Consider the following 57,671-nt stretch of genomic DNA (forward strand, 5'->3'; position numbering starts at 1 on the left):
TTTGGCTTAAAAATTAAGAATTTACAAAGTAAAAAGGCTCGATTTAAAGTTAAATCGAGCCTTTTTACTTTGTAAAAGGTATAATCCAAGTTCCTTCTTTGTATTGGTTTATTTTTGCAACAAGACTTTAGTTATTGCTTTTTCGGCAAGTGGCGCCATTACTTGATACCCTGTTTTATTGGGATGTACTTCATCATTAGAATACAAAGCAGGCAAACCTTTTCGTTCATCTGTCATAGCCGAAAAGTAATCAAGATATAAAATGCCATTGGTGTCAGCGTAATTTTTTATCATTTCATTTAGAGCCACCACTTTTTCTGCGGGATTTTGATTGGGTTTCCAAGAGAAATCAAAAGCTGGCAATACAGAACAAAGAATCACTTTAATCTGGTTTGCTTTTGCCAATTCGGCCATCGAGAAAATATTATTTGCTATCATCTCCAATGTTGAAGGACCAGTATTGCCGGCAATGTCGTTTATTCCGGCCAAAATAATCACAACGGCGGGTTTTAAAGCAATAACATCGGCTCTAAAGCGGATTAGCATCTGAGGTGTGGTTTGACCGCTAATACCGCGATTAACGTAGGGTTTTCCGGTAAAATACTGAGAATCTGTTATACTCCAAAATTCGGTTATGGAATCTCCCATAAATACAATCCTTTTTTGCCCAGGTGCTGCCGGTTTGAGATTTACATTTTCATTTTGGTATTTATTTAAATTTGGCCAATCCTGAGCCTGTGCTTTTCCTCCCATAACGATTGATAAAAATAGAATGCAGTAAATTAATGGTTTGTTTTTCATTTCTGACCTGATTAGAAAGTTATAAATCGGTACATGAGTTGTATTGGATTAAAATAAAAAAGAAAGGCTCTTTTATAATGTTATCGTTAATTAATCAAACAAATCCGAAGACAAATAGCGATCGCCACGGTCACAGATGATAGCAACAATCACTCCTGATTCTAATTGATTCGCCACTTTTATAGCGGCTACTACTGAGCCGCCACTGCTCATTCCTGCAAAAACGCCTTCTTCCAGCGCCAAACGTTTCGTCATGGCTCGTGCTTCTTCTTCAGAAACTTCAATGATTGTATCTACTTTTTTGGCGTCGAAAATTTTAGGTAAATACTCTTCAGGCCATTTTCTGATTCCTGGAATTTGAGACCCATCGCTGGGTTGAGCACCTACAATTTGAATCGCTGGATTTTTCTCTTTCAAATACGTGGAAGTGCCTATAATTGTTCCCGTAGTTCCCATAGCAGAAACAAAATGAGTTATAGTTCCTTCGGTATCATTCCATATTTCCGGACCAGTTGTTTTGTAATGCGCCTTCCAGTTATCATCGTTTGCAAACTGATTTAGCATAATGTAGCCACCTTCGGCTACTTTTTTGTCAGCATAGTCTCTGGAACCGATTATTCCGGTAGCTGCGGGTGTCAAGATGACGGTGGCGCCATAAGCACGCATGGTTTGGGTGCGTTCTTTGGTGGAATCTTCCGGAAGAACCAGTTCGATTTCGATATTAAATAATTGGGCAATCATTGCCAGAGCAATTCCGGTGTTACCACTTGTTGCCTCAATAAGTTTATCTCCTTTTTTAATTTCTCCTCTTTCTAATGCAGAAGCAATCATGTTGTAGGCTGCGCGATCTTTTACACTGCCTCCAGGATTGTTTCCTTCGAGTTTCAGTAAAAGTTTTACGTTTTTATTTGGTATCAAATTAGTAGTTTCTACTAATGGCGTGTTCCCAATAAGGTCTAATATTTTTTGTGATTTCATGCTGTTTTGTCTTAAAATTGTAATAATCAGATTCTAATTGATTACAAAGGGTATTCGTTTTTGAACAATGTTTTTTAAAGAGAGTATTTTAAAAACAGCAACAACAATAGCAGAAAGGAATATTTTTGTAGTTCAGTAACATTTTCATAGGCTTTAAAACGAACTGCAAAGATATTGAACTATTTTGAATTATTTATTTCTTAAACATAAAGCTATCTTGTTTATTTAGACACTTTTGTTAAATAAATTGATATTAAAAGCAATGGTTATTGCTGTTTTTAATTTTTTAAGATAAAAAAGCTGTTGCGTATCTATTTTATTTTCAATGTATAGAAACCAATTATTAGTTTTGGTCAAAGTGTTTTTTTAAATTAGCCAATAAATAATTAAATATGAAATCCAAGACTACTTTTATAAGTGATATTTCCCAAAAAGAATTTCCAATAGCGGATAAAATTATTGCTAAATCAATCAGAAACCCAATTCTGGCACTAATACAAAAGGATTTTCCTGATTTTGATGAGGATAAATTCTTAGCAATTGGGGAGTTGAATATGTATCGGGAGAAATATATATCTAATTATTTAGTAGTCGAAATAGGGGAGTTGTCGAATCTGGAAACGAAGGTAATTGGATCTTTAAACCAAGATAAGTCTTTAGTGAGTGTTGTTGAAGATGAAATTGGAGTTCGAACCTATGGACAAAAAGTGGCTGATAATGTAGCTGCCTTTGGAGGGAGTTGGAAATTTATAATCCTTTTTGGAGTATTTATTCTTTTTTGGATTTTGATTAATATTTACATTCTCTTGAATAAAGGATTTGATCCGTATCCATTTATTTTGCTGAATCTAATTTTGTCTTGTCTTGCCGCACTTCAAGCTCCGGTGATTATGATGAGTCAAAATCGTCAGGAAGAAAAAGACAGGGATAGAGCCAAAAAAGATTATATGATTAATCTGAAATCAGAACTTGAAATCAGAATGCTTCATGAGAAACTGGATCATTTGATTATGCATCAACAAGAAGAATTAATAGAAATTCAAAAAGTGCAGATCGAAATGATGAATGATATTTTGACAAGAATCAAATAATATTTATGTGTCAAAAGTCAAAAACAACAACTAATTAGTAGTGCTTAAAATAATAACCCACAATCATAAAAACACCATTTAAAATTGCGGAACCAATGATTAATTTTTTGTAGTTTCTGTTTTTGTCGATAAAATTAAAACCCAGAATTCCCAGAAATAACAGGGTGGTAAAAATGGCTGGATACATCTTAAAAGCACCTCCAAAATCACCCTGCAAAAGCAACAAAAAACCTCTCTGAAAACCACAGCCCAAACACTCCGTTCCAAAGAGTGTTTTGTTTAAACACGGGAGCATATATTTTTCTAAATCCAATGGTTTTTCTTTTTACAATTTTACGAAAAAATAAGAAACGGTTGCGATAATAATTGATGCAATTTTAAATTCATTACTTTTGAAAACTGATATTTAAAAAGATGAGAAAGTTTATAATTCCAATAATGGTTATCGCCATCATTGTTGCTTTATACGAGCAGGTGAGTGCCGAAAAAAATGTGTATATAATGGTACTTGCAATTGTAGTCTTCATGATGGGAATGATGCAATTGAGTGCCAAAACGCCAAGTAAAAATCAAGATAAAGAAGACGAAAATGTTTAACAAAGGAGATAAGGTTTCAGTGCTTGACGAAGCGATGAACGGAGTAGTGCTATCAGTCAAAGATAAGCAAATTACAATAGAAACAGAGGATGGATTTACGATGACATTTTTTGTCAACGAATTAATTAAAATAAACGATTCCAGTAACTTACTCGATTCTATCAGAAGAATTAATGTAAGTGAAGTTTCGAAGGAGAAAGAGATCCCAAAACCGCGAAGTTTTGTTAAAGAAAAGAAATCAAAGCACGAAATTCCGGCTCCGGAGTTTGATTTACACATCGAAAAGCTGGTGCCAAATAAACGCGGGATGTCGAATTATGACATTCTGACTCTGCAGACCGAAACGGCAAAACGTCATATAGAATTTGCCATTCGCAATCGCATTCCAAAGATTGTTTTTATTCACGGCGTGGGTGAAGGAATCCTAAAAGCAGAGCTGGATTTTTTATTGGGTCGTTATGATAACATTGCTTTTCAAGAAGGGAATTATCAAAAATATGGTCAAGGAGCAACAGAAGTTTTTATCAAGCAAAGTGCCATGTAAGCTTTATTTTGGTTTTTTAAAGCTCAAAAAAAAGGTCCGATTTTTAAGCAGTTTTCATTAGAAAATGTACTTAAAAATCGGACCTTTTTTTGGTGCTAAAAACAGCTGTTTTTGTTTCTAATTTTGCTGCCTATTTGAGATTAATTTGTGGTCAATAATTCACCATAAATGTAATTATCACCCAAAATAAAATCACTGCTTCCTTTCTTCATTTTTGTTTTTTTAAGAACAACGGTGTGTTTAAAACCAGCTCCCAAAGTGGTAGTTGTTACTTCCACAATTCCGCTTTCGTTTGCCACTCCAGCCACTGCAATCCATTCTTCGCTAACTTCAGGAGTTGCCGGAAAAGTAGTGTTGCAAAAATATGCGCCAGTTAGTAAACCGGAGAATAATCGATACGTAAGTTTGTTTTTTGTGTCGCTTATCAATCCAGTTCTTGGGGTATTTAGCGGTGTCGCTTGATTAACAATTAAAGCTGCATCAATGTCTAGAATAAGTGCTTCATTACTGTTATAATCATATAATTGTTTAGTAGTCGGGCATTGTTCAAGAGTCTTATTGAATGCAAAAGGCAAAGGAGAAGCGCTAATTATATAGTCGCCAAAAGGGAATGTTTCGTAAACTTGTGTCCCGTTACTTTTTACAAATGTGATATTTTTGAAGGTGATATTATGATTGTAACCTGTGATTTTAGTACTGTTATCCGTTGTATTTGCGGTTTTAATGGCGGTAGTGTTTATAACTATTTTTCCACCGGAAGTGGTCCATTGATCCACAACAATTGGCGTAGCCGGCGGAATGGTTTCACAAATGGTAGAAGAAGTTACTGCTCCGTTGTAAAAGCGATACAGTACACGATTTGAGGCGTTAATGTCTAATTCTTGGGATTTAGTTTCGGTTGGAAAAGTAAATCCGGCAACTTCAAGAATAAGGGCTTCACTATCTTTCAGTTTGTAGATGATGTTATTTGTCGTGCAATTTTGTGCGGCAACATCTTCAAAACTAATGTCTTCTTGAATTAAATCACCATCATCACAACCGTTTAATAGTAACGCAAAAACCAGTAGGCTTACAACTCTTTTCATTTTTATAGTATTTGTAACAAAAATAGAATTTTTAATTTGTTCCAATTGCATTCCCCTTTAAAAATAGATTATTTAACAGGATATTGGGTTTTTAAATTTTAAATAGTGAGGTGAATATAATAGCGTGTGCTTTATTGTTTTGCTGCTATTACATGAATTCAAAGCGGATAGAAATCATTATCTTTGCGCAAATTTTACATTATAATGAGACCGAATAACTATTATTTAGCTGCTTTTTCTGCCTTTTTTATCTGGGGTTTTTTTAGTTTAGCATTAAAACCATTACACAATTATCCTTCGTTAGATATTTTATTTTACCGTGTGTTTTTTAGTGTAGCGCTGATGGTACTTATTAATGTTGTTTTTCGACGCAATATAATGCTGCAAAATTGGGATCATTTCAAAACGATGACTGCAAAACAAAAGCAAAGTGTTATTATGTTGACACTTGGCGGTGGCGTATTTCTATCCTCAAACTGGTTTGTCTTTATTTATGTGATGAATCATGTTAGTGTAAAAGCAGCTTCATTAGCTTATATGATCTGCCCAATTTTAACCACCATATTAGCTTTTTTTATATTAAAAGAGAAACTGAGTAAATGGCAGTGGTTTGCAGTAATGATAAGCACCTTTAGCTGTGTTTTATTATCATTAAATCATTTTGAAGATATCTTTTACAGCCTTATTACGGCAGCTACCTATGCGATGTATTTAGTAAGTCAACGAAAAAATAGTGAATTGGACAAATTCCTTGTTTTGACTATTCAATTAGTTTTTACAGCAATAATTCTGCTTCCTTTTTATCCTAATTATAGTGGAGATTTACCCACAGAATCCTTATTCTATAGCTGTTTGCTAGTAATCGTAGTCTTTTTTACGATTATTCCGTTGTTTTTAAACTTGTACGCATTAAAAGGAATCAATTCATCTGCGGTAGGAATTATGATATATATTAATCCAATTATTGGGTTTCTATTGGCAATATTTTATTATCATGAACAAGTGAGCGCACTCCAGTTATTTTCCTATTTCCTGATTATGATTTCGATAGTTGTTTTTAATGAAAGAATACTCTTTTCTAGAAAATCGAAAAACGTTCCAACAGAAATAGAAGGTTTAAAATAATTTTATAATTTTCAAAAAATGAAAAAAGTATATCTCGATAACGCTTCTACAACTGCTATTCGTGCCGAAGTGATCCAAGAAATGACCAAAGTAATGACGGAAGATTATGGGAATCCATCTTCAACGCATAGTTTGGGTCGTGCCGCCAAAAGTATATTGGAACTTTCCAGAAAATCTATAGCTAAAAATCTAAATGCGACTGCGCAGGAAATTATTTTCACATCTTGTGGCACCGAAGCCAACAATTGGATTCTTCGTTCTGCGGTTAAAGATTTACAGGTAAAACGAATTATTACCAGTAAAATAGAGCATCATGCGGTTTTATACACGGCTTTAGTATTAGAAAAAGAATTCGATATTCAAATTGATTATGTGGATGTTAAACCAAATGGGGAAATTGATATCACACATTTAGTAGAGTTGCTTTCGCAGGAAAAGAAAACATTGGTGAGCCTGATGCATGTGAATAACGAAACCGGAACCGTTTTAGATTTGGAACGAATAGGCCGCATTTGTCAAGAGCATAATGTCTTGTTTCATTCAGATACGGTACAATCCATTGGAAAAGCAGCGATTGATTTGCAAACTATACCGGTTGATTTTATTGTGGCAAGTGCGCATAAATTTCATGGACCAAAAGGTGTTGGTTTTGCTTTTATTCGAAAAAATTCTGGGTTACAACCATTGTTTTTTGGAGGAGAACAAGAAAAAGGATTGCGTGCCGGAACCGAAGCATTGCACCAAATCGCCGGTATGGCAAAAGCATTGGAAGTTTCCTATACCAATTTAGAAACAGAGCAGAATCATATTGCTGAGCTGAAAAACTATTTGATTGCCCAACTCAAAATTGAATTTCCGGAATTTAAAATTAACGGAAATCCTGATGGCTTTTATACTGTTTTGAATGTTCTATTGCCTTTTGCAGAAGCAAAAACGGCGATGATATTATTTCATTTAGACATGAAAGGAATTGCGGTTTCTCGCGGAAGCGCCTGCCAATCCGGAAGTATAAAACCTTCACATGTTTTAGCCGAAATGCTTTCTATAGAAGATTTGAAGAAACCAAGTTTGCGTATATCGTTTAGTCATTTTAATACAAAAGAGGATATTGATTTACTCATTGAAGCTTTGAAAAGTATTTAAAAAAGAACTTAAACAGGTGAATGATAATTTAAAAATACTGTTTATTAGTGAAATTAAGGCACTGTTTGAATTAAAAAAAACAGAGCGACTTTGGCATATTCCTGTTTTAGCATCATTATGCGTTGGAATACCGTTGCTCATTGGTTATTATTTTGACCGGCTTGATTATGGAATATTATCTTGTATTGCAGGACTTGTTATTTTGTATATGCCTTTAACTACTGTAGCTCGCCGAATGATTACACTATTGGCTTGTTCGTTTGGTTTTATGATTTCCTTCTTTATAGGGGTTTGTTTTAGTTTTAACCCCATAGTCTCCTCTGTGGTTTTGGGTTTCTTTGCCATCAGTGTGCATTGGGTCGTTAATTACTTTAGAATGAAACCTCCTGGAAGTTTCTTTTTTATCATGATTGCTTCCCTAGCCAGTTGTATGCCATTTAATTTGGCGACTATTCCCATTCGTGTTGGATTAATTGGAATGGGAGCTATGCTAGCTTGTACACTTGCCTTATTTTATAGTTTATATAGCACTAAAAAATATCCGCCAAAAAAGGAGTTAATTGTTATTGAAAAAAATAATGACACGACTCTTTTTGAATCCGTTATTGTGGGATTTTTTATATTTTTATCACTGATTACAGGTCATTTACTTGAATTAGAAAATCCGTATTGGCTCCCTATATCGTGTGCAGCTGTAATGCAGGGCGCCAGTTTTAAACATGTATGGCAACGGAGTTTTCAACGTGTTTTGGGAACTTTTGTTGGTCTGGGACTTGCGTGGTTGTTGTTATTGTTCAAAATGACACCTTTAACTATTTGTATTTGTATAATAGTACTGCAATTTATAATCGAAATGCTCATAGTGAGACATTATGGCTTGGCAGTTATTTTTATTACGCCATTGACTTTGTTTTTAGCTGAAGCTGGCAGCGCGATGGTCGTTGATGCTACTACTTTAATTTCTGTCCGCTTTATGGATATTTTTCTGGGAAGTTGTATTGGCGCTATTGCAGGATGGTTTTTGCATGACGAAGAATTGCGTCATAAAGCCGAAAATCAAATTCGAAAAGCAAAAACTCGTATTTCACGAAAGTAAAATAATGGATTTTTTTTGATGATTAAATCGATTTCTCACTAAAATTCAAATATCAGTTATCAGAATATTTTTCCATTATTAATCTTGCTTTAAAATAGCATAAGGTAGATTCAGCTCCTTGATTGATATTGATATGTTTGTCCTCTAATCCATCATAAGATGATCCGTTTTCTGGATTGTACATAATTTGTTTCAAATGATTATTTCCTAAAAACCAAATGAAAGCCAGTTTAAGCTGATCTTTGTATTTTTTGTTTCGGGTGACTTCATAAAATAAATCCAATGCAAGGATTGTAGTAGCCACTTCTATAGGTTGTTCCCCATAGAAAACCCTTTCATTTTCTTTCTTAAACCAACCTCTGTTTGAGATTACTTTTAGTTGTCCTTTCATAAAATAATGAGAAAGAAGAAAATCAAATGTGATTGCCGCAATTTTTTTGTACTTAGGATTTTTTGTAACTAAATAACTGTACATCATGGCTTCGGGCAAAACGTTATTTGCATAAGTCATGTAATCCTCGTACCAGCACCAATTTTCTGCTGAATTGATATTATAGTGGCGCAAAAGTTCATCGGCAAGCTTCTCAATATGGGACTTTATCTCTTCGTCTTTATAAATAGAATGATAGAAATACAGCCCTTTCAAAGCATAGGCTATTGCTCTTGGGGATTTAATATCGTCAATTCTTTTTATGGCTTTGTCCCAACATTTTACCGCCTGGCAAATCATTTCTAAAGGTAAGGAGTCCCTGTGGGAAATTACCGTTCCTAAACTCCATAGCGCTCTACCGTTGGCATCTTCAAGATTTACTTCTTCATTTTGTTTGGTTAATTGATGGTCAAAATCTTTGTAGTTATCAAACCAGCCGTTGTTTCGTTGAATGCCTTCTATAAAATTCAGATATGTATTTGCTAATTTTAAGGTATTGTTGTCTGGAAAAACTTTGTTATATAGGACCATATTAATCAGTGCTCTGGCATTATCATCTAATGTGTAACCCGACTCAGGATCGGGCTGGCTGAATTTTGAAAACTGAAGTATTCCAAAATCAGTAGTGAGTTTTTTGATATGGTCTAGTTTTATGGGAGGGAAATTGAATCTTAAATCTTCTTCTCGATTGGTTAATTGGTCAAAAAGTAATCGGTATTGAATGGCTATATTTTCCCAGTTAGTGGCGTGTGACAAAGAAAATGCATTCTTACCCATCGCTATTCGTTCCTCTTTATTTTCAATCAAGTATACTATTGCGTTTTTAAATTCTTCGGAGTTTTCGAAACTATTCAAAAGTATTCCGTTGCCATTTACTAATGCTTCAACAGCATGCGGTATTGGAGTAGAAATAACAGTACAACCACAACTCATGGCATAAGCAAAAGTACCGCTTACGGCTTGATTAGGATCTTTGGAAGAGAATAAATAGATGTCTGATAGAGTTAGATATTCCAGTAATTGAGACAACTGTAGGTATTCATTAATGAAGATAACATTATTTTCCAGATGAAGTTCTTGTACTAAATTGATAAGACTGTCGCGATATATTTCTCCCTCTTGACGAATTATTTCAGGATGTGTTTTCCCAATTACCAGAAAAATTACTTCGGGATTTTTTTTAACAATTTCAGGTAAAGCTTGTAATACGGTTTCGATACCTTTATTTTGACTGATTAAACCAAATGTGGACATCACTATTTTATCCGAGAAATCATAAGTGTTCTTTAGAGTATTTTTTTGTTCCCATAATACATTGTGATTGCCATGGGGAATTACAATTGTTTTGGTTTCCTCAACACCGTAATTAGTAGTCAAAATAGTCTGTGAGTTTTTGGTGAGTACAATGATTCGATCGGATAAATCAGCTATAGCATGAACTATTTTCTTTCTTTTTTCATCCGGATTCGGTAGCACGGTATGAAAAATAGTAACAATTGGTTTGTTTAGAGCTAGTATGAAAGAGAGAACATAATCGCCGTATTCGCCTCTAAAAAGACCAAATTCATGTTGAATACAAACCAATGCGATGTCGTTTCGTTCATTTATTTTTTCGGCAACCATCCGGTAATGTTTCAATGAATTAACAGGTAAAATATAGCTTACTTCATTATTATATTCAAAGTGTTGTTCACTATTCTGCAAAGCGCATACCTCAACCGGTAATGTATCTCCAAAAACAATTTTCACTGCATTTACAATATCATTTGAAAAAGTTGCTATACCGCATTCTCTTGGCGGATACGAACTTACAATTAACATTTTTATTCCTTTTTGGAGTTTCATGGCGCTTTTGCTAACATTGTTTTCTCAATTCAAGAAGCAATTCGTTGATGTCTAATTTTGCTACGGCAACATGCTTATCAGCTACACCATAATAGATGTAAAGATCATTCCCAAATAAAGCATGACCAGTTGGAAACACTATGTTTCTTAATTCGCCTTCTATTTCCCATTGCTTGGTAGGGGAAAATAGCGGATAAAGTAATCTGGCAAGTTCAATTTCGGGTTTGTCTAACTGCAGTAATGCTGCTTTGGCACGATATACTTTTCCTGTTGTAGTTTCCTGAACACCATGATAGATTATCAACCAGCCAAATTCAGTTTCTATAGGTGGTCCACCAGCACCAATGTAGTTTACTTCATAGATGTCTTTTGGGTCAAGTACGATATGGTTGACAAGATTTTTAAGATAATCTTCCCAAAAGGATTCGGTTAAATCTTTCCAGTCATTAAATTGTACGATCTGAATTCCAGGCCAAATGCGGTGCAATAAAACAAATTTCCCGTTTATTTTTCTTGGAAATAAAACCACATCTTTATCTCTGAGCAATCTAAGTTCATCTCCCACTAATCCTATTTTTGCAAAAAGTTTATAATATTGATGGTATTTTGGATTTAGTTTATTTTTATTGTTGTCACAAAAAGTCACAAAATTTTCATATTCTTGGTAATTTATACGTGGAGTTATGATTCCATGTTTTTCAAAATGAATCAAATCCTTTGAGGTAGCTAGTGCTCCCATTGCATTGACACCGTCATAAGCGGTATAGGTGATATAATAGGTATCCTCAATTTTTACAATTCTCGCATCTTCTACACCATGTTTTTCGTAATCGAAATCACGTGTTATCAATGGCTTTTCATGCCGTTCCATTATTTTAAGAGGACCATCCATTTTTGCATAACCTATGGTTGAGAAATTTCCATGTTTTACTGCCCGGTATAAAACATGAATGGTATTTCCATCCTGATAAATACCGGGATTGAACACACCATTATTTTCAAATTCGTTGTCAGTAGGACTTAGAATTATTCCTAATTTCTCTATAGTAACCATGATCTCATATTTTTTGCTGTTCAATACTTTTTATCCGGTTCTTCTTTTTTTTGTTCTTTATTTCTTGCTTTTTCCTGTTTTTTAAAATAACCCCGAAATAAAAAATTGTGTTTCAATGCTTCCATATTTTCATTCAAACGTGAACTCGCTTCGTTAATATTTGTCATCGTAGAGTCTATTTTTCGAACTAATTTCGGATTATTTGATAAGTAGTTTATAGCTCCTTTTCCATCTTTAATATTTGCAATTGTCGAATTGAGATTGGTTACTACTTTATTTATTTCAGTACTGGATTTATCTAAATTGCGAACTACCGCTTTCATATCATTGGCTACAGCCGTATCTTTCAAAAAACCTATCACATTATCTTTATTTTCTAATGAAGAAATGAGTCGGTTTAATTTTTTCACGGACTCCGAAGTTCCTTGTCCGGTAATTTTTAAATATCGCATGGTTTCTTTTAGGTTATTGGCTAAAGTGGAATCTTTAATCAATAAACCCACCGTTCCTTTGCCTTCATTTATTTCCTGTGTAATTTTAAGTAAATCAGCAGTAAGAAGTGCCGCGTTTTTATTGGTCACACCAAGGGTATTCAGCAAATCATCCGTACGAATACGGTTTAAGGATTGAATCTCATCCCCAGGACTCACAGCAGCTTCCATCCCCTTTCCGGGAATAATATTTATAATCATATTACCTACCAAACCATCTGAACCTATAGTGGCAATAGCGTTTTTTTTAATGTGAGGAAAAATGGTTTTTTCAATCAGCATATCGACTTTTATAGTAGAATCATTGATCATTTCTATTCCGCGTACAGTGCCTACATTTATCCCTGAATACCGTACGTTATTACCTAGTTGTAATCCACTTACGTTATTGAAGACCGCTTTCAGATGATTGGTTTTTCCAAACATTTTTTGCTTATCGCCAATGAAATATACTGCCAGTACAAATAGCATTAATCCGATGATTACAAAAAGTCCAAGGCGCAGTTTTTGTGATGTCGTTTTCTCCATATCTATTCTTATTTAAAAAAAGCTTGTACTTTAGGATCTGTTGAAATTGATAGTTCCTCAAAAGTTCCTTCGATATAATTGATACCGTCTACCAATAAAATCATTCGGTTCGAAATCATTCTGGCGCAATCCACATCATGTGTAATGATAATTGCCGAAGTGTTGTATTTTTTCTGGATAGACATCATTAACAGTAAAATTTCCTTTGCAGTAATGGGGTCTAAACCAGTAGTTGGTTCATCATAAAGAATGATTTTTGGTTGTAGAATTAAAGTTCTGGCCAAAGCAATCCTTCGTTTCATTCCTCCCGAAAGCTCTTCGGGCATTAAATTTATAGTATGTGCCAGACCTACATTTTCCAATGCTTCCATAACCAGTGGAGTGGTGTCTTTTATTTTGCCGAATTTTTTTTTGTGGCGACGTAAAGGGAATTCCAAATTTTCTCTGACGGTCATCGAGTCATAGAGTGCGCTTCCCTGAAAAAGAAAGCCTACTTCCGTACGAAGATCATCTAATGCTGAATGGTCGAGTTCACTAATATCTTCTCCCATTATTACAACAGTTCCACTGTCATGTTCTTCTAAACCAATAAGACACTTTATCATAACTGATTTTCCAGAACCTGATTTTCCCATGATAACCAGATTTTCTCCTTCATTCAAAACCATATTAAAACCATCCAAAACATGATTGTCACCATAGCTTTTTCTCAAGTCTTTAATCTCTATAATTGGGTTTGGATTTGGTATAGATGTCTTCATAATCAGTTATAAATCATAAAAAATATCAGTAATAAAAACAGCAATAAAGTCAATAATAAATAATAGCATCGAGGTAAAAACCACTGCTGAGTTAGCCGCTAAACCAACACCTGCAGTTCCCTTTTTACAATAATATCCTTTAAAACAACCCACTAAACCGATGGCAAAACCAAAAAAGAAAGTTTTAATGGTTGCCGGGATTAAATCTCCAAATTCCAAGGCGTCAAAAACTTGATTGTAATACAATAAAAAAGAAACATTCCCTTTTATATTTTCTACTAAAAAAGAACCAAAAATGGCAATAGCATCTCCAAAAAATACCAGAATAGGGAGCATGAAAGTAGTTGCTAATATGCGGGTTACCACTAAATACTTGAAAGGATTTGTACCGGAAACTTCCATAGCATCTATTTGTTCTGTAACTCTCATAGAACCCAGTTCAGCGCCAATTCCAGAACCAATCCGTCCTGCGCAAATTAGAGCCGTGATAATAGGCCCAATTTCTCTAATAAGTGAAATACTGACCATTGACGGCATCCAGGAAACGGCGCCAAATTCCTGTAGCGTGGGGCGAGATTGTAAGGTGAAGACTAAACCAATGATAAATCCTGTTACAGCAACAAGCAGCAAAGAACGATTTCCCATATAAAAACATTGTCTAAGGAATTCTTTGAACTCCGTAGGATGCCTAAAAACTTCTTTAAAAAAACGACCTGCAAAATAAGAGAGTTCGCCAATTTCAAGTAAAAAAGTTTTAAACAATTCGATTATTTTAAAAATACTATTCATTAGTAAATGAATTAATTTTTAATAGAAAAAAAGCTACTCAAATATACGATTATTTGTCTGATTATCAGCATTTAAATATGTTGTTCGGCTATTTTTTTGAGGGTTTTGTCGAAAAAAATATAAAAAATAATAAGGATGTTTTTTAAATTGTAATTTCTATTTTGATTTTTAAGCGTGGAATTAAAAAAGGGAATTTTGATAAAAATGAAAAGAAAATTCAAAAAGGGAACACAAATTATTTTCAAAAAAAATCACACAAATCCTTATGAAATAGAGAGTGTTTAAAAAGTAATTGAAGTCTATTTGTTCCTGTTTTTAATCCATTTTTCGGCTTCACCAGACCAAAATACAATACTTGATACCGCCAATGTTAGCCCCAATTCATATAAAGATAAGGGTTGAGTTTTAAAAATTTCGTTAAAGAAAGGCATATAAATAACCATAAATTGAAGGACAATAGTTATCAATAAGGCGACAAGCATAGGTTTGTTAGAAAAAAAGCCTATTTTAAAAATGGATTCCCGACTGGACCGAATGACCATTACGTGTCCCAACTGACTAAAACAAAGTACCGTAAAAGCCATCGTTTGCCAATGTGTATTGGCATTATGTATTGCATAAGCCTGCATCCCAATAGTAACGATACCCATTAAAAATCCGACCCATAAAATGTGTAAAGCCATTCCATTTGAAAAAATATTTTTCTTCGGATTTCTGGGTGGTCGTTTCATAATATTTGTTTCAGATGGCTCTGAGGCTAGTGCTAATCCTGGTAAACCATCCGTTACCAGATTAATCCAGAGAATGTGTATGGCTAATAGCGGAATAGGTAAACCAAAGAACGGAGCTAAAAAAATTGCCCATATTTCTCCAGAGTTTCCTGTCATTATGTATTTAATAAATTTTAGGATGTTATCAAATATTTTTCTACCATGTTTAACAGCAATAATAATGGTGGCAAAGTTATCATCTAATAAAATCATGTGCGAGGCTTCTTTGGATACTTCGGTTCCGTTGATTCCCATGGCAATACCTATGTCAGCATTTTTTAGAGCCGGAGCATCATTCACACCATCGCCAGTCATTGCCACAAAATGATTTTTGGATTGTAATGCAGTAATGATTCTTAGTTTCTGTTCCGGATTTACACGTGCATACACTTTTACTTTTTCGACAATTTTTATAAACTCACTTTGTGTTAATACAGTCAGTTCTGACCCTGTTAAAACAAGGTCGTCATCCGTGACAATAATACCCAGTTTTTCGGCAATTGCCTTGGCAGTTAGTTTGTGGTCACCAGTAATCATAACAGGAGTAATACCGGCTTCTATGCATTCAGAAACCGCCTGTTTTGCCTCCTCACGAGGTGGATCAATCATCCCTACAAACCCAATAAGGGTTAATTCGGTTTCTATTTCATCGGTGTCCAGATTTTCGGGTAAGGAAGGAAGCGTTTTCATGGCGTAACCTAAAACCCGATATCCTTTTTCAGCCATTTCGTTGACTTTACGTTCAAATTCAGGAATAAGCGATTTTTGATTCTCATTCAGTTTGTGAAACAATACATCAACAGCCCCTTTTGTAATTACCATAATTTCACCATTAGAATTTTGGGTTTGGTGAATTGTAGTCATGCACTTTCTTTTAGAATCGAAAGGCAATTCTGCAATTCGGGGAAATGTTACTTCTAAATCAGTCCGGTTTAAGTTTTTATCGGATGCATATTGTACCAAGGCGACTTCAGTTGAATCTCCCAGCCATTTTTCATTTTCCTCTTTTGTAACATCATTATTTAAAGCGATAGCGTGCAGCAATATGTTTTTTTCTCTAAAAATAGTCTCATACTTTGTATCCGAAGTTTCAAAAAATTCCTGCACCGTCATTTTATTCAGCGTAAGAGTTCCAGTTTTATCAGAACAGATGAAAGTCACGGAACCCAAAGTCTCCACAGCCGGTAATTTTCGGATGAGGGCATTATTTTTAGCTAATTTTTTGGCGCCAAAAGCAAGTGCAATGGTTACTAATGCAGGTAAAGCCTCAGGAATGGCGGCAACAGCAAGTGAAATAGACGTAATCAGCATTGTCAAAACTGTTTCTCCTCGCAACCATCCAATAAAAAAAATGATAGCACAGATAATAAGTATAACTACCGATAACCGTTTGCCAAAAGCAGCTAATCTTTTTTGTAAGGGCGTTGTGGTTTCATCGGTTTGGATCATTTTTGCGATGTGTCCAAGTTCAGTATGCATTCCTGTTGCTACCACATAAGCCAGCGCTCGTCCATTGGTAACATAAGTTCCTTTGTATCCCATATTGGTTTGGTCGCCAAGCGCATAATTTCCTTCAGGAAGTTCCTCTGGATTTTTCTCTACATTATTCGATTCACCCGTAAGCGCTGATTCATCTACTTTTATTTGATGGGTTTCAAAAAAGCGGATATCGGCAGGAATAACATTTCCCGCTTCGAGTACCACTACATCTCCAGGGACGAGATTGGAAGCAGGAATATCCATTGCTGTTCCTTCACGTAAAATACGGGCATAGTTTGCCACCATATTTTTTAATGCTTCCATCGCTTTTTCAGCCCGATACTCTTGGATAAAACCAACAACGGCATTAATAATAATGATAGCAAGAATAATAATCGTATCGGTAACATCACCTAATATACCGGAGATAATTGCTGCTGCAATAAGGATGAGAATCATGAAATCAGAGAGCTGACATAGAAGCATCTGTAGTATTGTCTTCTTTTTTTTATCTTCAATTTGATTTTTCCCATGTTCGCGCAAGCGTTCTGACGCCGTTACATCATCAATTCCGGATGGAGTAGTATTTAGCAATTGAGCTATTTCCGAAAGAGGGATTAAGTGCCAGTTCATATTTTTTACTTTTTATAGGTAGTAAAAGAATATTGGGATTATCAAATCTCAACTTTCGTATAAGCGCAATCTATTCTTAGTGGAAATCAGCTCATTTTGCAAATCTTCTATTTTTTGGAGCAAATTAAACACCACATCAATTCCTTCCGTATTTACCTGTAATTCTTGATGGATGCGTATCATTTTCTCTATTTCAAAGATTGCATCCGGATGGATATATTGCATTGCTTCGATAGTTTTTATTTCGAGTAAACCCATTTCACTGAGGTTGTTAAAAAAAGAGAATTCCACTTTGTAATGGGTACATAATGCAGGTATAGCGATGAGGTTTTCGATGTTCATGACGTTCTTAACTTAGCGAGTTCCGTAAATAATTCTTTTTCTTTTTCGGAAAGATTTGTGGGTATTTGTATGTGATAGGTAATGTAGAAATCACCAAATTCCCCTTCCTTTTTATACACTGGAAATCCTTTTCCTTTCAGTTTTACTTTTGTTCCATTTTGGGTTCCGGGCTTTACGGTTAGTTTTACTTTTCCGTCAAAAGTATCTGCGGTGATATCGCCACCCAATAGCGCGGTAAATAAATCTAAGATAACAGTGGAATAGAGGTTGTGTTTGTCTAACTTGAAGTTAGTATGGTTTTCAATAGTGAAAGTGATGTACAAATCTCCTTTCGGGCCACCGCCAGCGCCTTCACCACCAAGTCCGCTGATTTTTATTTGCTGACCATTTTCTACTCCGGCAGGAATGGTAATACGAATGTTTTTACCGTTAATAGTCAAGGTGCGTTTGTGTGTTGTGTATACGTCTTTTAGGTCCAGATGCAGCTCGGCATTAAAATCCTGCCCTTTAAACGGTGCCCTACGACGACCTCCGCCTGCTGATGAGCTACCACCGAACATAGATTCAAAAAAATCTGAAAAATCTCCACCGCCGCCACTGAACCCACCAAAACCATCTTGTTGACCACCTCTATGATACTGCTGTTGTTGTTTAGATTTCTCAAATTCCTCTGCATGTTGCCAGTTCTCACCGTAGTCATCATATTTTTTACGATTCTCGGCATGGCTCAATACTTCATTGGCCTCATTGATTTCTTTGAATTTTCTTTCGGCTTCCTTATTGTTGGGGTTTAAGTCAGGATGGTATTTTCTGGCCAGTTTGCGATACGCCTTTTTAATCTCGGTTTCAGTTGCCTTTTTATCCACTTCAAGAATCTTGTAATAGTCTATAAATGCCATCTGGATTGTTTTTTATATAAATTTTGGTCTGTATTAATACTTTAACCCAAGCTATTTATTGTTTAATGAACTCACAATCTGCTTTAATTTTGACTTCATCACTAATCATTGGTGCAGGAAATTTTGTTCCTATATTAAAATCAGAACGCTTTAAAATTCCGCTAAATTGAAAACCGGCTGAGATTGTTTTAGATTGTGGGTTTTCTGCAGATCCTCGATACCACATATTAAGGGTTATCGGCTTTGTTATTCCGTGCAGTGTGAGCGTCCCCATAAGTTTGTATTTGCCTTTTTCTTTCCCTATTTTTTTTATGGAGATACTTTTAAAAGTCATTTTAGGGTATTTTTCCACGTCAAAGAAATCGGCACTTCTTAAATGATTATCCCGCATTTCCACTTCGGTATCGATAGAGGCCAGATCAGTTGAGAGTTCAAATGTGGCATTACTAAAATCAGCTTTGCTAGTTGTAGCGGTTGCCTCAAATGTTTTGAACAATCCAGAAATATCGGAGATACCCATATGCCCAGTGCTAAAAGCTAATTTTGAATGCATTGGATCTACTTTCCAAGTTGTTTGTGCCAATAGAAAAGTAGAGAAAAATAGTGTTGCGATTATTGTTGTTATTTTTTTCATGAGGTATTACTTTTTTTAATTATTTGGTATATTATAAATACGTTCAAAGGTCGTAGTCTCGCTTTTATCAATATCAATATGTATAAAAGAGATCGCACAAATGATTGTGATTTTTAGACATTTTTATCTATCAAATTTAATTAATTTTCAGGTATTAAAATAGTAATAAATAGCTTTATTTCAGTTAGTTATAAAAGTAATAAAAACTCTGAAAAGAGTTTTTATAGAGGTTTTTTTTTCAGGAATGTTTTTCGATTATTATATTGGTAATAATTCGTCCTCCATAGCTTTTAAATCCTGTTTCTTTTTTAGGTCTTTCAATATAGATTTGTACTCTAAAAATTCGATGTCTTTTGGATTTATTTGCAACACAAAATTGATTTTCCCCAACAAATGTTCGAGATAATTTTTCTGGTTGATTTCTTTGTATTCGCGGTGTTCCTCGAAACCAAATTTCTTGATATAATACATGACCTGTCTCAAATCATTGCGTTTGTGGAATACCACCTGCGGTTTTTCATTGACCACAATCCCTGTGACGGTTTGACGGGTATTGGACGTCATGAGTTTAGTCTTGTTTTTATTGATGCGAAGATTTAATTTTTCAACAATTTCAATTACTTTATGAAGTAGCTTGTTTTCGTCAAAATCACCGGAAAAGCTCATGTCGTCAGCATAACGGGTGTATCTTATTTTATGCAGTTTGCAGTAGGCGGCAATCTGGGCATCGGCATCTTTTAAAATCAAATTCGAAAGATATGGACTCGTGGGTGCGCCTTGTGGCAAAGTTTTGTCTCGGGTGCACAATTTTGAAAGCAGTCTCGATACCATTTTTGAATAGCCCAATTGATGAAACTCTTTTTCAACTAATTTAATAGTAATAGATTGGAAAAAATTTTCTAAGTCCAACGTAAATACTTTAGGTTGATTTTTATGGAATTTCAGGTTTTCAATAAGGCTTACATTGGTTTTGTATGCTTTCGCAAAAGGGCTGATGGGAACTTTATTGAGAATATTTCTCAAAATCCAGATCTGAATTTCTTTCAAACTGGGGAGAGGCTCAGAAATAAGTCGTTTTGTGCCATTTTTTTTTGCAATCTCAAAATCACGATAAAAATAGCGGGGATAAACAGCCGCTTTTTTTAAGTATTCTTTTTTGTATCCCACCAAAAGCGATAAATGGGTTGGATTGTAAATAATCGGTACGTCATGTGAAAATAAAACTTCGGCATAATCCAGACAACGTTGAATATTAGGAAGGGAATAGCCTATTTTATGGGATTTGTCTGTAAATGTTTCTTTGTATTGTGCAAAATCCATAGCGTTTAAATCGTTAATGGAGTAGGGACTATTTTGTCCCTAACCCCGATTAAGAATACCGGTTTAAAAGTTTGGAGCTCTGCGGAGAATCTTTTAAACCTGGTGCTTGAAAGAACATTCAATTACAGAGCAGTGACTCACGGCTCCGATGTTAACCTGGGCTAACAAATTTCTTTGAGAAATGAACTAGAAAAATAATTCATCCTGACTGGGAATAAACACTATTTTACTGCTTAATTTGGGAGTTTTACTCTCCAAATCTTTTTGAATCCAATCCTCTTTTTTTTTAGTTTTTATTCGGTGTGGTTCCATTGCTTGTAAATTTATAAAGTACTTGCTTATAGTGTTTTAAATGATTAAAAAATACATATAAAGTTAATTAAAAATATTTTATTAACAGTACTAATAGTGATAATTTTTTCAATAATAATTTGTTTTTTGGAACAGAATACTTTTCATTTTTTGGAACAAAAGCTGTAATTACTATTTTATAAAATCAATTATTGAATCGTTTATAGGGAGTGTAGGTGACAATTATTTCTATTATTCGGGTCATACAATACGAAAGAAAGTTGATGGTTTTCGTCAATAGATTGTCCTTTGTTTTTAGCGAGTTAAGCGTTATGTTTTGGCATTGAGCAATAATTCCGAGGAGGTGCGTTTGAAACATTTTAGAAAACAAAGCAGAATTTATTTCAACATTCATTTCAAGGCTTCCGTACGAACTTAAATTATTCAGATTAAAAGAACCTATTGTAGCCCAATTGCCATCTATTACGGCTACTTTTCCATGTAAAATGGATTGGTCCCATTCGTACAATTCAATATTATATTTAAGTAGCTTGCCATAGAGGAAACAAGTGGCGCGCCTTGTCAACGGTAGATCTGATTTTCCGGAAAGAACTAATTTAATTTTCACCTTATTTTTGGATGCTTTTTTCAAGGCTCGAATGATTCGAATCCCAGGAAGAAAATAACTTCCCACAATAATTATTTCTGTTTTCGCATTTCGAATGGATTTTATATAGGCATCACAAATTTCATTTTTCCCCTTTAACCAGTCATTCTGAAGTATGCGAACCATGGCATCTTCCTGGACAGGAAATGAAGATTTAATTTTTTTGTTTCGCAGATGTCTTTTTTTAAAATAAATATCGGCACACAATTTTCGAAGAGGTTCGGCTATTTCACCGTTTAATTGAACAGCATAGTCAAGCCAAGGCGCTTCGGTAGAGCAACCACAGTATTTATCGGCAATATTTATACCGCCAATTAGCACAAATTTTGCGTCAGCAACAACAACTTTTCGATGTAATCTTCTGCCAATATAAAAGGTATAGGTTGAAAATAAAGGTGCAAAAAAACGAATGTTTATGCCACTTTGCCTCATTTTTTTTATTGTTTCAGAAGGGAATGATAAAGATCCCAACCCATCCAAAAGGATATAAATCTGAACTTTTCGCGAAGCAGCTTCTATTAATGCCTCTATAATTCTATTTCCAGTTGCATCGTTTTCAAAAAGATACATTTGCATGTGGATTTCAAATTGTGAATTACGAATAATAGCTTCTAATCGAGAAAAATAATCTTCGCCACTATAAACAAGCTCTAGATTTTTTGGAGGCATAAGACTATTTTTACTTTCTATCATGGGCTTTATTTATTTTTACTTCGTTAATTAAAAGGAGTTCCATAAGATTTTCAACATCCAAAACACCAACTACTTTATTATTCTCCATAACGAGCATTAATCTTGATTTATTGAGTTGGATCAGCTCAAAAACGTTTTCCAAAAGGGAATCACTATCGAGGTAAACCAAATTTCGATCCATGACATTATAAATAAATTCATCGTCTCCTTTTTTAGAAAGTGCCATAATAATTTGGTCTCGATTCAACGTTCCAACCGGAATACCATTTTCAGTGATCAAAAAATTCTTGTTTTGACTGTCTAATACCAATTCAACGGCGGTTTTTACGATATCATTTGCATCAATCGTTAGATACTGTTTCATTATAACAGTATGGACTTTGAAGCCTTTCAAGAGGAATTTAGACTCGGTATAATCCGCTTCTACCTGAGCTCCAATAATAACAAAAATACCTATAAAAATTAGAATAGGGGAAGTGAAAAATCCAAAAATGATAAATCCCATTGCCAATAGTTGTCCTATCCGTGCCGAAATTCTTGTGGCAACATGTCTTTGTAATTTAAACGATAATAAAGCACGTAAAATTCTGCCGCCATCCATAGGAAAAGCAGGAATTAAATTGAAAATTGCCAACCAGAAATTGACTAAAAAAAAATTGAGAAAGAAATTATTCGCGTTTACTCCATTAGATAACTCCGCCATTAAGTGCTGCGAAGTATCAGGAATGGTAATGAAAATTCCCGTGATAAAGGCCAATGTGATATTTACTAAAGGTCCCGCAAAAGCAACTATTAATTCTTCCAAAGGTTTTTCAGGTATTCGTTCCAGTCGAGCCAATCCGCCAATGGGCAAAAGGGTGATGTCTTTGGTTTTTATGTTATAATTTTTTGCTGCTAATGCATGACCCAGTTCGTGTAATAAAACAGTAATGAATATGCACAAGATAAACACAACAGACCATATTATTTGAGTGGCATTCTGACCTGATTTGTAGTTCATAAAAATGATAAACAGAATAAGCAAAGTGAATGTCCAGTGAATAAATATTCCGATACCAGCGACTTTTCCGAGTTTAAAGGATCCTTTCATCTTTTGAGTTTTTAATACTACTAACCGCAGTATGATTAAAAAAAAATAGACAAATAATAAAAAATCTATTCATTTATAAATGAATCCAAAACCCTATCAGTTCACTTCATTTCCGGAAATACCATTATAGGCCCAGGCATTCAAATTAGCAATCGTAGTATGTGCAATTCCCTCTAAAGCCTCGTTTGTCAAAAAACCTTGATGTCCGGTAATCATTACATTAGGATGGGAACGAAGTTTTAAAAACAAGTTGTCATTTATTGGAGAATCAGTATGATCTTGAAAAAATATAGGTTTCTCTTTTTCGTAAACATCTAAGCCGGTAGCGCCAATAGTTTTATTTTCTATAGCTTCTAATAAATCTTTGGTGTTTACTATTCCTCCACGCGCAGTATTAATAAAAATCACCCCCTTTTTCATTAGTGCAAAAGTACTTTTGTTAAACAGATGGTTTGTTGTCCCATTGAGCGGATAATGAACAGATATCACATCAGCAGTGGCGCATAAATCCTCAAGTGAAACATAAGTAATAGGAATTTTATCCATAAGTTCCTTGTTCTCCTCAATATCAAAGGCTAAAATTTTACAACCAAAACCATGCATAATTTTTGCAAAAGCAGCGCCTATTTTTCCAGTTCCTACGATGCCTATTGTTTTTCCATGCAAATCAAAACCCACTAAATGATCTAGGCGATAATCGCCAATTTGCATTAGTGTCTGACCTAAAACCAGTTTTCGGTTTAATGCCAATAACAAAGCTACGGCTAGTTCAGCAATGGCATAAGGCGAATAAGCAGGAACATTTGCCACTTTCATGGCTAATGATTTTGCTCTGGCCAAATCAACATGATCGTAACCTACGGAGCGCAGGGCAATATATTTGACGCCACAAGTATATAGTTTTTGCAATACAGTTTCTGAAGCATCGTCTGAAGTAAAAAGCGAAATCGCATCAAATCCTTTAGCAAGGTTTGCGGTACTTTCGTTCAAAGGCTGCTCCGTAAAAACTAATTCGTGATTACCGTGTGCTGCTTTTTCCAGGAAAGCTTTATCAAAACCAAATATACTATAGACTAATACTTTCATTTTTTGTTGTTTTTCATTTCTAAAAAAATACCTGTTAAGGTAGTGATTTTTTTGTAAACCTGTTTCAGGAATTTGAATTCTTATCTTTAATTTAATGGAACTAAACTCTTTTTAATCAGTGCGATTAAGAGAAAAATGAATATTTTAGTTTCGTCTTAAATCGGCAATTCTACTTAAAAAATTAGTTCCGATAGATCATTTTTTTTACTGCATTTATAATATCATTTTTTTGAGGGATGGCAGCTTCTTCCAAATGTGCAGGGTAGGGAATAGGGACTTCAATACCGCACAATCGTTGTACTGGAGCAGCCAAATCATAAAATCCGTTTTCCATAATCCGTGCGCTCACTTCCGAGGAAATACTTACGGAACGCCAAGCATCTTCTACTATCAATACCCGATGCGTTTTGGCTATTGAAGCCAAGAAAGTGAACTCATCCAATGGCCGTAAAACCCGTAAATCAATGACTTCAGCATCAATTCCAACGGTAGCTAATTCGGCAGCAGCCTCCAAGCTTTTATACACTCCTGTTCCGTAAGTGATTATCGAAATGTCCTTTCCCTCTTTTAATACTTTGGCTTTAGAGAGAGAAGCAATTGGTAAATCAGTCGCTATCTCTTTTTCGATATTAAGCATCATCGTATATTCAAACAGTAGCACAGGATCAGGACTTTGCAAGGCAGCATGTAGCATACTTCTCGCATCCTCATGTGTTCCCACTGACAAAACAATTAGTCCTGGAATGTGTGCATAAAAGGGTTCCCAACTATGCGAATGTTGTGCTCCCAACTGACGTCCAATACCGCTTCCCATTCGTATAATTATAGGAACATTCAATTGTCCACCTGACATGTGCTGTAAGGTAGCCGCATTGTTTACGATTTGATCGATAGCCAATAGACTGAAATTGACTGTCATTATTTCAATAATAGGTTTCATACCGGCCATTGCTGCTCCAATTCCGGCTCCCACAAAACCCGTTTCTAAAAGGGGGACATCCATAATGCGTTCTTCTCCAAATTCCTGTAATAATCCTTTGCTTACCGCAAAAGCTCCTCCATAACGACCCACATCTTCGCCCATCAAAAAGACGCGTTTGTCATTTTGCAATGCTTCGTGAAGACCTTGTTTCAAGGCCTCACGATAGGTTATAGATAGTGTAGCCATGCTGTTTTTCATGGGATGAATCAATTATTGTTGCTTGCTTTTCCAACGTTTTAATGCGGGTAAAATATTTACGGCTTTTTGAATCATATAACTGGGAAGTTTTCTTTTTTCCATATATGTTTTTACAACATTTTTCATGTCATCCAGGTTCATTTCCGGATTTTTAAAATCGCTGTTAACATAACAATACTTGCAATAGTCATTGCTTTTAATACCGTTATTTTCTGTACCTTTTAGTTTGTCCGCATTAAGTGGCATACCGCAACTTTGGCAAAAATGTATGTCTTCCATACTGTTTTCTTTTAAAGAGTTTAGTGTAAAGTTTTTCATAGTGTTTTTGATTTTAATATTTATAATTTAAATTTTGGTGTAAACAAATTTGGTCAATTGTTCTAATGGTTCCCGAGCTCCTTCTTCTGCAAAATCTAATGCCTTCTGGATTTTTGTTTTTATTTTACTTTCAAAAGCTGTAATTTCATTTTCTGTAATCCATTGCTGTTGCAAAAGAAACTGCTCGAATTGCGGAATCGGATCTCGTCTTTTCCATTCCTCGACTTCTTTTTTAGCACGGTATAATTCGGTATCAAACATGGAGTATGCCCTAAAACGATAGGTATTGCAAATCAATAGATAGGGTTTTCCACTGCTTCTTACTTTTTCGACAGCCGTATTGGCATCATGCATTACTTTTATTAAATTCATACCATCTACGGTAGAAGACACAATCCCTTTTTTTTCTAAATTTGTTACAGTATGCGAATACCGGACTGAGTTACCCATAGCATACAGATTGTTTTCACAAATAAATAAAATTGGAACTTTCCAAAGTGCTGCCAGATTCAGAGCTTCATGAAATTCACATTTGGAAACGTCATCTTCACTAAAGAAACAACAGGTAATATTATTTTTCTTTTGTTTTTTAGATGCCAATGCCATTCCAACGGCTATTGGAAGATTGCCACTCACTACAGCATTGCCTCCGTAAAATTTTTTTGAGGCATCAAAAAGGTGCATTGAGCTACCTCTACCTCGGCTACAGCCTTCCAGTTTACCATACATTTCTGCCATGATTATATCAGGATCAATACCGCGTGCCAAAGCATGGCCATGTTCCCGATAGGTACTAAATACATTGTCATCATCGGTTAATGCATGCATTACACCTACGGCTGTTGCTTCTTCACCAATATATAAATGCAGGAATCCCCTGATTTTGGCTTTAGTGTATAGCTCGGCTGCTTTCTCTTCAAACCGTCGAATGAGCAGCATTTGATACAAAAGTAAAAGGCCTTTTTTGGCATCCATAATTATCTTTTTTTGAATCAATTTTTGATTCGTTATTTTTAGTTTTGTTCTAATGTTGAGCGATATCCTTCCAGCAATTCGAGTTTTAAGGCTTTTAGTAATCGTTGCAAAATTTTACTGCTTCGGGTTTTGGGAATACATTTCGAATATTATTCTAGAAGGAATTGCCAAGCGGAACAAGATTATACTCAATAATTATTTCAGGCTCTAAACGAATGGATATTTTTATGGCATTTGTAATCAAACAGGCTTTTTCACTCATCTCCAAAATATGTTTAGCCCGCTCCGGTTTTTGGGAATAATGGATAACGAGTTTTGGTTGAAGAATGATTTCGGTTATGGTATGTTTTCCATTGATTTTATCAATATTACAAGTCGATTTACTCTCAAAGCTTATAAACTGTAGTCTTGAATTCTCGGCAATCGATAGAAAAGTAGTTAACAGACAACTGTTTACCGCTGCCACAAATAAATGCTCTGGCGACCAAATTTTTTCCATCCCTTTCGGAAACTCAGGAGGTGTCGCTACTTCAATATTTTGAGGTAAAACGGGGGAACTTAGCATCCCTTTCCTTTTGTCTGACCATTTTAGATTTACTTCGTAAGTATACATCATATACATTTTTAAGAGACATTTAAACTCAAAAATTATTGTGTGACAAATTCCCCATCAACTGCCATTACATGTCCGGCTACAGAAGCACAGTTTGCAATAGCTCCCTTTTTAGTGAAAGCCAAGACGGTTGATTTGCCAATTCCGGATGAACCACCCGTCACGATGGCTACTTTATTTTTGAATGGTACTTCCATAATTAAATCGCTTTACATGAGAATTTTTCTTTTTGTTTTCTTTTCCGCTTCCAAAATATTTTCAATTCCTTTTATCAATGCATCTGGATTAAACGAGATGCTATCAATGCCTTCGTTCACTAAAAATTTGGCAAATTGTGGAAGATCGCTAGGTGCTTGTCCGCATAATCCCACTTTTATTTCAAAACGTTTGGCGACCCGAATCGTTTCTTTAATTAAAGATTTAACGGCAGGATTTTCTTCGCTAAACAAATAACTGACCAGTGCGGAATCGCGATCCAAGCCTAATGTGAGTTGTGTTAAATCATTGGAACCAATAGAAAATCCGTCAAAGAGTTTTGCAAATTCATCGGCCATTAATACATTGCTTGGAATCTCAATCATGACATATACCTGTAATCCGTTGATGCCTTGAACTAATCCATTTTTGGACATTTCGGTAAGCACATTTTCACCTTCATCGACTGTTCTGCAAAAAGGAATCATCAGTTTTACATTCTCCAGTCCCATTTCATTCCGTACTTTTTTCATGGCTTCGCATTCTAAAGCGAAACCTTTTCGATAGAAATCACTGTAATAACGCGAAGCACCACGGAAACCAATCATTGGGTTTTCCTCATCGGGCTCGTAATATTTTCCTCCGATGAGGTTGGCATATTCGTTACTTTTAAAATCACTCATTCGAACAATAACCTCTTTTGGATAAAAAGCGGCGGCAACAATTGCTACAGCTTCGGCCAGTTTATCAATGAAATAATTTTTAAGATCTTCATAACCTTTCGTTAATGCGGCTATTTCGGCAACAATCTTCTCATCTGTTATTTTTTCAGGTTCGCACAACGCCAGCGGATGAATTTTAATAGTATTCGAAATGGCAAATTCCATTCGCATCAAACCAACGCCTTGATTGGGATAATGGCTTAATTCAAACGCTCTTTCGGGATCGGCGAGAATAAGCATGGGAGCTGTTTTTGGCATTTCAAGTTTGCTGAAATCCTGTTCTTTTATATCCCATTTTAATTGCCCGTCATATACATTTCCAGAAGTACCTTCGGCACAGGAAACGGTGATTTCCTGACCATTTTTTATTACGGAAGTGGCATTTCCGCAACCCACTATGGCAACAATTCCCAGTTCACGGGCTACAATTGCAGCATGGCTGGTGCGTCCGCCTTTATTGGTAATAATTGCCGAGGCTCTTTTCATGATAGGATCCCAATCGGGATTGGTCAAGTCAGTAACCAAAATTTCTCCTTCCAATAATTGATTTCCTTCTTGAGAATTGTTTAGAATTCGGGCTTTTCCGGAAGCAATTTTATCGCCGAGTGCAATTCCTTGGGTTAGCAGTTTTCCTTTTTCGGTGAGTTTATAAATTTCCCTGACTTGCTTATTTCTTTTCCCATGTACAGTTTCCGGACGTGCCTGAACAATGTAAAGTTGGTTATTCAAACCGTCTTTTGCCCATTCGATATCCATTGGTTTTTTATAATGTTTTTCAATTTTAGAACACCATTGGGACAGTTGGATGACTTCTTTAGTACTTAGCGAAAACTGGTTTTGTTTTTCGAAAGAAGTATCGGTGTTCATAATGGTATTTTCCGCGGATGAACTTTCTGATTTTTCAGCATAAATCATCGTGAATTCTTTTCTTCCGCACTGTTTTTTTAGAATGGGATTCAAATCTCGATTTTCTAAAGTTGGTTTAAAAACCATCCATTCATCAGGCGTCACCGTTCCCTGAACAATATTTTCTCCCAAACCCCAACAACCATTAATGATGATGGTGTTTTCGAAACCGCTGTCTGGATCAATGGTAAATGCCACGCCAGACGAAGCTTTATCGCTTCGTACCATTTGTTGTACACCAACGGAAATCGCAATATCTAATGCAGCAAAACCCATATCATGGCGGTATTTGATGGCTCGATCGGTAAACAAGGATACAAAACAGCGATGAACGGCATCCAATAATTGCACGGCACCGTTAATATTCAGAAACGATTGCATTTGACCTGCAAAACTCGCAGTTGGTAAATCCTCAGATGTAGCACTGCTTCGCACGGCCACATCAAGATTATTGCTGTTGCATTGTTCACTAAGCGATTGATAGGCAGCGTAAATTTCATTCCGAATTTCGTCCGGAATTGCAGCAGACAAAATAAGGTTTCTGGCTTTTTCTCCAATAGAAGAAAGATTAGAATAGTGTTTTGTATCTAATGAAAATAATAAATCCTTCAAGGGGTTCTCCAGATTATTCATTTTCCTGAAAAGGCGATATCCTTCAGCAGTAACTGCAAATCCATTAGGGATACTGATCCCTATTGGATTAAGCTGATTGTACATTTCACCTAGAGAGGCGTTTTTGCCACCAACTTTACCAATGGCATCAATACCAATTTGGTCAAAAAACAAAATATATTTGTACTTCCCCATTTCGTATGTTTTTGTAATAGAAACAGACCATTATTGGTATGCTGGATAAGAAACAATAGAAAATTACTGGGGCGGATTTTTTAGTTTATAGGATAGTAAATTTTGTAATTCAGAAGTAGGTTTGAAATTTACATATCAAGTTTAAAAGAAGAGGTAGTAGGTGTTCCAGCCTGTTTAAACCAATACTGTAAATTTAAACAAATAATTATTTTATTGGTACAAAAAGAATACTTTTTTTTAATATTTTTTATTTTAAGTATTTAATAAACAGTTGTTTGTGATTTTATTTCGTTTGGGGTAATGCAAGTTGGGACTCAGTGGAGATTAGTCTTTTTTTGGATCGAAATTTATTTTTTTTGAAATATCTAAACATAGGGATTTTATTTAGTGGTTACTAAACATAGTGATAATTCCTTGCAGATGAAGTTTTGAAGATTATTTTGGATTATACAAGTGGATGGATTGTCCCACTAATTTCCATTGTCCTTTTATTTTTTCTAATAATCGAATTTCATAGGAAAACGTTTTTTTGCCATCCTTAGCCGTAGATTCTTCGTCATGGCTTACCCAGGCACTGTTCCCATTAATACTCATTTTATAATTTGTATTTACGGAAAAACCGCCATTTCCCATGGCACTAGGATTTGTGTTAATCATTGCAGTTGGCGGAATATCAAGCGTCATTCCATCTGCAGTCGAAATTAATATTCGGCTGTACGGTTGAATGTGCCAACACTCTGTATGACCTTTACTATCGGCAGCTCTCCATGTTGCGGACTCTTTTTCAAGTAGGTTTTTTATAACTGCAGATTCATCAATCTTCTGGCTGTAACCTACCATATTGATAATTAGGATAAGAAAAAAAGAGGCTGTCCACTTCATATTGTTCGTATTTTTTGGTTTTGAATAATCGTCTTGATCTTTTTAATGCTAATTGGAGTAAATATATTATTTTATATCATAAAAAAAACTACTGCTCAGTTGTTTGCGGTTTAGTGCAGTTGTTTTAGTATGGTTTTAAATTTTTCAATTTGTCTTCTGTGGCGTAAAATATGAACTATTGCATGTTCCATTAATTGTTCGATGTCGTAAAGTTGTCCCCAAGTAGTCCTAATTTTCTTTGAAGCATCACGTTCTTCAAGTGCATCATCCTCAATAATTGCAAATGTTTGCTGTGTGAATTTGAGAACGTTATCTAAATCATTTATATAGTCAACAATAGAACTCCGATTTACTTTTTCGGGACGGATGCTATTTATATCTTTAAAATTCTGAATGTAAATACAATAGGAATATCCTGACTCACCATATGTGAAAGTAACGTTTGAATGGATTTGCAATCCGGATTTTTAGTTGCATTATCAACTGTAAATGTTAAGTCCTCCTGTGAAATATCATAAATTATGTGCTGCAATTCTATAATTGCTTTTTTATATTCGGCTAATAATGCGCTAACCGGGTTTTGATTATTATTCATTTGTTGAATTAGTTTGAATGCGATGTCGGAATTAGTCAGAAAATCTCAAATACAAATCGAAAATGGAACTTACTGCTTTTTGTATACGAGTCAAACAATTAAAGTCCTGTTTCTCTTAATTATTCATTTCCTTTTTTAATCCATTTTCCAACTTTGAGAGCGACATAATTTTCCATTTTATCAAGTAAATCTGCCGCATTATCACTTACCAGTATCATTTGCTGATTGGTTGGTTTTAGAAAACCTTTATCGACCATGTTTGCAACAAATTCCAGCAGCAAATCATAAAAGCCATCGACATTCAAAATTCCGATTTGCTTTTTATGGAGTCCAAGTTGCGCCCAAGTCAGCATTTCAAAAAAATCTTCCAGAGTTCCAAATCCGCCAGGCAAAGCAATTATGCCATCGCTAAGTTCATTCATTTTGGTTTTTTTCTCATGCATGCTTTCCACAATGAATAATTCAGTCAATCTATCGTTTGCGATTTAGAAAGCTAGGTAAAACACCAAATACTTTTCCGTTATGATTTAAGACGCCATCTGCAACACTTCCCAGAAGACCTACTTTTGCGCCGCCATACGCTAATTCATAATTATTTTCGGCCATTACTAGTCCAAGTTTGAAAGCTTGAATTTCATAATTTTTTTCGTTTCCAAAACTGGATCCACAGAAGACAGTAATTCTTTTCATGTATAATATGTTTCTTAATTTATTAGTCAGTTTGACGTCCCGCCGCTTGGCGAGGTTTGGGACTAATTTAAACCCTATCTTCGGATTTGCCTAAACATTAAAGATACAAAACCTACTTTCCATTAAACCAATTCCCCAAATCCGTTGTAGCAGCTGTTGTAGGTAGTGCTTTATTTTGATACTTTAGACTTCATAGTGTTTAAAGCTTTCTGTTTTATCCATTGAATTGAAATATCAACAGGTGCTGTAATATTGCCAGAAGCAGTATTGTGTCCTAATGTTGAAAACAAGGTATATTCGAAAGGTTTACCTTGAACTTTAAATGTATTTAATTGCTCTATACACAACTTTACTGGGATTTGGATATCTTTCTCACCAAAAAGCCAAAGTCCTGGTATTAATAGAGTATTCAGAGAAATTTTTGGGTCAGTCGCCACGAATTGATACCTGTCTGGGTCATCTTTAATATGTTCAAGAGCATCTGATTCTGTATGATTTTCCCAAAAATTATTGTTTCCATTAGTATAAAACTGAAATCGAAGTTGTTCTAGAGTTGTAATTGTAGGGCAACTAAATAAAACCATAAATTCAATTTGTGGATTTTTGCTTGCAGTAATTGGGATTATCCATCCTGCTTGACTGAAGCCAACTAATCCAATTGGTATTTTTTTATCTTTCAAATGGGTTTGAAATGTATTTACTGCTGCACTTGCATCATGAGATAATAAATTAAGATTAGCAGTGTCAATATTATTTGTGCCAACAGATGGTCCTACATATACACCGCCAGATTCTCCAACTCCACGTTTATCATATGTCAGTACAGCAATACCTTCTTTGGCAAGACGTTTAGCGAACTCCATTTCTCTTTTTACAGGATCAGACCCATGAACAATTACAACTGCTGCAAATGTTTTTTTAGGGGTTAAAATCGAGCCTGCAAGAGTGACGCCTTGACTTTCAAACTTTACATCTTGAATGGTAAAGTTGGCCGATTGAGAAAACACCATTTCTGGTAAAGTTATTAATAATAACCAAAAAAGTGAGTTAGAAAAAAAGTTAGTATTCATACTAGTTTAATATAAAAAATTCTTTTGAATGGTCATTGTTAGCATTGCCTACTACAGCTGGTTTGGGACTAAATTAAGCCCTATTTTCGGATTTGCAAAATCATTCGAAACACAAAACCAACTTTCCATTAAGCCTATTGCCCAAATCCGTTGTAGTAGCTGTTAGTGGTAGTTGCTTTCGCTTTTAACGGTCATTTCGAAAAGTTTCGGATATTCAACTACCAATCCTTGTTTGTCAATTTTTATCTCCGTTTTAAAACTTTTGTCATAATTCTCGTAAATATAACGGTCAGTTCCAAGTCGTGTATAAATTTGTTTAACTTTTTTAATTTGTTTTTCAAGAATGTCAAAATATAATACTTCTATTACCTTCCGTTCATTGCCTTTTAATTGCAGTCGGTTAATGGGTAATGTATTAGTAAAAGGTGTCAGAGAAATGTCAATGTCAAAAATGTTTTGTAAATCGTAATTAGGCTTGTCATTTAATAACCACTTTCCATCTTTCTTTTCTAAAGTTAATAATTCATCGGAATTGTCAACCAGTGTGCGTAAAGTTACAAATGTGATTTCCCAGTTTTTATTTGTCTTTATGTGATAATCGACTTTGTAAATTTGATTTTTATAAACACCGATAATTGTAGAAGTTATTTCATTTCCAACGAGTGTCTTTGTCAAAGTACAATGTTCTATTGAATGATAAAGTTTTCCGGTCCAAATTATATTTGTCTGCATAATCTTTGAGGTTCTTCTGTTTTGCAATTACCGCTAATTTGTATATAGGCCCTACTGCGTAGCGTATTACTTTCAAATGTACACTTTAATTATTATCTTACAAATCATCAAACGTACTTTTTATTTGTGAGATGCTTCTTATAAGTGTGGGAGTCTGTAATTAGCCCGGTTTTGCGTGAAGGATGGCAGTGAAAATCCTTTTATGAAGCGGAGCGTAATAAAAGATTGTAGCGTACAGCCTGACCTTGTTGCGGTACTCAGCAAAGTGATTTATTGAATAGTGCTGCAACAAGGACACGCCCAAAAAAAACCATAAAAAAAACCGACTTGTTTTCACAAATCGGTTTGTATTTTAAAATTGTTTTTCGTTTATACGAATAAGCCTTCGATGCTTAAATAATGTTCGCCGGTGTCGTAACAAAAAGTCAGGATTTTAGCATTTTCAGGAATTTCATGTAATTTTTTGGCCACGGCTGCCAGCGATGCTCCAGAGGATATTCCTACGAACATGCCTTCTTCTTTGGCGGCTCTTTGGGCATAGGTAAATGCTTCGTCTTTGCTGACTTGAATGGTTCCGTCCAGTAAATCAGTATGCAGGTTTGTGGGGATAAATCCAGCTCCAATTCCTTGAATAGGGTGGGGAGCTGGCGCGCCACCACTGATAACGGGTGAAGCTTCAGGTTCTACTGCGTATACTTTTAGGTTAGGGAAATGTTGTTTCAATATTTCGGCACAACCCGTGATATGACCGCCGGTTCCTACACCGGTAATCAAATAATCCAGTCCGTCAGGGAATGCTTTTATGATTTCCTGAGCGGTGGTTGTTTTGTGAATATCGATATTGGCAGGATTCTCAAATTGAAGTGGTGACCAGGCATTAGGTATTTCGGTTACTAATTCCTGTGCTTTTTCCAATGCGCCTTTCATTCCTTTTTCACGAGGAGTCAGCACAAATTCGGCACCATAAAGGCTCATGAGTCGGCGTCTTTCGACTGACATGGATTCTGGCATGACCAGCACTAATTTATAGCCTTTTACGGCAGCGACCATCGCTAGTCCAATACCTGTGTTTCCGGAGGTAGCTTCAATGATGGTACCGCCTTCTTTTAGCAATCCTTTTGCTTCGGCATCTTCGATCATGGCAAGAGCGATCCTGTCCTTGATGCTGCCTCCGGGATTTGCTCGTTCGAGTTTAATCCAGACATTATGGTTGGCACCAAATAAACGATTGATTTTTACATGTGGCGTGTTGCCTATTGTTTCGAGTATGTTGTTGTATTTTGTCATAATTTATATGGAGAAAAAATTAATATCTTTTGTTTCCTGCTGGTTCAAAACAGTATTTTTATTGGATTGCATTACAAACGAATACGGATTCACACTTTTGGTAATAAACGTATTTCCGCCTATAATACTGTGGTTTCCTATGATGGTGCTACCTCCCAAAATGGTGGCATTGGCATAAATAATAACATGATCTTCTACGGTAGGATGGCGTTTTTTTTCCTGCATGTTTTTCTCTACTTGCAATGCACCCAAAGTGACTCCTTGATAAATACTCACGTGTTTTCCTATAGTTGTGGTCTCGCCAATGACAATTCCGGTGCCATGATCAATTATAAAAGGAACGTCAATTGAAGCATTTGGGTGAATGTCAATTCCGGTTTTGCTGTGCGCATATTCGGTAAGAATACGCGGAAGCAGGCAAGTGGTGCGGGAAGCAATAGCATTGGCAATACGATAGACTTCTATGGCAAAAAAACCGGGATAGGAATTGATGATTTCCTGAATGCAATCGGCAGCAGGATCCGTATCTAATATGGCTTGTGCATCTTTTTGCATCGAAGTGTACAAGTCTGGAAGTACGGTGTAAAAAGATTCGGCATCATCCAGAATTTCATTGGCTGTTTTATCTTTTACGATTTCCGAAAGGATGGCAATAAAGTTGGCTTTGTTTTGGTCCAAAAGCAATTCGATTTGTATGGTTTCCAAAACTTTCTCGGGAAATAATATTCTGAATAAATCATCAATCCAATTGATGATTTTAGAAGAATCGATGGCTCTTACCCAATTTTTATTTTGGTTTTCGTGTAGTGTGTTCGAAAAACGGATGGTTTCAGTATTCATTTATGGTATGATAAAATCGAAATGGAGTTATTAAAATGGCTCGAAATACAAATATAGAGCACAATACGATAGGTTCAAAACCTTGATTAGTAAATAAATGTTAATATGCTAAATTCCCACAAAATAGCCTTTTGGTGTTTAAATAGTCGCTACAAAAAAATCCGATTTGCTTTCACAAATCGGATTTTATATTTTTCTGTAGAGACGCACTGCAGTGCGTCTCTACTATCGTGCGTCTCTACTACTACGCGTTTATATTTACAAATGTATTACCTCACCATACGCATCAGCCACAGCTTCCATAACCGCTTCGCTCATAGTTGGGTGCGGGTGAATTGATTTTAGGATTTCGTGTCCTGTAGTTTCCAGTTTACGCGCCACAACTGCTTCAGCAATCATATCGGTAACTCCGGCTCCAATCATATGACATCCTAACCATTCGCCATATTTAGCATCAAAAATTACTTTTACAAAACCATCCGGTGTTCCGGCAGCTTTTGCTTTTCCTGAAGCAGAGAATGGGAATTTACCAATTTTCAATTCGTATCCTTTTTCTTTAGCTTGTTTTTCAGTCAAACCTACAGAAGCAATTTCAGGAGTTGCATAGGTACAACCTGGTACGTTTCCGTAATCGATAGGTTCTACGTGTAATCCTGCAATTTTCTCCACACAATTGATTCCTTCCGCAGAAGCTACGTGCGCTAATGCTTGTCCTGGGGTAACATCGCCAATGGCGTAATAACCCGGAATGTTCGTTTGGTTGTAAGCGTTCACTAAAATTTTATCTTTGTCAGTAGCGATTCCTACTTCTTCTAATCCGATGTTTTCAATGTTGGTTTTGATTCCAACTGCCGAAAGTAAAATCTCAGCTTCAAGAACTTCTTCTCCTTTTGCTGTTTTCACAAATGCTTTAACACCTGCTCCGGTAGTATCAATTCTCTCAACGGATGAGTTCGTCATGATTTTGATACCTGCTTTTTTCAAAGAACGTTCCATTTGTTTCGAAATGTCTTCGTCTTCAACAGGAACTACATTTGGCATAAATTCTACAATAGTTACCTCAGTTCCCATTGAGTTATAGAAATGTGCAAATTCAACTCCAATCGCTCCAGAACCTACAATAATCATTGATTTTGGTTGTGTTGGTAAAGTCATTGCTTGTCTGTAACCAATTACTTTTACACCATCTTGAGGCAAGTTTGGCAATTCACGAGAACGTGCTCCAGTTGCAACAATGATATGATCTGCACTGTATTCAGTAACTTTATTGTCTTTGTCAGTAACATCAACTTTTTTTCCTGGTTTTAGTTTTCCAAAACCATCAATCACGTCGATTTTATTTTTTTTCATCAAGAATTGAACACCTTTGCTCATTCCATCAGCTACGCTGCGACTGCGTTGTACAACAGCAGGGAAGTCTTTATCAAATGATGAAACAGTCAATCCATAATCAGAAGCGTGTTTTAGATAATCAAAAACCTGAGCTGATTTTAGTAGTGCTTTCGTCGGGATACAACCCCAGTTCAAGCATACACCGCCTAAATTTTCTTTTTCTATTACGGCTACTTTAAAGCCTAATTGTGATGCTCTAATAGCTGTAACATAACCGCCTGGACCACTTCCTAAAACTATAATATCGTATTTCATTTTTCTAGTATTTATTTTTTAATTGTAAAATGAAATTTGCAAAAGCGTCTTTCATTTATGTGTGTTTTTCTTATTTAATTGATTGGGCGAATTTAAGGATTTATTCTGTTTTGAGAAAGTTTAAAGTTTCAATAAATGTAAAGATTTAAAAATTGTACAATTTAATGCCGTAAAACAAGACACTTCTCACTTTTCACCATTCACTAATTTGCTACCGAAAACTGGGAATCATACAAGTTCTTGTAATAGCCGCTCTCGCGGTTGATTAATTCCAGATGCGTTCCTTGTTCTACAATAAGTCCTTTGTCCATTACCACAATTTTATCAGCATTGACAATCGTTGCTAAACGATGCGCAATCACAATGGACGTTCTGCCTTTAGTAATCGTTTCCGTAGCGCGCTGAATCAATTCTTCAGAATACGTATCTATCGAAGAAGTAGCTTCGTCCAAAATCAAAATGCTGGGATTGCTCACATACGCTCTCAAGAAAGCAATCAATTGGCGCTGACCGGAAGAAAGCATAACTCCGCGTTCTTTTACATCAAAATCATAATTATCAGGTAAACTCATGATGAATTCATGTACGCCAATTTTTTTGGCTGCAGCCAAAACTTGTTCGCGACTAATTTCAGGATTATTTAAGGTGATATTGTTGAAAATAGTATCGGCAAAAAGGAAAACATCCTGCAAAACAACCGCAATTTGTTTTCGTAACGAACTCAATGTGTAATTCTCAATATTGTGATTGTCTATGTAAATAGAACCGCTGTTGATTTCGTAAAAACGATTCAGCAAGTTAATAATCGTAGATTTTCCGGCACCTGTAGAGCCTACAATAGCAATAGTTTGACCAGCATTAACCTCTAAGTCGATTCCTTTTATCACTTCTTCATCCGGAATATATCCAAAACGAACATTCTTGAATTCGATGTCTCCCTTAAAGATTGGCGCTTCGATAATTCCAGTATCCTGAATTTGATCTTCGGTATCTAAAATATCAAAAACACGGTTTGCCGCAATCATTCCCAGTTGCATCTCGTTGAATTTATCCGCAATTTGACGTAATGGATTGAATAACATTCCGATGAACATCGTATACGAAAATAAATCTCCAAAAGTGGTAAAGTTATCCCCGTTTAATATCTTGATTCCGCCATATAACACAATAAAACCAAGGGTTAAAGACGAAATTATATCGGCAATGGGGAAGAAGATGGAGTTATAAAGAATGGTTTTTATCCACGCTTTTTTGTGTTTATCATTGATGCTTTTGAATTTTTCGTATTCAATTTCTTCACGATTAAAAAGTTGGACAATCTTCATTCCCGTTACGCGTTCCTGTACAAAGGAATTCATGTTGGCAATTTGGGTACGTACTTCCTCAAAAGCCACTTGCATTTTCTTTTGGAAAATTCTAGTGAAATAAACTAAAATTGGCATCGCCACAATCACAATCCAAGTCAGTTTCCAGTTCATGTAGAACATAAAAGCCAGTACAACAACCATTTTCATCAAGTCGCTGATAATCATGAATAATCCCTGACTGAAAATTCGGGCAATCGATTCAATATCCGAAACTGAACGTGTCACGAGTTGTCCCACGGGAACATGATCGAAATATTTCATTCGGAAACTTAGAATATGGCGAAATAATTTTGTTCTAATGTCTTTTACAATATCCTGACCAAGCCAGTTCGCCCAATACACAAAATAAAATTGCGAAAATACCTCCAGTAATAGTACAATTCCCATCAAGACTACATACATCAATAATCCTTGCTGGTCTTGGGTTGCAATGTAACCATCCACGGTTTGTTTCAATAAATACGGACGCAATGCCGCAAAAATCGATAGCGAAACGGCGAAAATAATCACACCATTAAAACGCCATTGGTAGGGTTTAGTGAATTTTAATATTCGTTTGAATAATCGGGTATCAAATGCTTTTGCTTTCATGTTTTGTGAATTACGAATTACGAATTAGAAATTACGATTTGAATCTTAGATGCATAATTCGTAATTTTTAATTCGTAATTATTTAAATGTAATCGTATTCTATTTTGGTTAAATATAAACCATGCGCCGGAACCGAAAAACCAGCTTTATCTCGGTTTTTGCTTTCTATGATGGCAGTAAAATCAGCCAGTGTAATCTTGTGTAATCCTATGTTTACTAATGTTCCCACAATAGCACGAACCATATTTCGTAAAAAACGATTGGCCGAAATAGTGAAAATTATGTTGTCATTTTTTTGTTTCCAATTGGCTTCAAAAATAGTACAGTCAAAAGTATTTACATCCGTATTTACTTTTGAAAAACATTGAAAATCAGTGTGATTGAATAATAATTTTGCTGCTTCGTTCATCAAATTGATATCTAGTTTTTGGTGGAAATACCAACTTTGGTCTTGCGAAAAAACATCTTTAAAGATATTGATATGATATTCGTAGGTTCTTTTAGTAGCATCAAAACGCGTATGCGCTTCATCATGAACCGGAATAATGTCATAAATCACAATGTCTTTAGGAAGATAAGAGTTGAGTTTGTGTATTAAACTTGGAATGTCAAATGGTGCTTCAAAATCAAAATGAGCGTACATCTCTTTGGCATGAACGCCGGTATCCGTTCTTCCGGCTCCCATAAGATTGATGGTTGTGTTCAATAGTACCGAAAACGCTTTGTTCATCGTTTCCTGAACAGAAGCAGCATTGGGTTGGTATTGCCAGCCGTGATAATGGGTTCCGTTGTATGCTAATTTTATGAAATATCTCAAGGTTTGTTTGTCGCAAAGTTTCAAAGTAACAAAGGTACAAAGTTTTTATGTCGCTAAAAGGTTAAAAGTTTAGGTTATGGCTGGTTTTGTTTTAATAATCTAGGAGACTAAACTCAGCAACTTTGTACCTTTGCCACTTTGTAGCTTTAAAATAATGAAAAAAATACTTCTTCTTTCCGATACGCACAGTCATATTGATGATACCATTTTGAAATATGTCATGCAGGCTGACGAAGTTTGGCATGCGGGTGATATCGGTGATTTGGCTGTAACGGATGCGATAAAAAAGCTAAAACCGTTGCGTTGTGTGTATGGCAATATTGACGATGCCAAGGCGCGACTGGAATTTCCGTTGCACAATCGATTTATGTGTGAAGGAGTGGATGTTTGGATTACTCATATTGGCGGTTATCCTGGGAAATACAACCCCAATGTCAAAGCGGAGATGGAATCGAATCCTCCAAAATTGTTTATTTGTGGGCATTCGCACATTTTGAAAGTCATATTTGATAAAAAGTATAATCTCTTACACATGAATCCCGGAGCGGCTGGAAAAAGTGGTTTTCATCAGGTACGCACGATGTTGCGTTTTGTGATTGAGGGGGATAAAATCAAGGATATGGAAATTATTGAGATGGAAAAACGGGTGTAGTTATTTTTTTTTGATAGGTAATAGGCACTTCAATAGTAACTGATGTACAGGAATAAATCTTTGAATGTATTGCGATAGTTCCTTTTAGATTATTTATTCGGGCTTTAACTTGGTTGATTCCGAAACCTTCCAGAATATAAAATTTATCGGTGTCAAATCCTTTACCGTTATCCTCGATTTTGATTTGAAGCGATTTATTGTTTTCTTGAATAATTAAATTAGCCTGAGTGGCGCGACTGTGTTTTATGATATTATTTAGTAATTCCATTATGATAAAATACATTTTCATTTCAAAATCCTCATTGTAACGTGTTTTTGTGGGTACAACAATAGAGTAGTTAAATTGAATTACTGAATTTGAATTCTTTTCGCATAAATCTTCTAATGCGTAAAATAAACCAAATCGTGCTAAAAGGGTTGGCATCAGTTCATGAGATAAATCCCTTATTTGATCATGCGCTTCCTCTAATATGGCTTTAGTTTTTATGATTTCTTCCGTATTAGTGGGGTTTTTCGAGGTGAAAGCATTCAAATGTAATCCTGCGGATGATAGTAACGCGCTAATGTTATCATGCAAAAATGAAGCGATTTTTTTTCGTTCTAATTCTTGTCCATTGATGGATGCATTGATTATATTTTGTTGTACCTGACTTTCTATGTCTTTTATTTTATTTTTTTGTTTAAGCTTTGAGTTTTCTGAGAAAATGTAAAAAAGGAAAAAGAAAAACAATAAAGTCAGAATTATTACGATTACAATTTTTCTGCTCCTTGATTGCTCTTGCAGTAGTAAATATTCTTTGGTTTTGTAGTCATTTCCTATTTTATCGATTTCTCTTTTATACTCGTCAATTTCAAGATTTATTCCTGCCACACTTGCTTTATTGAGCTTTTCTTCATTGTTTAATTTAATAGTTAGATCATTGTAAAGTGCCAGATTTTTATAAGCATTTTCATAATCTCCATTTTTTAATAAAAATTTAGAAAATTCATGATGTGAATATGATAAGTCTGATTTTTCATTTCCTTCGTTTCCTAATTTGATGGCATTCTGGAAAAAGAATAATGCTTTTTTAGGATTGTTTTTATAGTTGTAATACATTCCATTTAGCATATTCAGTGCAACAATGGTCGATTCATCTCTATGTTTTTCGTGATGTTTATTGATGTATTTTAAATAAGGGAGTCCTTCGTTATAGCGACCAATGTCAAAATAGGCCCAAGTAATATTGAGTTTAGTAAAAACAATTTGAGCTGAATCATGGATTTTGGTGCTGTATTGTAGTGACTTCTTATAGTAGTAAATTCCCTTTTCATATTGTTTTTTGTCAAAACAATAAATGTTTCCCAAATTATTATTTATCCAATTTTTTAAAACATCATTATTTGTTTTATTTGCATGGGCTAATCCCTTTTTATAATAAAAAAAAGCTTTATCATATTCAGACAATTGGTCAAAATTAGCAGCAATTGTGTTGTAAGTTGCGGCAATTAAATTGTCATCTTTTAAAGCAATTGCATACGTTAGAGCAAGTCTTGATTTTACTAATGATTTTTCAAAAATTCCCTCTTTCATTAACTTAATTGCCTCGTTGGAAATCAAGGTAACTTCTTTTTTTGAAGGTGCTTTCTTTTGTGAAAAAATATTGATACAAGAGGGATTCAGGAGTAAAATCAATACTATAACAATTTGTTTGTACCGCATAGAGAATTTAATTTTATTCTGTTTTGTGTGATTTTTAAAGATTCTAATGTTTCATCCACGACTGATTAATTGAAAATTTAATTTGTTTCAGAAATAGTATAAGAGGAAAACAAATGTGAATTTTAGCTTTCAGAGCCCATTAAAGTTTAATAAAAAGCAAATCGTGTTTCTAATGGATTGCCATCGATTCAAGATTTAATTAATTTATGTTTAATGGCATATTTAACAAGACTTATGGAGTTTTTTGCATCTAATTTTTTCATTATATTTTTACGGTGAGTTTCAACAGTATTTACGCTGATAAACAGGCGATCACTAATTTCTTTACCGCTATATTCCAGTGATATCAATGTGATAATTTCTAATTCCCTATCTGTTAAAATAGAATTTACCGCAGACTCGTTTTTTATTAACTTTATATTGTCCTTTGTGACAGTACTGAATATTTTTTCCCGAACAGATTTGCAAAAATATTCTTCGCCTCTGGATACCGCTTGAATCGCTTCAACGATATTCTCACCTGCACATTTTTTTGTCAAATAGCTACTACTGCCCAATTTCATGACTTCCTTTATTATTCTTAAATCATCGTAACTGGATAAAACAATAATTTTACAAGGAAATCCTTTTTCAGCAAATTCCTTAATGACTTCGATTCCATCTTTTTTAGGCATATTAATATCTAAAACAAGAATATCTGCTTTGTTTTCGGTAACCTCATTGAAAATAGTGTCTCCATTGAGTGAAAACCCAACTACTTCAAAATTAGGGACGGTATGCAGTAAAGTCCGAATGCCATCAATAAGAATTTGATGATCATCAGCGAGGTGAATTTTGATTTTTTGTAACATATCGTAATTACTATTTTCAAATTTATAAAAAAAATAGGAGAATATCATTTTATAAGATTTTTATTCTTTTTTTTAGCTAAAAAAAATAGTAAGACACAAAAAAACCCGAATTGTTACATTCGGGTTCTCTTCGCACTAATAAACTAAAGTTTATAGGTTTACCTCAATCTGTCCACAGATTTTACAAGATCTTCATCCTTTTTGATCGCTTTATTAGCCAAGACTAATAATACGATAGCAACTACAGGTAGAAACATCCCAATACCTTTCTCCGAAACAGCAGGTGTTTCTCCAGATAGATTTAGTGAACGATATACAAACAATCCTAATAAAATCAAATTTAATATGATATTCAATCTGCCAATGACAAATTGATTTTGTCTTTTTTTATAGGAAACAATACTTAACAAACTCAGCGTAGTACTCAATCCCAATAGTATCGTATACACTTGGTTTTGCATGAAATAAAAGTCTTTTCCGTCTTTCATTGTCCATAACGGAATAAAAAACAGCAGTATGCCTGTAACTACAAATGCAAGTAGTAAATATATAGTCTGAATTCTTTGTATCATTTGTTAAATATCTTTTACAAAAATATATTTTCTTTTTAATAAATACTATTGTCTGATTAAATTTTATTCGTATTATTGCATCATAATACCGTAAGCACTTCATACTGCGGTTGATTCAAAATAAAGTTTACTACCTATCTTTTACATTATTTTCCAAAATTAATTAAACTCATAGAACATTCATGTTTGATATTTCTGCATTAAAAGAAATGAAGCTTTCTGAGCTTCAAGAAATAGCTAAATCAGCTAGAACCATAAAGTTTAACGGTGTAAAAAAAGATACTTTAATAAGTCAGATTTTAGAGCATCAAGTGACTTCTAACGTTGATTCTGCATCAGATACAAAAGAGGAAGGTAACGTTGAAGACGATAAACCCAAAAGAGTTAGAATAGTTCCTGTAAAAAAAGCAGCAATTCAAAAAGTGGCAGCAAATTCTCTTTTTGAAAAAGAAGAGGTTGTAACTGAGACAAATCCTGCAGGTGAAAATAATCTTCCGATTGAACCTGTTTCAAAAGAAGTGGAACTGGCTCCAAACCCAGAATCTGAAGAAAATGAGAAAAAAGTTGGTAAAATTATTAAATTTAATAAATCAGCTTACGAAAAGAAAATTGCCTTAAAAAAGGATAAAGAAGAGGTTAAAGAAGCAAGTACAGAGAATGGGATAGTTGCAGATACAGCAACTGAAGAGAAAACAGAAGCTCCTTCCGCTCCAGTAAAAAAGATAAATCCAAACCAGTTACATAAGCAAAATCCAAATCAGAATCTTAACCAAAACCCAAATCAAAATGGTAATGGAAACGGAAATGGGAATCAAAATCCGAATTTTAAAAATAAGAAAAGTAATTTTGCTGCTTCGGATTTTGAATTTGACGGAATCATAGAAAGTGAAGGCGTTCTGGAAATGATGCCGGATGGATATGGTTTCTTGCGTTCTTCTGATTATAATTATTTGGCTTCGCCAGATGATATTTATTTATCGACTTCTCAAATCAGATTGTTCGGTCTTAAAACCGGAGATACGGTAAAAGGCGTGGTTCGTCCACCAAAAGAAGGAGAGAAATTTTTTCCATTAGTAAGAGTTTTAAAAATAAACGGACACGATCCGCAAGTGGTTCGTGACAGAGTTTCATTCGAACATTTAACTCCAGTTTTTCCATCAGAAAAATTCAAATTGGCAGAGAAGCAAAGTACTATTTCTACCCGAATTATCGATTTGTTTTCACCAATAGGAAAAGGACAACGCGGAATGATTGTGGCGCAGCCCAAAACGGGTAAAACGATGTTGCTTAAGGAAATTGCCAATGCAATTGCGGCAAATCATCCTGAAGTGTATTTAATTGTTTTATTGATTGATGAGCGACCGGAAGAGGTTACCGATATGCAACGTAGTGTGCGTGGGGAAGTAATTGCTTCTACATTTGACAGAGAACCACAAGAGCATGTGAAAATTGCGAATATCGTTCTTGAAAAAGCAAAACGATTGGTAGAATGTGGTCACGATGTAGTGATTCTATTGGATTCTATTACGCGTTTGGCCAGAGCCTATAATACGGTACAACCTGCTTCAGGTAAAGTATTAAGTGGTGGTGTGGATGCGAATGCATTACAAAAACCAAAGCGTTTCTTTGGAGCTGCCCGTAATGTAGAAAATGGGGGTTCATTAAGTATTATCGCTACTGCATTGACTGAAACTGGTTCGAAAATGGATGAAGTTATCTTCGAAGAATTTAAAGGTACCGGTAATATGGAATTGCAATTGGACAGAAAAATTGCTAACAAACGTATTTTTCCGGCTATCGATTTGACTTCTTCAAGTACCAGACGTGATGATATGTTATTGGATCAAAAAACATTGCAACGCATGTGGATTATGCGAAAATACCTTTCGGATATGAACCCGGTGGAAGCGATGGATTTCATTAATGATCGTTTCAAGAAAACGAAGAATAATGAGGAGTTTTTAATTTCAATGAATGATTAATAGAAAGTTTGAAGTTTTTTAGTTTAAGGTTTAAAGCTGGAAAAAGATAAGCTAAAAAAATAATAATATAAAAAAAAAAGTCCTCGAATTTCGAGGATTTTTTTGTGAATTCTGGAGTCTAAAATCTGTATTCTATTCTATTACTCTATTTCTTTTTGTACTCTTTTTTCTTTCTGTTCGGAACTTTCTTTGCGTTCTAACAAGGCCATGTAGAATCCGTCAAAACCAGATTCTGAAGCCAATATTTTTTGGTCTTTTACAAAGTTGAATTGTTTACCAATGTCAGTTGTCAAGAAACGAGCAATTTGTTCTTGATTTTCGGATGGTAATATAGAGCAAGTAGCATACACTAATTTCCCACCCGGTTTTACAATTTTAGAATAACTTTCTAAAACTTCCGATTGTACTTTACGAATGTTGTCAATAAATTCCGGTTTTAATTTCCATTTAGCGTCCGGATTTCTTTTTAGAACTCCTAAACCACTACAAGGCGCGTCAATTAAAACACGGTCTGCTTTTTCGTGTAATTTTTTAATGATTTTTGTCGAGTCAATAATGCGGTATTCAATGTTGAAAGCACCGTCTCTTTTGGCTCTGATTTTTAATTGCTTTAATTTGCTTTCATACAAATCCATAGCGATTAACTGTCCTTTGTTTTCCATCAAAGAAGCAATATGCAATGTTTTTCCACCAGCACCAGCGCAGGTATCTACAACACGCATCCCTGGTTTTACGTCAAGGAAAGCCGCCACTAATTGGGAGTTGGCATCCTGAACTTCAAAGAAGCCTTGTTTGAAAGCGTCAGTCAAGAAAACATTGGCTCTTTCTTTTAGAACCAAAGCATCAGGTTGATTTTTCAGGGTTTCTGTTTCAATGTTTAAATCCATCAAAATAGCGCGTAGCGCTTCTCTTGTGGTCTTAAGTGTATTAACTCTTAGGATTACTTTAGCAGGTTGGTTTTGAGCTGTAATTTCAGTTGCCCAAACTTTTTCGCCTAATTCTTTGACCCCTAATTCATCCATCCAATCCGGAATAGATTCTTTTAAAGCTCTCACCTTCGAAAGTTCGTCAAAACGTCCTTTTATTTTTCTTTCTGGGGTTCCTTCCAGTTGGCGCCAATCCGGAATAGGGTAGCCTCTCAATACTGCCCATACCGAAAACATTCTCCAAAGATTGTCTCTGTCAAATGGTTCTTTTACTTCGGCTATTTCTGCGTATAATCTTTTCCAACGAACGATTTCGTAGATGGTTTCGGCAACAAATTTTCTGTCAGAGCTTCCCCAACGTTTGTCTTTTTTTAAGGATCTTGCAACCACTTTATCAGCATATTCGCCTTCATTAAAAATGGCGTTTAAGGCGTCTATCGTTGTATAAACTAAATTTCTGTGTAATCTCATTTTAAATAATTGAGGTGCAAAGGTACTATTAATTGATTGAATGTTATATTTTTAATAATGAATGTTGTTTTTTAATTTTTTGGCATAAAAAAACACTGTTTTCAAAACAGTGTTTTTTTAGATTTTTAAATGAAAGAGGTTTATTTTACTCTTGTCAATCCTATGTTTTCAGGAGCATGAAGTACCATTGGAAATTTCTCCACTTTTACCGAACTACTGTCTAGGCCAAAAGCCCTTTCTTCAGATAAACTTAGTTTTTTGATAAAGAAATAGGAGTTCATAATTATTTTCTCATGCCAGCGTAAATCACTATCGTTAGAAAGGAATTTTTCAGATAATACAAATTTGAAATCACCTATAATATTATTTTTGTTCAAAGATTCGTATCTGCTGGTTATATCTACTTCTCCTTTTTTTACCATGTCCCTGATTACTTCTCTAAACATCAGGTTTATTTTAGTAGGTTCTCTAAAACCTAAATTGAAGTCCACACGATACAAATCATCTTTGACAATTTCGGTTACTTTATATTCAGTTTTATAGGGTTCTGTTAATATATTTACGTGTACAAACCAATAAATATCAGCTCTTTTTGGTCTTTTTTGTAAAATAGAATACATTACTTTTTCTTCTATTTCATCTGTTCTGCCAGCATTAGTCATGTAAACTAAATGCGTTGCGTATTTAGGTATTGATAAATCAGCACTTAATTCAATAAGTACTTTTTTATAATCTTCAATTTTGACAATTTTGGTGTAGCTCTTGTTGATTTTTTTAGCCAAATACCAAATCGTCATTATACCTATCAAAATGGTCGCTATAAGGATAGTAACATAACCACCATCAGCAAACTTAATAATATTGGCTGCCAGAAAACTAAATTCGATGATTAAATAAATGGTGATCAACGGTACAATAAAATACAATTTCACTCTTTTCATTATCAAATAAAAATTCAGTAAAATAGTGGTCATTATCATACATAAGATAATTGCGAGTCCGTATGCATGTTCCATATTACTGGATTCTTCAAAGTGTAATACGATTCCAACACACCCAATAAACAATAACCAGTTTATGGATGGGATATACAATTGTCCTTTTAATTCAGTAGGGTATTTTATTTTTACTTTTGGCCAAAAATTCAATCGCATCGCTTCATTTATTAATGTAAATGAACCACTTATAAGCGCTTGAGAAGCAATCACGGCTGCCATTGTTGCAATTACAATTCCAATGGGTTGAAACCAATCGGGCATGATAAGATAGAATGGGTTTCCATTTTTTCCGCCTAAAGTTTGTAATGTTTCCCCTTCGTGACGGATCAAATACGCTGCCTGTCCAAAATAATTAAGTACTAAGGCAGTTTTTACAAAGATCCAGCTAATTCTAATGTTTTTTCGTCCACAATGTCCCATGTCTGAATACAATGCTTCAGCACCAGTGGTACAAAGGAATACAAAGCCCAAAACAAAAAATCCTTCAGGATGTATGGTCAATAAATGATAGGCGTAGTATGGATTGATAGCTTTTAGAACCTCGGTATTCTGCCCGATTTGTAATGTTCCTAGTACGGCAAGCATTCCAAACCAAATAAGCATCATTGGTGCGAAAAATTTACCGACTAACTTGGTTCCAAATTGCTGAATGGCAAAAAGTACAAATAAGATACCTATAACAATTGGGATTGTGTTTATTTCAGGATAATAGGTTCTAATACCTTCAACCGCAGATGATACAGAAATGGGAGGAGTAATGATTCCATCGGCCAGTAATGCACTACCCCCAATAATAGCGGGGACAATCAACCATTGAATTTTTGTCTTTTTGACTAAAGCATATAAAGCAAAAATTCCACCTTCGCCATGATTATCAGCACTTAAAGTAATCAGTACGTATTTGATGGTTGTTTGTAATGTAAGGGTCCAAAAAACGCAGGATATACCTCCTAAAACAACGTCGGCATTTATGATATGATCGCCCAATATGGCTTTCATTACATACAAAGGTGAAGTACCGATATCACCGTAAATTATTCCTAATGAAATTAATAAGCCGCCTAATGTTAATTTACTATGTAGGTCTTTGTGCGATGCGTTCATGTATTATTTTTAAAAAACTTGTCAAATTTACACTTTTAAAATAAATTAAAGCTTTTTATCTAATAAAAAAAAACACGGCTGTCAAAGCCGTGTTTTTAGTTTTATATTGAAATTTTTTAAGATCTTCTATTGTCGTTTCTTGATGAATTACCTCTTTGAGATTCATTTCTTTGTGGAGCTGATTCTCTGGAAGAATTTCCTCTGTTTTGCGATTCTGCTCTTTGTGGAGCTTCTTGTCTAGAAGGACTAGTTCTGTTTTGAGATTCATTTCTTTGTGGAGCTGATTCTCTGGAAGAATTCCCTCTGTTTTGTGACTCTGCTCTTTGTGGAGCTTCTTGTCTAGAAGGGCTAGTTCTGTTTTGTGACTCTGCTCTTTGTGGAGCTTCTTGTCTAGAAGGACTAGTTCTGTTTTGAGAATAATCTCTTTGAGAATTTCCTCTTTGCGGAGTCGCCTGACTGGAAGGATTGGTTCTGTTTTGAGAATAATCTCTTTGAGAATTTCCTCTTTGTGGCGTTGCCTGACTAGAAGAATTAGTTCTGTTTTGAGAATAATCTCTTTGAGAATTCCCTCTTTGTGGCGTTGCCTGACTAGAAGGATTAGTTCTGTTTTGAGAATAATCTCTTTGAGAATTTCCTCTTTGTGGCGCTGCCTGACTAGAAGGATTAGATCTATTTTGAGAGTAATCTCTAGAAGATCCAGACCTCTGTGGTGTTATTCCTCTTGATGAACTAGTTCTGTTTTGAGAATAATCTCTTTGAGTTCCTGTTCTTCTGTTTGAGTAACCAACTTCATTTCTTGAACCTCTTCTTTGATCTAATTCATAACGGTTAGTTACATTAGCATTTCTTCTGGAGAAGGAATAATTTGGGTGTTGTCTTTCATAGCCATTTGAACGTCTTGAATTATGTAGAACGATTGCGCGCTCACTTCTTCTGTAGTTAACATAATTGTAATTGTTGTTGATGTTCAAACAAATGTTGATATTATTTCTATATCTGAATATTGGGAATGGATTCCATGCATAATAATAGGAAGGATAATAACCCCAATTCCAAGTAGAATAATAAGGACGATAATTAGCAGACCAGAATGAAGCATAAATTAATGGAGTGCTATAATATACAGGCTCATAAATATAATTTTGGCCATACATGTATACATCTCCTACTACTTGAACGTGAATTTTGTTGTTTCTGTCTTTTTCAACGTCAATTGTAGCTACATCTTGATACACATCGGTGTCTATAACAGATTGAATGATGATCACGTGAGTCCGATTTTCAACAGTTTCGATAACTCTTAAATAATCTACTTCATTGTCATTATTCAAATCTAAATTTGATATTTGTAGTTCAGGGTCATTCAGGCGTCGTTCAAAATCCTGTAGATTTTTTGAGTCACCAAAAATAGAAGCAACAGCTCTCAGATCAAGATTGTCACTGATTTCATTATTCATTGCATTTACTGATGTTCTATCTTGCGCCTGTATTTGTGTTGCGAAAACAGTAGTCAATAAACTCAATAGTATTAGTTTCGTTTTCATAATTAATTGAATTAAGTTTATTCTTTTTTTGATTATCCAATTACTGTGCCATAATTTATTCTTTGTTTCCTATTCGTATTATTAATTGTAAATTAGCCGTAAAATGTATAAAAAATGAAAAATATTTTTTTAGTCCTGTTAGTTTTAAATGTTTTTACATCCTGTAAAACAAGTGTTTATAGTGTAGAAAATAAAAACAACAGTGAATTTAAGTCCGTTGAAATCGACACCTTATTTCAGGATAAAATAAGTATCAGAGCAATTTTAATTGATGCAAATAAAGTTTGGTTTTCTGCAGATAAAGGAAGGTTCGGTTTTTTTAATTTGGATAACAATCAAAAATTTGAAAGCAAAATTATCAAAGATTCTTTAAAGCTTGAGTTTAGAAGTAATGCCAAAACAAAAAAGCATATTTTTATTCTAAACGTTGGGAATCCAGCTTTGTTATATCAAATTTCAAAAGACGGCAAGGAAACAAAATTAGTGTATCAAGAAAACCACGAAAAAGTGTTTTATGATAGCATGCAATTTTGGAATGATAGGGAAGGAATAGCGATGGGTGACCCAATCGCTGATTGCTTAAATATAATAATCACTCGTGATGGCGGAAATTCATGGAATAAAGTATCGTCTGATAAATTACCAAAAGTAATGGATGGAGAAGCAGCTTTTGCCGCAAGCAACACTAATATTATAATCAAAGGGAATAACACATGGATTGTTTCCGGTGGAAAAAAATCAAGAGTTTTTTATTCTCCAGATAAGGGAAATACATGGACAGTGTATGATACCCCAATAGTCCAAGGAAAATCAATGACCGGAATTTTCACGGCAGATTTTTATGATGCTCAAACTGGATTTGTTGCTGGAGGGGATTATGAATTGCGAAATCAAAATTTTTCTAATAAAGCAATCACCACTGATGGAGGAAAAACATGGAAGCTAATAGCAGAAAATAAAGCTTTTGGATATGCTTCTTGTATGCAATATGTTCCTAAAAGTAATGGTAAAGGGATGGTGACAGTTGGTTTTTCAGGAGTTTACTATTCCTGGGATGGTGGAAATTCATGGAAACAATTATCAACTGATTCTACTCTTAATACCATCAGGTTTATAGACAATCATACGGCAATTGCAGCGGGACAAAATAAAATGATTCGCATCAGTTTTAAATAATGAAAAATACCCTAAGTCCAATACAATTAGAGCTTAGGGTATTTTTTTTGAATTAATAAAATAAAACTAATGACTTTTTTGACCTTTGTTACGATATTGTTGTAGCAATTTTCTATTGAAATCTTCTTCAGCTTTTTTAAGTTTAACTATTTTTACGGCTGGTAAAATTGTTCTCACATTTTTCATGAATTTTTTTCGCAGTAAAAATAACTCTTCCTCAGTATCTTCTATTTGTGCCAAAAAGGTATTGGCTTCTTTTTCAGTTATTTTATCCAGTGAGCCATCACTCATCCTTTTCATGTACGTTCTCATTTTTTGATGTCTCAGTTCAAACTGTTTGTCATCAAATGTATTGTAGATTGGCCAGAATCTTTCGGCTTCATTAGTTGTTAAGTCTAATTCAGTAGTAAAAAAAGCTACTTTTAAAGCTTTTATTTGCTCTTTTTTCTCTTTCATACTTTCGCCTTGAGCATAAAAGTTGAATGAAACAAACAGCAACAGTATTGGTAATAATTTTTTTATGTTCATTTTTTATTTATTTAATTATAGCTTCAAATGAAAACTTTACGGTCTAGTTTATTCTAGAATGAGATTTTCTAAGTTTGAATTGGTTGATAAATGATCTTCTATCACTGCATCTTCTAAAGCAATACCTGTCTTTATGTTATTAATATCTTCGGTTTCTAATACACTTATCAAATCATATTGATTTACATTAGATTGATATGTAATGTAATTTTCTAAAGCCGCGGCGTCCAGTTCTTTTGTGTTTGTCGATGAAGGACTTAAAATTGGAATCATCAAAGCCAGTACTAAAATTGCTGCTACTGCCATCATAATTAAAGTTTTTCTTTTTTGAAAAACAGAAATTACTTTTGGCTCGTTTTTAGGCAATTGCTCCATCATTTTGATTGAAAAATTCTCAAAATAATGGTCTGGAGTTTTAAATCCAGTTTCAATTTTAGGTTCGTTCTCTAATTTAAATGTTTTCATAATGTACTTTAGACAGTGTTACAGCTAAAAGGTTTAATTTGTCGAAACAAAAGCTTCTATTTTTTTTACAGCAAGATGATAGGATGCTTTTAATCCACCGACGGAGGTTCCCAAGATTTCTGAAATTTCCTCGTATTTCAGTTCTTGAAAATATTTCATTTTAAAAACCAATTGTTGCTTTTCAGGCAATAATGCAATCGCTTTTTGTAATTTTATTTGAATTTCATTTCCGTCAAAAAACACGTCGGCTTCCAGATTATCGATAGTTTTGTTTTGTAAAGTTTCTGATGAAACGCCATTCGTTTTTGATTTTTGTTTCAAAAAAGTCAAGGATTCATTAGTCGCAATGCGATACATCCATGAAAAAAGTTTGCTTTCCCCTTTGAAATTTTTCAGATTTTGAAATATTTTTATAAAAGTATTTTGCAACACATCATCGGCATCATCATGATTCAAAACGATGTTACGAATGTGATTGTATAACGGTCTTTGATAACCCTGTAACAACTGCTGAAACGCCTGATTTTGCGTTTTAGGGTTTAACAAGTGGTTTATAAAATCCTGTTCTTCTTGCAAAGCGATTATTTAGGAGTTAGAATAGAATTTATCAAAAAGGTTTAATAGGCTTTAAAAAAACATTAAAATTCGGATTGTTCTTCTTCCTTGTTTATTACTGGCGCAGGCGTTTTTATAACCTCCTCTATCTTGATGGCAGCTGGAGTAAAAGTTTTTACAGGAATTACTTTTGGTTTTATTGGGTAATAAATTTCGGTAACCCATTTTGAAGGGTTTTTAATTTCTGTTCTGCTGATGGTGAAATTCTCTAAATGAGAAAATGTAGGGTCAATAGCAATTCGATTGGTGTTAATATATGCTTTTGCTTTATCCAAAGCTTTTTTTGTATGCGAATAATCCCCGGTTAAAGTAGTTTTAATTGCGTCGAATGGCTCCAGCTTTCCAGTTAAAATATCACTTCCTGAGCTCGTTAAGATTTGATTTTTTATAGGCACACAAAAAGACAATTTGGTCAATCCGCTTACGGAATCGTAAGTATGATAAATTATAAATGGTTTTCCGTTCAACTCGATATTATTTTGCTCGCAAAAAGTAATCATTTTTGGGAATACGATTTGAGCATTTTTAGTAACCTTTGAAATTTCACTGGTAAAGGTTTGTCTCAAATAAAAAGTGCCAAGTTTTTTTACCAATCCATTTACTTTTACCGCATAAGTATTTATTTCGAAATCAAGAGTCTTGTCTAAGTTGACTAAGCTCTTTTCATACATTCTTCCAATGATTTTATTCATACCTCCATTAAAGGCAGTATAAACTTTCATGGTGAAACTCATTTTTCCAGTTGTTTTCCAAGTCACTTTTGTTCCGCCAATCGTATCCTTAAAGCTCCAGAAAACGGATGATGAAGTTCCATCGTAATTCATTTTTTGAGAAATACTATCATTTTCCTTTACAAAAACGGTCAACATATCACCTGTTCCTTCTTTTCCTTCCCATGAAAAGGAAGCTCCCGGACCAATTGTTTTTTTAGGATACGTAATTTGCATTTCAGGATCTTCAACAACCCACGAACTAAAATCCTCCCAGTTTCTATAATCATTAACAAAATTAAATACTGTTGATTTTGGAGAATTTATGATTTGACTTCTTTCTACGGTAAAATCTCCTTTTTGAGTAGCCACAAAAATGGATAAAGCCACAAAACTTAGCAGTAGTAAAAGAAATAAGTATTTTAAAATCCTCATAATATACAGGTTTGTTAATTTTTGTAAAGTTAAAGATTTTATTTACAAGTCACCGAAAGTGTTAAATAAATATAGATCCTTTTCTAAATAAAGGATGTTTATCTATTTATATTTGGTTTGAATTTAAAGTAAGCTTTACGATATTCGATCGTTTTTAACTAATCTGTTTTCGAATAAAAACTAAATAATCATGTAGATTTAGGTTTTTAAGCATTTAATGTTGAACGCTTTAGGTTAAATAAAAAAGCCCACTATTTAGTGAGCTTTATTTGGTTGTTTTTAAAGAAACTAACGTTTGAAAAATACTTTTATCAAAAATAAAATTCCAATAAAAATTCCAAATCCTATTAGAATCTTGTAATTCCCCTTATAAAACTCTTTATGTATTTTTATATCTTTTCGATAGGCATAAATTGCAGCAATAACAAATGCAACAAAAAACAAGCCTGCAAACACTAATTGACCTTGACTAAACATAGTTTAAATTATTTCCGGCAAATTTAGTTAATAGTTTAGAAATAGTTGCTAATTTGCCTTTTCATTTAACAAAATAAAAAGATGCAAAAACAGATAGACTCAGTTAAAGAATTTCATACAGCTTTTAAAATAGGTCATAGTGAAATTCCTACAGCTAATTTAGGGGAAAGTAAACAGATGCTTCGTTACAACTTAATGAAAGAGGAAAACGAAGAATATCTTGAAGCAGTTCAAAACAATGATTTGGTAGAAATTGCAGATGCATTGGGTGATATGATGTATATTTTGTGCGGAACCATTATAGAACATGGTTTGCAGCATAAAATAGAAGCAGTTTTTGACGAAATCCAACGCAGTAATATGAGTAAGTTAGGCGAAGATGGGAAACCAATTTATCGTGAAGATGGGAAAGTGATGAAAGGTCCTAATTATTTCAAACCTGATTTTTCTAAAATAATTAGAGAATAGTGTAACAGGCTCAGGCATTTTTTTATGGGCATTTTTCGTAGAAGACAAAAAAAAAGCGATTTTCAGTGTGAAAATCGCTTTTTTTTTAATTATGAAATCTTGGATTTATACTTTAACAGTCCATCCAAAAGTATCCGCTTCTAATTTATTTTGGATATTTTCCAATTTAGTTTTTAGTTGTAAAGCCATTGTATTTTCAATTTTTGGCAATTCATAATAAACATCCTGATAAGAAAATCCAGAAATTGGACTTACTACAGCAGCCGTTCCTGCTCCAAAAATTTCTTTCAAAGTTCCGTTTTTAGCAGCCTCAACAAGCTCAGAAACTAAAACCGAACGAATATCTACATTTATACCTTCACTTTTTGCTAAATCAATAAGTGTTTTTCGAGTCACACCATCAAGAATTCGTTCGCTTGTAGGAGCAGTAAATAATGTATCATTTATTCTGAAAAATACATTCATAGTACCTGCTTCTTCCAGTTTGGTATGCGTAGCATCATCAGTCCAAATTACCTGTTGAAAGCCTTCTTTGTTCGCTAAATTTGTAGGATAAAATTGGGCAGCATAATTTCCTGCAGCTTTTGCAGCTCCTATTCCTCCATTTGCAGCTCTACTGAAATGTTCCGCAATAAGTACTTTTACATCACCAGAATAATAAGAAGTCACTGGCGATAAAATAATCATGAATTTATAGTCATTTGAAGGATTTGCAATTACTCCAGTACCAGTTGCAATCATAAATGGTCTGATGTACATCGCATTTCCTTTTCCCTTTTTAATCCATGCTTCGTCTAATTGCAACAATTGATTTAGACCGCTCATAAATATTTCTTCAGGAACTTCTGGCATTGCCATTCTTATTGCAGATGTATTAAAACGTTTGTAGTTTTCATCAGGTCTAAAAAGCCAAACGTCATTATTTTCATCTTTGTACGCTTTCATACCTTCAAAAATCGCTTGTCCATAATGAAAAACTCGTGTAGATGGGTCTAACAAAAATGGTGCGTAGGGTTTAATGACAGGTTTTTGCCATTCCCCATTTTTATAATCACATTCAAATAGATGATCTGTAAAAACAGAACCAAAGCTTAAGTTTGAAAAATCAACCTCGTTAATTTTTGAAGAGGAAGCTTTTATTGTTTCAATTTTGTTAGTTTGAGTAGTACTCATAGTAATGTGTTGTTTTTTTGATTTTTTTTAAATGACAAACTGGAGCTTAAAAAAACTTAATTTCTATAAGTTGAAGTTTAATGTTTGCAAAATTAAATAAAAATCAACAAAAGACTTGTCAAAAAACTATTAATTATAGCATTTAACTAAGATTTGTTTACATTTTAAAAAAAATAAAAAAATCATGCTTAATTCTACTAATTATACAATAAATATAGATTTTTCAGAGGTAAACGTGTTAGATTTTGATTAATTTTGGACAAACATTGTAGTTTTTAATCCAATATAACCTCAAAATCCAATTTTGAAAAGAGAAATAATCCAAA

At 34.5% G+C, this 57,671-nt stretch carries 56 protein-coding genes and 1 pseudogene (2 of these 57 running past the window's edge); 13 read left to right on the plus strand and 44 right to left on the minus strand.

Annotation, left to right across the window (positions count from 1 at the left end):
- Positions 1-10: the 3' end of an OsmC family protein gene (locus E0H99_RS09940; RefSeq protein ID WP_131994631.1), read on the plus strand. Its footprint begins 401 nt before the window's first position; the window shows 10 of its 411 coding nt (coding positions 402-411); its start codon lies beyond the left edge, outside the window; it ends in the stop codon at positions 8-10.
- Between the two features lie 98 nt (positions 11-108).
- On the opposite strand, the gene E0H99_RS09945 is transcribed toward E0H99_RS09940, so the two are convergent.
- Both E0H99_RS09945 and cysM read right to left on the minus strand, forming a co-directional pair.
- Positions 109-801, minus strand: a complete 693-nt coding sequence (locus E0H99_RS09945; protein WP_240723472.1) for an SGNH/GDSL hydrolase family protein — start codon at positions 799-801, stop codon at positions 109-111.
- 90 nt (positions 802-891) lie between these two features.
- Positions 892-1,779 (minus strand): cysteine synthase CysM, encoded by an 888-nt coding sequence (gene cysM / locus E0H99_RS09950; RefSeq protein WP_131994634.1) that lies wholly within the window; start codon positions 1,777-1,779, stop codon positions 892-894.
- Between the two features lie 392 nt (positions 1,780-2,171).
- Between cysM and E0H99_RS09955 the strand changes: the two genes are divergently transcribed.
- A complete protein-coding gene (locus E0H99_RS09955; protein ID WP_131994637.1) occupies positions 2,172-2,870 on the plus strand; it encodes a DUF1003 domain-containing protein in 699 nt (232 codons plus the stop codon).
- Between the two features lie 34 nt (positions 2,871-2,904).
- Here the strand turns inward: E0H99_RS09955 and E0H99_RS09960 are convergent, their stop codons facing one another.
- Positions 2,905-3,183, minus strand: a complete 279-nt coding sequence (locus E0H99_RS09960; RefSeq protein WP_131994640.1) for a DUF2752 domain-containing protein — start codon at positions 3,181-3,183, stop codon at positions 2,905-2,907.
- Between the two features lie 101 nt (positions 3,184-3,284).
- Here E0H99_RS09960 and E0H99_RS09965 point away from each other — a divergent pair, with 101 nt between their 5' ends.
- Complete coding sequence (locus E0H99_RS09965; RefSeq protein WP_131994643.1) at positions 3,285-3,467, plus strand: hypothetical protein; 183 nt, start codon at positions 3,285-3,287, stop codon at positions 3,465-3,467.
- A complete protein-coding gene (locus E0H99_RS09970) occupies positions 3,460-4,011 on the plus strand; it encodes a Smr/MutS family protein (protein WP_131994646.1) in 552 nt (183 codons plus the stop codon). Before E0H99_RS09965 ends, E0H99_RS09970 begins: the two co-directional genes overlap by 8 nt.
- 140 nt (positions 4,012-4,151) lie before the next feature.
- Here E0H99_RS09970 and E0H99_RS09975 read toward each other — a convergent pair whose 3' ends face one another.
- A complete protein-coding gene (locus tag E0H99_RS09975; RefSeq protein ID WP_131994649.1) occupies positions 4,152-5,096 on the minus strand; it encodes a hypothetical protein in 945 nt (314 codons plus the stop codon).
- Between the two features lie 204 nt (positions 5,097-5,300).
- Between E0H99_RS09975 and E0H99_RS09980 the strand changes: the two genes are divergently transcribed.
- Genes E0H99_RS09980 through E0H99_RS09990 form a run of 3 tightly spaced genes read left to right on the plus strand, consistent with a single transcriptional unit; the run spans position 5,301 to position 8,460 of the window.
- Positions 5,301-6,221 carry an EamA family transporter gene (locus tag E0H99_RS09980; RefSeq protein ID WP_131994652.1) on the plus strand — a complete coding sequence of 307 codons (921 nt, stop codon included), beginning with the start codon at positions 5,301-5,303 and terminating at the stop codon, positions 6,219-6,221.
- 18 nt (positions 6,222-6,239) lie between these two features.
- Complete coding sequence (locus E0H99_RS09985; protein ID WP_131994655.1) at positions 6,240-7,364, plus strand: cysteine desulfurase family protein; 1,125 nt, start codon at positions 6,240-6,242, stop codon at positions 7,362-7,364.
- A 16-nt stretch (positions 7,365-7,380) separates the two neighbouring features.
- Entirely contained in the window at positions 7,381-8,460 is a 1,080-nt protein-coding gene (locus E0H99_RS09990) for an FUSC family protein (RefSeq protein ID WP_131994658.1), read from the plus strand.
- A 52-nt stretch (positions 8,461-8,512) separates the two neighbouring features.
- Here E0H99_RS09990 and E0H99_RS09995 read toward each other — a convergent pair whose 3' ends face one another.
- The 23 genes and pseudogenes from E0H99_RS09995 to E0H99_RS10105 all read right to left on the minus strand — a co-directional run bounded on the left by E0H99_RS09995 (position 8,513) and on the right by E0H99_RS10105 (position 33,215).
- Complete coding sequence (locus tag E0H99_RS09995) at positions 8,513-10,735, minus strand: glycosyltransferase (protein WP_131994661.1); 2,223 nt, start codon at positions 10,733-10,735, stop codon at positions 8,513-8,515.
- A gap of 10 nt (positions 10,736-10,745) precedes the next feature.
- Positions 10,746-11,789, minus strand: a complete 1,044-nt coding sequence (locus E0H99_RS10000) for a pesticidal protein Cry7Aa (RefSeq protein ID WP_131994664.1) — start codon at positions 11,787-11,789, stop codon at positions 10,746-10,748.
- A 20-nt stretch (positions 11,790-11,809) separates the two neighbouring features.
- Positions 11,810-12,808, minus strand: coding sequence for an MlaD family protein (locus E0H99_RS10005; RefSeq protein ID WP_131994667.1), 999 nt, complete (start codon positions 12,806-12,808; stop codon positions 11,810-11,812).
- Between the two features lie 8 nt (positions 12,809-12,816).
- Entirely contained in the window at positions 12,817-13,569 is a 753-nt protein-coding gene (locus E0H99_RS10010; RefSeq protein WP_131994670.1) for an ABC transporter ATP-binding protein, read from the minus strand.
- A 6-nt stretch (positions 13,570-13,575) separates the two neighbouring features.
- A complete protein-coding gene (locus E0H99_RS10015; RefSeq protein WP_131994673.1) occupies positions 13,576-14,358 on the minus strand; it encodes an MlaE family ABC transporter permease in 783 nt (260 codons plus the stop codon).
- 299 nt (positions 14,359-14,657) lie between these two features.
- Positions 14,658-17,240 (minus strand): cation-translocating P-type ATPase, encoded by a 2,583-nt coding sequence (locus tag E0H99_RS10020; RefSeq protein WP_131994676.1) that lies wholly within the window; start codon positions 17,238-17,240, stop codon positions 14,658-14,660.
- Between the two features lie 48 nt (positions 17,241-17,288).
- Positions 17,289-17,582 carry a chaperone modulator CbpM gene (locus tag E0H99_RS10025; protein ID WP_131994679.1) on the minus strand — a complete coding sequence of 98 codons (294 nt, stop codon included), beginning with the start codon at positions 17,580-17,582 and terminating at the stop codon, positions 17,289-17,291.
- Positions 17,579-18,481: a DnaJ C-terminal domain-containing protein gene (locus E0H99_RS10030; RefSeq protein WP_131994682.1), complete on the minus strand. Its 903-nt coding sequence runs from the start codon at positions 18,479-18,481 to the stop codon at positions 17,579-17,581. Before E0H99_RS10030 ends, E0H99_RS10025 begins: the two co-directional genes overlap by 4 nt.
- A gap of 55 nt (positions 18,482-18,536) precedes the next feature.
- Positions 18,537-19,115: a YceI family protein gene (locus tag E0H99_RS10035; RefSeq protein ID WP_131994685.1), complete on the minus strand. Its 579-nt coding sequence runs from the start codon at positions 19,113-19,115 to the stop codon at positions 18,537-18,539.
- A 258-nt stretch (positions 19,116-19,373) separates the two neighbouring features.
- On the minus strand, positions 19,374-20,435 hold the full coding sequence (locus tag E0H99_RS10040; protein ID WP_131994688.1) for a reverse transcriptase domain-containing protein: 1,062 nt from the start codon (positions 20,433-20,435) through the stop codon (positions 19,374-19,376).
- A gap of 496 nt (positions 20,436-20,931) precedes the next feature.
- Positions 20,932-22,086 (minus strand): phospholipase D-like domain-containing protein, encoded by a 1,155-nt coding sequence (locus E0H99_RS10045; RefSeq protein WP_131994691.1) that lies wholly within the window; start codon positions 22,084-22,086, stop codon positions 20,932-20,934.
- Positions 22,073-23,176 carry a site-2 protease family protein gene (locus tag E0H99_RS10050; protein WP_131994694.1) on the minus strand — a complete coding sequence of 368 codons (1,104 nt, stop codon included), beginning with the start codon at positions 23,174-23,176 and terminating at the stop codon, positions 22,073-22,075. The genes E0H99_RS10045 and E0H99_RS10050 overlap by 14 nt, the downstream gene beginning before the upstream one ends.
- 96 nt (positions 23,177-23,272) lie before the next feature.
- Positions 23,273-24,262, minus strand: a complete 990-nt coding sequence (locus E0H99_RS10055; protein WP_131994697.1) for a 2-hydroxyacid dehydrogenase — start codon at positions 24,260-24,262, stop codon at positions 23,273-23,275.
- Between the two features lie 181 nt (positions 24,263-24,443).
- Complete coding sequence (locus tag E0H99_RS10060; RefSeq protein WP_240723473.1) at positions 24,444-25,442, minus strand: alpha-ketoacid dehydrogenase subunit beta; 999 nt, start codon at positions 25,440-25,442, stop codon at positions 24,444-24,446.
- Positions 25,443-25,454: 12 nt separating this feature from the next.
- On the minus strand, positions 25,455-25,760 hold the full coding sequence (locus E0H99_RS10065; protein ID WP_205728682.1) for a zinc ribbon domain-containing protein: 306 nt from the start codon (positions 25,758-25,760) through the stop codon (positions 25,455-25,457).
- Positions 25,761-25,787: 27 nt separating this feature from the next.
- Positions 25,788-26,735 (minus strand): pyruvate dehydrogenase (acetyl-transferring) E1 component subunit alpha, encoded by a 948-nt coding sequence (gene pdhA / locus E0H99_RS10070; protein WP_131994700.1) that lies wholly within the window; start codon positions 26,733-26,735, stop codon positions 25,788-25,790.
- A gap of 154 nt (positions 26,736-26,889) precedes the next feature.
- Complete coding sequence (locus tag E0H99_RS10075) at positions 26,890-27,351, minus strand: OsmC family protein (protein WP_240723474.1); 462 nt, start codon at positions 27,349-27,351, stop codon at positions 26,890-26,892.
- A 32-nt stretch (positions 27,352-27,383) separates the two neighbouring features.
- Entirely contained in the window at positions 27,384-27,545 is a 162-nt protein-coding gene (locus E0H99_RS17305) for a hypothetical protein (protein WP_205728683.1), read from the minus strand.
- 12 nt (positions 27,546-27,557) lie between these two features.
- Positions 27,558-29,978, minus strand: a complete 2,421-nt coding sequence (ppsA, locus tag E0H99_RS10085; RefSeq protein ID WP_131994706.1) for a phosphoenolpyruvate synthase — start codon at positions 29,976-29,978, stop codon at positions 27,558-27,560.
- A gap of 435 nt (positions 29,979-30,413) precedes the next feature.
- Positions 30,414-30,860, minus strand: a complete 447-nt coding sequence (locus tag E0H99_RS10090) for an endo-arabinase (protein WP_131994709.1) — start codon at positions 30,858-30,860, stop codon at positions 30,414-30,416.
- Between the two features lie 110 nt (positions 30,861-30,970).
- Complete coding sequence (locus tag E0H99_RS10095; protein ID WP_205728684.1) at positions 30,971-31,318, minus strand: hypothetical protein; 348 nt, start codon at positions 31,316-31,318, stop codon at positions 30,971-30,973.
- A 256-nt stretch (positions 31,319-31,574) separates the two neighbouring features.
- Positions 31,575-32,145: pseudogene (locus tag E0H99_RS10100) on the minus strand (TIGR00730 family Rossman fold protein).
- A gap of 170 nt (positions 32,146-32,315) precedes the next feature.
- Positions 32,316-33,215 (minus strand): alpha/beta hydrolase family protein, encoded by a 900-nt coding sequence (locus tag E0H99_RS10105; RefSeq protein ID WP_131994712.1) that lies wholly within the window; start codon positions 33,213-33,215, stop codon positions 32,316-32,318.
- Between the two features lie 28 nt (positions 33,216-33,243).
- Here E0H99_RS10105 and E0H99_RS17225 point away from each other — a divergent pair, with 28 nt between their 5' ends.
- Positions 33,244-33,381 carry a hypothetical protein gene (locus tag E0H99_RS17225; RefSeq protein ID WP_165930287.1) on the plus strand — a complete coding sequence of 46 codons (138 nt, stop codon included), beginning with the start codon at positions 33,244-33,246 and terminating at the stop codon, positions 33,379-33,381.
- Here the strand turns inward: E0H99_RS17225 and E0H99_RS10110 are convergent.
- From E0H99_RS10110 to truA, 6 genes are all read right to left on the minus strand, one after another.
- Positions 33,378-33,947: a putative glycolipid-binding domain-containing protein gene (locus E0H99_RS10110; RefSeq protein WP_131994715.1), complete on the minus strand. Its 570-nt coding sequence runs from the start codon at positions 33,945-33,947 to the stop codon at positions 33,378-33,380. The two genes, E0H99_RS17225 and E0H99_RS10110, sit on opposite strands and share 4 nt — an antisense overlap.
- Positions 33,948-34,316: 369 nt before the next feature.
- Positions 34,317-35,234, minus strand: coding sequence for a cysteine synthase A (cysK, locus tag E0H99_RS10115; protein WP_131994718.1), 918 nt, complete (start codon positions 35,232-35,234; stop codon positions 34,317-34,319).
- A gap of 3 nt (positions 35,235-35,237) precedes the next feature.
- Complete coding sequence (locus tag E0H99_RS10120; protein WP_131994721.1) at positions 35,238-36,074, minus strand: serine O-acetyltransferase; 837 nt, start codon at positions 36,072-36,074, stop codon at positions 35,238-35,240.
- 258 nt (positions 36,075-36,332) lie between these two features.
- On the minus strand, positions 36,333-37,721 hold the full coding sequence (lpdA, locus tag E0H99_RS10125; RefSeq protein WP_091172113.1) for a dihydrolipoyl dehydrogenase: 1,389 nt from the start codon (positions 37,719-37,721) through the stop codon (positions 36,333-36,335).
- 203 nt (positions 37,722-37,924) lie between these two features.
- Positions 37,925-39,679, minus strand: coding sequence for an ABC transporter ATP-binding protein (locus E0H99_RS10130; protein WP_131994724.1), 1,755 nt, complete (start codon positions 39,677-39,679; stop codon positions 37,925-37,927).
- A gap of 82 nt (positions 39,680-39,761) precedes the next feature.
- Entirely contained in the window at positions 39,762-40,496 is a 735-nt protein-coding gene (truA, locus tag E0H99_RS10135; protein WP_131994727.1) for a tRNA pseudouridine(38-40) synthase TruA, read from the minus strand.
- 154 nt (positions 40,497-40,650) lie between these two features.
- Between truA and E0H99_RS10140 the strand changes: the two genes are divergently transcribed.
- A complete protein-coding gene (locus tag E0H99_RS10140; RefSeq protein WP_131994730.1) occupies positions 40,651-41,148 on the plus strand; it encodes a metallophosphoesterase family protein in 498 nt (165 codons plus the stop codon).
- On the opposite strand, the gene E0H99_RS10145 is transcribed toward E0H99_RS10140, so the two are convergent.
- The 3 genes from E0H99_RS10145 to E0H99_RS10155 all read right to left on the minus strand — a co-directional run bounded on the left by E0H99_RS10145 (position 41,123) and on the right by E0H99_RS10155 (position 44,273).
- Entirely contained in the window at positions 41,123-42,850 is a 1,728-nt protein-coding gene (locus E0H99_RS10145; RefSeq protein ID WP_131994733.1) for an ATP-binding protein, read from the minus strand. The two genes, E0H99_RS10140 and E0H99_RS10145, sit on opposite strands and share 26 nt — an antisense overlap.
- Positions 42,851-43,038: 188 nt before the next feature.
- Complete coding sequence (locus tag E0H99_RS10150) at positions 43,039-43,701, minus strand: response regulator (RefSeq protein ID WP_131994736.1); 663 nt, start codon at positions 43,699-43,701, stop codon at positions 43,039-43,041.
- Between the two features lie 158 nt (positions 43,702-43,859).
- On the minus strand, positions 43,860-44,273 hold the full coding sequence (locus E0H99_RS10155) for a DUF4293 family protein (protein WP_131994739.1): 414 nt from the start codon (positions 44,271-44,273) through the stop codon (positions 43,860-43,862).
- 182 nt (positions 44,274-44,455) lie between these two features.
- Between E0H99_RS10155 and rho the strand changes: the two genes are divergently transcribed.
- The gene (gene rho / locus E0H99_RS10160) at positions 44,456-46,255 is read left to right on the plus strand and encodes a transcription termination factor Rho (RefSeq protein WP_131994742.1); all 1,800 of its coding nucleotides are present in this window, start codon (positions 44,456-44,458) and stop codon (positions 46,253-46,255) included.
- Between the two features lie 140 nt (positions 46,256-46,395).
- On the opposite strand, the gene E0H99_RS10165 is transcribed toward rho, so the two are convergent.
- The 3 genes from E0H99_RS10165 to E0H99_RS10175 all read right to left on the minus strand — a co-directional run bounded on the left by E0H99_RS10165 (position 46,396) and on the right by E0H99_RS10175 (position 51,298).
- Entirely contained in the window at positions 46,396-47,652 is a 1,257-nt protein-coding gene (locus E0H99_RS10165; protein WP_131994745.1) for an RsmB/NOP family class I SAM-dependent RNA methyltransferase, read from the minus strand.
- Positions 47,653-47,792: 140 nt separating this feature from the next.
- Positions 47,793-49,754: a KUP/HAK/KT family potassium transporter gene (locus E0H99_RS10170; RefSeq protein WP_131994748.1), complete on the minus strand. Its 1,962-nt coding sequence runs from the start codon at positions 49,752-49,754 to the stop codon at positions 47,793-47,795.
- Between the two features lie 116 nt (positions 49,755-49,870).
- The gene (locus E0H99_RS10175) at positions 49,871-51,298 is read right to left on the minus strand and encodes a hypothetical protein (RefSeq protein WP_131994751.1); all 1,428 of its coding nucleotides are present in this window, start codon (positions 51,296-51,298) and stop codon (positions 49,871-49,873) included.
- Between the two features lie 114 nt (positions 51,299-51,412).
- Between E0H99_RS10175 and E0H99_RS10180 the strand changes: the two genes are divergently transcribed.
- Positions 51,413-52,474: a sialidase family protein gene (locus E0H99_RS10180; protein WP_131994754.1), complete on the plus strand. Its 1,062-nt coding sequence runs from the start codon at positions 51,413-51,415 to the stop codon at positions 52,472-52,474.
- 66 nt (positions 52,475-52,540) lie between these two features.
- On the opposite strand, the gene E0H99_RS10185 is transcribed toward E0H99_RS10180, so the two are convergent.
- The 4 genes from E0H99_RS10185 to E0H99_RS10200 form a co-directional block, all read right to left on the minus strand.
- The gene (locus E0H99_RS10185; protein WP_131994757.1) at positions 52,541-53,002 is read right to left on the minus strand and encodes a sensor of ECF-type sigma factor; all 462 of its coding nucleotides are present in this window, start codon (positions 53,000-53,002) and stop codon (positions 52,541-52,543) included.
- A 48-nt stretch (positions 53,003-53,050) separates the two neighbouring features.
- On the minus strand, positions 53,051-53,467 hold the full coding sequence (locus E0H99_RS10190; RefSeq protein ID WP_131994760.1) for a hypothetical protein: 417 nt from the start codon (positions 53,465-53,467) through the stop codon (positions 53,051-53,053).
- 33 nt (positions 53,468-53,500) lie between these two features.
- Positions 53,501-54,043, minus strand: a complete 543-nt coding sequence (locus tag E0H99_RS10195; protein ID WP_131994763.1) for an RNA polymerase sigma factor — start codon at positions 54,041-54,043, stop codon at positions 53,501-53,503.
- 62 nt (positions 54,044-54,105) lie between these two features.
- On the minus strand, positions 54,106-55,227 hold the full coding sequence (locus E0H99_RS10200) for an SRPBCC family protein (RefSeq protein WP_131994766.1): 1,122 nt from the start codon (positions 55,225-55,227) through the stop codon (positions 54,106-54,108).
- Positions 55,228-55,785: 558 nt separating this feature from the next.
- On the opposite strand from E0H99_RS10200, the gene E0H99_RS10210 reads away from it, so the two are divergent.
- On the plus strand, positions 55,786-56,172 hold the full coding sequence (locus tag E0H99_RS10210; RefSeq protein ID WP_131994772.1) for a nucleoside triphosphate pyrophosphohydrolase family protein: 387 nt from the start codon (positions 55,786-55,788) through the stop codon (positions 56,170-56,172).
- A gap of 105 nt (positions 56,173-56,277) precedes the next feature.
- Here the strand turns inward: E0H99_RS10210 and E0H99_RS10215 are convergent, their stop codons facing one another.
- On the minus strand, positions 56,278-57,345 hold the full coding sequence (locus tag E0H99_RS10215; RefSeq protein WP_131994775.1) for a branched-chain amino acid aminotransferase: 1,068 nt from the start codon (positions 57,343-57,345) through the stop codon (positions 56,278-56,280).
- 304 nt (positions 57,346-57,649) lie between these two features.
- Here E0H99_RS10215 and mnmD point away from each other — a divergent pair, with 304 nt between their 5' ends.
- On the plus strand, positions 57,650-57,671 hold the beginning of the coding sequence (gene mnmD, locus E0H99_RS10220) for a tRNA (5-methylaminomethyl-2-thiouridine)(34)-methyltransferase MnmD (RefSeq protein ID WP_131994794.1). 641 nt of this gene lie beyond the right edge of the window; only the first 22 of its 663 coding nucleotides appear in the window; the start codon lies at positions 57,650-57,652; its stop codon lies off the right edge, out of view.

Source organism: Flavobacterium sp. GT3P67, from assembly GCF_004349155.1.
Lineage (GTDB): Bacteria > Bacteroidota > Bacteroidia > Flavobacteriales > Flavobacteriaceae > Flavobacterium > Flavobacterium ranwuense.

Bases quoted from the DNA above. Each gene is read 5' to 3' on its own strand.
- E0H99_RS09945 (WP_240723472.1), bottom strand. From the start codon at position 801: ATGAAAAACAAACCATTAATTTACTGCATTCTATTTTTATCAATCGTT.
- cysM (WP_131994634.1), bottom strand. From the start codon at position 1,779: ATGAAATCACAAAAAATATTAGACCTTATTGGGAACACGCCATTAGTA.
- E0H99_RS09955 (WP_131994637.1), top strand. From the start codon at position 2,172: ATGAAATCCAAGACTACTTTTATAAGTGATATTTCCCAAAAAGAATTT.
- E0H99_RS09965 (WP_131994643.1), top strand. From the start codon at position 3,285: ATGAGAAAGTTTATAATTCCAATAATGGTTATCGCCATCATTGTTGCT.
- E0H99_RS09970 (WP_131994646.1), top strand. From the start codon at position 3,460: ATGTTTAACAAAGGAGATAAGGTTTCAGTGCTTGACGAAGCGATGAAC.
- E0H99_RS09975 (WP_131994649.1), bottom strand. From the start codon at position 5,096: ATGAAAAGAGTTGTAAGCCTACTGGTTTTTGCGTTACTATTAAACGGT.
- E0H99_RS09980 (WP_131994652.1), top strand. From the start codon at position 5,301: ATGAGACCGAATAACTATTATTTAGCTGCTTTTTCTGCCTTTTTTATC.
- E0H99_RS09985 (WP_131994655.1), top strand. From the start codon at position 6,240: ATGAAAAAAGTATATCTCGATAACGCTTCTACAACTGCTATTCGTGCC.
- E0H99_RS09995 (WP_131994661.1), bottom strand. From the start codon at position 10,735: ATGAAACTCCAAAAAGGAATAAAAATGTTAATTGTAAGTTCGTATCCG.
- E0H99_RS10000 (WP_131994664.1), bottom strand. From the start codon at position 11,789: ATGGTTACTATAGAGAAATTAGGAATAATTCTAAGTCCTACTGACAAC.
- E0H99_RS10005 (WP_131994667.1), bottom strand. From the start codon at position 12,808: ATGGAGAAAACGACATCACAAAAACTGCGCCTTGGACTTTTTGTAATC.
- E0H99_RS10010 (WP_131994670.1), bottom strand. From the start codon at position 13,569: ATGAAGACATCTATACCAAATCCAAACCCAATTATAGAGATTAAAGAC.
- E0H99_RS10015 (WP_131994673.1), bottom strand. From the start codon at position 14,358: ATGAATAGTATTTTTAAAATAATCGAATTGTTTAAAACTTTTTTACTT.
- E0H99_RS10020 (WP_131994676.1), bottom strand. From the start codon at position 17,240: ATGAACTGGCACTTAATCCCTCTTTCGGAAATAGCTCAATTGCTAAAT.
- E0H99_RS10025 (WP_131994679.1), bottom strand. From the start codon at position 17,582: ATGAACATCGAAAACCTCATCGCTATACCTGCATTATGTACCCATTAC.
- E0H99_RS10030 (WP_131994682.1), bottom strand. From the start codon at position 18,481: ATGGCATTTATAGACTATTACAAGATTCTTGAAGTGGATAAAAAGGCA.
- E0H99_RS10035 (WP_131994685.1), bottom strand. From the start codon at position 19,115: ATGAAAAAAATAACAACAATAATCGCAACACTATTTTTCTCTACTTTT.
- E0H99_RS10040 (WP_131994688.1), bottom strand. From the start codon at position 20,435: ATGGATTTTGCACAATACAAAGAAACATTTACAGACAAATCCCATAAA.
- E0H99_RS10045 (WP_131994691.1), bottom strand. From the start codon at position 22,086: ATGATAGAAAGTAAAAATAGTCTTATGCCTCCAAAAAATCTAGAGCTT.
- E0H99_RS10050 (WP_131994694.1), bottom strand. From the start codon at position 23,176: ATGAAAGGATCCTTTAAACTCGGAAAAGTCGCTGGTATCGGAATATTT.
- E0H99_RS10055 (WP_131994697.1), bottom strand. From the start codon at position 24,262: ATGAAAGTATTAGTCTATAGTATATTTGGTTTTGATAAAGCTTTCCTG.
- E0H99_RS10060 (WP_240723473.1), bottom strand. From the start codon at position 25,442: ATGAAAAACAGCATGGCTACACTATCTATAACCTATCGTGAGGCCTTG.
- E0H99_RS10065 (WP_205728682.1), bottom strand. From the start codon at position 25,760: ATGAAAAACTTTACACTAAACTCTTTAAAAGAAAACAGTATGGAAGAC.
- pdhA (WP_131994700.1), bottom strand. From the start codon at position 26,735: ATGGATGCCAAAAAAGGCCTTTTACTTTTGTATCAAATGCTGCTCATT.
- E0H99_RS10075 (WP_240723474.1), bottom strand. From the start codon at position 27,351: ATGATGTATACTTACGAAGTAAATCTAAAATGGTCAGACAAAAGGAAA.
- E0H99_RS17305 (WP_205728683.1), bottom strand. From the start codon at position 27,545: ATGGAAGTACCATTCAAAAATAAAGTAGCCATCGTGACGGGTGGTTCA.
- ppsA (WP_131994706.1), bottom strand. From the start codon at position 29,978: ATGGGGAAGTACAAATATATTTTGTTTTTTGACCAAATTGGTATTGAT.
- E0H99_RS10090 (WP_131994709.1), bottom strand. From the start codon at position 30,860: ATGAAGTGGACAGCCTCTTTTTTTCTTATCCTAATTATCAATATGGTA.
- E0H99_RS10105 (WP_131994712.1), bottom strand. From the start codon at position 33,215: ATGAATACTAACTTTTTTTCTAACTCACTTTTTTGGTTATTATTAATA.
- E0H99_RS17225 (WP_165930287.1), top strand. From the start codon at position 33,244: ATGGTCATTGTTAGCATTGCCTACTACAGCTGGTTTGGGACTAAATTA.
- E0H99_RS10110 (WP_131994715.1), bottom strand. From the start codon at position 33,947: ATGCAGACAAATATAATTTGGACCGGAAAACTTTATCATTCAATAGAA.
- cysK (WP_131994718.1), bottom strand. From the start codon at position 35,234: ATGACAAAATACAACAACATACTCGAAACAATAGGCAACACGCCACAT.
- E0H99_RS10120 (WP_131994721.1), bottom strand. From the start codon at position 36,074: ATGAATACTGAAACCATCCGTTTTTCGAACACACTACACGAAAACCAA.
- lpdA (WP_091172113.1), bottom strand. From the start codon at position 37,721: ATGAAATACGATATTATAGTTTTAGGAAGTGGTCCAGGCGGTTATGTT.
- E0H99_RS10130 (WP_131994724.1), bottom strand. From the start codon at position 39,679: ATGAAAGCAAAAGCATTTGATACCCGATTATTCAAACGAATATTAAAA.
- E0H99_RS10140 (WP_131994730.1), top strand. From the start codon at position 40,651: ATGAAAAAAATACTTCTTCTTTCCGATACGCACAGTCATATTGATGAT.
- E0H99_RS10145 (WP_131994733.1), bottom strand. From the start codon at position 42,850: ATGCGGTACAAACAAATTGTTATAGTATTGATTTTACTCCTGAATCCC.
- E0H99_RS10150 (WP_131994736.1), bottom strand. From the start codon at position 43,701: ATGTTACAAAAAATCAAAATTCACCTCGCTGATGATCATCAAATTCTT.
- E0H99_RS10155 (WP_131994739.1), bottom strand. From the start codon at position 44,273: ATGATACAAAGAATTCAGACTATATATTTACTACTTGCATTTGTAGTT.
- rho (WP_131994742.1), top strand. From the start codon at position 44,456: ATGTTTGATATTTCTGCATTAAAAGAAATGAAGCTTTCTGAGCTTCAA.
- E0H99_RS10165 (WP_131994745.1), bottom strand. From the start codon at position 47,652: ATGAGATTACACAGAAATTTAGTTTATACAACGATAGACGCCTTAAAC.
- E0H99_RS10170 (WP_131994748.1), bottom strand. From the start codon at position 49,754: ATGAACGCATCGCACAAAGACCTACATAGTAAATTAACATTAGGCGGC.
- E0H99_RS10175 (WP_131994751.1), bottom strand. From the start codon at position 51,298: ATGAAAACGAAACTAATACTATTGAGTTTATTGACTACTGTTTTCGCA.
- E0H99_RS10180 (WP_131994754.1), top strand. From the start codon at position 51,413: ATGAAAAATATTTTTTTAGTCCTGTTAGTTTTAAATGTTTTTACATCC.
- E0H99_RS10185 (WP_131994757.1), bottom strand. From the start codon at position 53,002: ATGAACATAAAAAAATTATTACCAATACTGTTGCTGTTTGTTTCATTC.
- E0H99_RS10190 (WP_131994760.1), bottom strand. From the start codon at position 53,467: ATGAAAACATTTAAATTAGAGAACGAACCTAAAATTGAAACTGGATTT.
- E0H99_RS10200 (WP_131994766.1), bottom strand. From the start codon at position 55,227: ATGAGGATTTTAAAATACTTATTTCTTTTACTACTGCTAAGTTTTGTG.
- E0H99_RS10210 (WP_131994772.1), top strand. From the start codon at position 55,786: ATGCAAAAACAGATAGACTCAGTTAAAGAATTTCATACAGCTTTTAAA.
- E0H99_RS10215 (WP_131994775.1), bottom strand. From the start codon at position 57,345: ATGAGTACTACTCAAACTAACAAAATTGAAACAATAAAAGCTTCCTCT.